This is a genomic window from Alicyclobacillus sp. SO9, assembly GCF_016406125.1.
Classification (GTDB): Bacteria; Bacillota; Bacilli; order Alicyclobacillales; family Alicyclobacillaceae; genus SO9.
The window spans coordinates 288,356-346,026 of record NZ_CP066339.1; the positions used below are offsets into that span (position 1 = coordinate 288,356).

Below are 57,671 nucleotides of genomic sequence, written 5' to 3' on the forward strand. Positions count from 1 at the left end.
GTAAAGATTTCATTCTATACCTGACTACCGCTGTGATGAAAGAATATGCGGCAATTCAAGCGGGACAAGCAAGTGAGACATTGATGGCCCGGCTTGGAACCTTTCACTCCTCTGATGGTTACAAACCAAAGTCAGCGATGGACTCAGAAGATCACTTATTGGATGTGATTGAACAAAAGCCTGGCGATGCCTATCTATGGAATCGCTTGGGAAACATATATAAACGCGGAGGTACACCTGTGCTTGCGGCTGTCGCTTTCGAACAATCTCTTCGCTATGACAGTGGACAGGTAGAGTCCCATTTATCACTGGCCAACATCCTCTATCAGATAGGCGAGTTTGAAGCCTGCATCCGACATTCCCATTTGGCACTGGTTCACGCTAGGTTCTACAAGAGTCTGGATCCAGCGGAACTCCATGGTGCAACCTGTGTCATACTGCGGAATCTTCTTGATATATCAATGATGATGGGCAATCTGAATTTGTTTGTCCCCCCTCACCATCTCATCGATGAGGCCTATTCCCAGCATGGGCAGCCCGCGCTGGCGCCAGGGTCAGATGTAAAACAGGTCCCAGATGTGCGTGAATTTGACTTGCAATTGGACAACCCTGGCAGCTTTTCCGAGCTTGCAGACTTGTACATGGGTTCGAAACGTAAATCGAGATTGTCGGCAGCGTCCAAGCATCATAAACACAAGAACAAGAACAAAAAGAAGAGGAAACAAAAGCGATGAACAAAAATACCCCATCCCGTCAGCTTGAAGTCCTTCTCCATGGTCTAGGGCGATGGGTTGAACCACATATTATCCAGCGCGGTCGCGACTACTACGAACTTGGCAACGTGGAGCGGCTTGAGGTGCGCTCAGACTTCATTGAAGCTGTGGTTCGAGGCAGCACCGATCACTACCAGACGTCGATTCATATTGCGAACTTTCCATCCAGTGAGTGTAATTGCCCCTACGAGGACTACTGCAAGCATATGGTTGCTGTTGTCTATGCGGCGGCTGCACAAGAAAATGCTGCCCAAATAGAGGGAGACAATCCTGTACAAGCCTCAGAAGGCAGGGTTATGGCTCTGTTGTCAACGCTTCCTCACGACAGCCTGATGGAAGTCATTGATTTGGCCTTGCAGGATAATCCTGAGTTTGCCCAGCACATCTCCCTGTGGTTTGGTCGCTGGCAGACTCGGCAGGGCATCAAGCGTGTGCTGGTCGGGATGGATACGCTGCAAGCCATCAGCTATTTTGACAAGCGTGTGCCTGCTGTTGTGAGGGACGCGGAGCAGACGTTCAAGTCGTCGATGTGGGATGAGGATGAACCGCTAGATCAATATGATGATTGGGCCGATCCGGTTTATTCATCCCCCGTTTGGCATTGCAAAGGGGGGATTGCCCATATCCGCAACTGGTGTGACACATTGTTGGCAGCCCTGACACCTGAGACCGCCGTTGCAGTCGTAATCGGTGTTGCTCTGACTCTGTCTCGGGTGGCATCCTGGCCCCGGTTCTACCCTGAGGCTGTGCAGCAAGAACTGCTCGAAGCACCGCGATCATGTTCCCGAGCCCTCGACCAAGCACTGCGGACACTGCGAGATGCAATGGTCCAAGACCAGCAGGTCCGCTCTTACTACAATATGTTTACGGATTGGATAGCAGATAGTTGTAAGGACATGGTGTATTTAGTTGACTGGACTGAAGTGCTGTCTTCCTGCCTCTTTGATGCCTCACACCTGATGCAGTTTTACCACAGGTTGGTGGGCCGCCATCCAGCGTTTCTTCTCAGCGCAGAGCTGACTGAGAATATGGAGAATATGGAGAAGGGGGAGGGTGGATTGGGCACAGAGCAGCTTGGCACAGATGACATGGAGACAAGCAGTCCTATCTCCCATAACTCCCGCAAGAAATACACTGGTTATGGACTCTACCTTGCAGATTGGTGGTGTCGTCTCTGTTTACAGCACGGGCTTTCGGCAGAAGCCGAAAAAGCTGTACAGGCCACTTCCACAGAAACGGGTCCGGCCGTCGATGTGGTGACTCTACAAAACCTTGGCAAATACTTTGCACGTCATGATGATGCTCACAAAGCAGCCTATTATACAGGACTAGCCATTCGGGTCAATCCCAAAGCGACAGTGCAGGATTATGAGTGGGCCGCAGACATGTACAAAACCCTTGAGATGATTCCAGAGTCGATTCAAGCCAGAAAACAGGCCTTCCTTACTTGGCCCACGTGGCAGCGCTTTGAACAGTGGCAGCGTGAGGAACCGTCCGTCGAAGAACGCCAAGCGACTGTAAAAGAGTGGGTGACGAACGCCCTTGCCAGCAAAACTCCATTAGGACTTCGCTGTCGTATGCTGTGGACCGTTGGACTGGTTGAAGAGGCTTGGGACCTGCTGAACAAGAAAACAATTGCACCGTACTTGGCAGACGCAGACCTGGTGCAGTTCTTAAGGGAGTCTGAGGGGCACAATCTGGCACAATCGGTGAACATCTATTTAAAGTTGGCTGTGAGTTGCATTGACGAACGCCGCCGATCCGCTTACCGCGAAGCCACAACCTGGCTTCTCGCCATCCGCGACGCATGGATGAGGGTCAATCAGTTGGATGCCTGGCAGCACCTGATTGCAGAATTGAAACTGGAGTACCGGCGTTTGCCCGCATTGCAGAGCGAGTTAAACCAGGCGGGACTCGTGTAATGTGACATGGATAATGCAGAAGCATGTTGGCCCGATTGAAATGGTCTTATCTGGTTGCTCGAATCTCCGACACTAATTTTAGAAAGGTCTCAAATACATCATTCTGGGGTTTTTTTGATTCTGATTCTAGATATTCGGCGTCGATATCGTCAAAGTAACTTTCAAGCAAGTATTTAGCCCACTCCATATCAGACGTAGATTTCCAGTAGACTCCAGCACGAAGTCTATCAAGAATCAAGTCTTCTATGCCAATAACATAAACTATGGCACCATCTACATCTAGTTCTGTAACTCTGTTTTCTGAGCCGAAAAGGCTGTCGTCAGGAATCTCAATCGGAAGTTCAAGTTCACTGTGATACCAGTGCGAGTGTCCTGGTGTCTTGGGTTCGAAACCAGTCGCCACCAGAATTTCTCCTGCCAAGTTGAAGCCGGAAAGAACCAAGTCTACATCCTTCGTTGTATAGCTTCCGAATGTGTAAATTTCAACAGCTTGCCCTCCAACTAAAATTGGACGAATCCCAAATGCTTCAAAGAGTTGCGTGATGATTGCGATAGCTTTTAGTGTTCGTTTGAGCCCTTCCGGTTCAGTCACAAGCTGAAGGAGTTTGCGCTTCGCTTCCTCAATAAGCAGCTTATTTGATTCGAATTTTGAGTTTTTGTCCAACCTTCACCAACTCCCCGGACTCTTTCGCTTTGCGCACCCTGTCTGAGATAATTTTACCTAGCAGGCGGCTCTCCGCAGCCGATCTTGGTTTTCTACGCACAGATAATTCCCGATTGAACCGCTCTGCCAGCACCAACTGGGAGGCAGCGCGAGCTTTTAATTGTTCATAGGTCATCTTGCGCACTGTAGAACCTTCTTCCGAGTTGAAGTTCCATTTATCATACCACGTTTACATGCTCAAATCCTGTCGCATGGTGGCAGCCGATGCTTTAATACTGCAGTTTCCCCTTTGGTGGTTCGGCATGCCCGCCATACTTAAAGGTTGGATCGATCGCGTTTTCGCCTATGGGCTGGCATACGGGTACAGAGGAGAAGGCAATCGCTACAGGTACGGGGATGGAGGATTAAGTGGGAAGAGGGCAATTCTGTCAGTGACCGTTGGTGATCGCATCACTGCAGACAGGATAGCGGCTGCTAAGGAGGCTTGGCGGATACGTCTCAAGGGACTTTTTGAGGAAGAACCCATCCCATTTCGACCTCAAAATGGTGGCGATTATCCCGACGGTCATGTACTTGCCAGCCATATTGCTATGGGAGAGACTGGCTTGACCGCTCATGTGGCCAAAACACGCAATGCAGCCGGGGATTGAGCCTCCACAAAAAGCAGCTAAACTGCATATTTAAGCCCCCTTCAAGAACATTTATCCATCCCAAAAGCGTCGTGTATCGCCTGGACGGCATCTCTCATCTGCTCTTGCCGAACTAAAAACCACATTGTGCTTTGGGAATCAGATGATTGCAAGATTTCTATGTTCTTCTTTGCAAGGGCTGATATAGCTTGGGCCATGATGCCATAGATACTAGATATGTTTTCGGTTCCAATGACCGATATTTTGGCACAATCCTCAATGACTTTAGGCAGATAGCCCATCTCGTCCAAAACACGAACTGCCAGTTGTGCTTTGGTGTTGTCTACAATAAACGTTACGTGGGTTGGTAAGATGGAAATGAGGTCAACGCCAATCTCGTTTTTGCCCATCTCAGAGAATATCAGTGATGGGTCTATGTCCCCTGTGACTTGAATTTGGACTACATTTGATTTCTGAGTGATGCCTGTAATCATTCTCTGTGTTATGACAGAGCATTCGAGAATGGCAACATTGGTTGTAATTTCTGTTCCTGCATTCTCTGAGAAAGTGCTTCGGACCCTGATTGGTATCTTGTTTTGCATTGCAATTTCGACTGCGCGAGGGTGGATTACTTTTGCACCTTGATAAGCTAAGTTGCAGACGTCGTAATATGTCATATGTTGTAGGGGGCGAGCGGTTGGGACAATTCTGGGATCTGCTGTCATAATACCTTCGACATCTGTAAAGACTTCAATTCTTTCGGCCTTAATCGCCGTGCCGAGGGCGCTGGCGGATGTATCACTGCCTCCTCTTCCGAGTGTTGTAATGTCCCCCTCTTCAGTTGCTCCTTGAAATCCTGCAACAATGACAATCTCACCACTTTCCAGATGCTGCAAAATGCGGTCGGGACGTACATCAACTATCCTTGCTTCTCCAAATTGATTGTCGGTTATAATTCCGGCTTGCTGTCCCGTCATAACGGTGACTTCATGGCCATGGCTCTTTAACAAACTTGAAAACACTACTGCCGAAATATTTTCTCCGCACGATAAGAGAATATCTAAATCACGTTTATTTACTGTGTCTACGTTGTCTACCGTGCTGAGCAAAGTGTCTGTTGCAAAGGGATCCCCCTTGCGTCCCATTGCGGAAACCACAACTACAACACGATAGCCTTGGGCTGCTGCCATTTCAATATGATGTAGCGCAGATAAACGGGCATCAGCCGTTGCAACTGAAGTGCCGCCGTATTTTTGAACCAGAATCTGCATCGTTTCCATCCTTCCACTCGCATAGTGATACAGAATATGAGTGGCCAAAACAGAAGGTGTAAACTCCTATCCCGTTGTCTTATATGGGGCAATGGTGAGGGGTTGGGATGATTTCCAATAAAACATTGAAATATGTGTTCTATCATGGTAATGTGTCCGTATCATGTAAACAGGTGTATTTCTACAGAGAACAGAATAGTGCAGGTGTTTCTAATGTTGGAGGATCCTTATTATCTGATTCGTGGATCGCATCTTCCTGAAGTCATGAAGAAGACGGTGCAAGTGACGGAACTTCTTCAATTCGGGAAAGCGACCAACGTGCAGGATGCAGTTCGTCAGGTTGGAATGTCACGAAGTGCCTATTATAAATACAGAGACGTCGTGAAGCCGTTTTATTCGGCGGTTCAAGGACAGATTGTGACCATCGCGCTGACGTTAAGGCATGTACCTGGTGTTCTTTCCGAAGTTCTAAATACTCTCTTTTATAACAAAGCCAATATTCTAACCATTGATCAGTCGTTACCTTTACAGGATGTGGCGACGGTGGTTGTTTCAATTGAGACTCGTGACATGTCCAATATTGATGATGTACTAGACTTGCTTCAAGAAATTGACGGTGTCATGCAAGTCAAGTTTGTTGGCCAGAGTTAATGTGGCTTTCATATTTACAGTATGAAATGGATATAGAAGAATAGGGGGAGGACATCAGTCGTGAAACTTATAGTCCAAAAATACGGTGGAACTTCGGTTGCCTCTCACGAGAGTCGTCTGGCCGCAGCAAGGCACATTGAGGAGGCCGTCGATGCTGGTTATGGAGTAGCGGTCATCGTATCGGCAATGGGACGAAAAGGGGATCCCTACGCTACAGATACGCTGCTCGGTACAGTTAGTCATTCTCAAGTGACGACTAAGCGGGACTTGGATATGCTGATATCCTGTGGAGAGGCTATCAGTGCAGTGGTGTTTGCAAGTCTGCTTCGAAGCAGAGGGCACCAAGTCACTGTCCTAAGTGGTCAGCAAGCAGGAATTATTACAAACAACGATTATGGCGATGCTCGTATTCTTGACATTCAACCAACCCTCGTTACAGATGCATTACAAAGACGAGAAATCGTGGTTTTGATGGGCTTTCAAGGCGTGACAGAAGATGGAGACATCACTACTCTGGGGCGGGGCGGAAGCGATACTACGGCAACGGCCCTTGGAGCTGTACTCAACGCAGATTATGTTGAGATTTTTACGGATGTAGATGGTGTTATGACAGCGGATCCTAAACTTGTACCGAACGCCTCTGTTATTTCTAATATCTCGTATGCGGAGAGTTTTGGGTTGTGCTCTCATGGAGCCCAAATCATCCATCCTCGGGCGGTTCAAATGGCCATGCAAAAGAACGTTCCCATCAGGGTGCGGGGGACAAAGTCTGACAGCAGGGGTACGATTATTAACAACACCTCAGTTGCGGAAGATGCTCCATTAGAAGAAACAGAGAAACAAGAGATAACAGGTATAACCCAAGAGTCAGACCTAACGCAAATGTCTTTCGATGGCCATCACGTATCCAAATCTGATGTGCTGTCCACCGTGGTGGAATCTGGCTTGAGTGTGGAATTTTTCAGCACCAATCAAGAGAGTTTAAGTTTTGTCGTTTCAGAGTTATACGTGGAACCATCTTTGAAAGCTCTGAAGGAAAAGGGTATTGTACCTGAAAAAACCTCAGAGTGCGCGAAAATAGCTATTGTATATACTGATTTCGCAAATAAAGCGAATTTATTACGCCGAGTAATTGAAATATTTTTAAAATTGGATATAGAGGTGCATTCATCTGGGGATTCTCATTCTGCAATGTGGTTTCTGGTCGATAAAAAGCATATGGGAACATGCGTGAATGAACTACATAAAGAATTCTTCGCGTTAGATGATGCATCGGTACTCGTGGGTTCGTAGGCGCAGTTCGGTTACGAACATAGAAGGAGCCGGTGAGCCGGTGCCCACCGGAAACGTCCATTGTCAGTCACGCTCAACTTGTGCGCAACGATTCCTACTCTATCTTGTGTCGTGCGGTAACGTTTCGCGTCGCTTCGAGGGTGGCGTAGATCTTATCCTTCTCCATGTTGGCAAGATAGATAAAGACGGTGTCAACGATAACGAGGGCGGAGATTCTGGATGCCGTTGCAGCGACACGGACTTGCGGCTCGATGGCGCTGATGTGCAGGCAGATATCTGCCAGTCGACTGAGCGGGGTTCCGCCAAACCGGGTCAGCGCAATCACGGTGGCACCAGTTCCCTTGGCCACCTCAGCAACTTCGATGACGTCAGAAGTAGCACCAGAGTATGATACAACAAGCAGGACGTCACTTGTACGCAGTTGGGCAGCGAGCATGGCACCTTGATGAAAGTCGTGGGCGGTTGATACCGGGAGTCCAATTCTGATTAGCTTTTGGGTGATGTCGTCTGCTACCACTCCGGAGGCACCAACGCCCATGACCAAGGTACGCTGTGCACGACTGAGTGCGCTTGCTGTCGCTTCAACATCAGCCTCACTCAGAAGGCGCAGCGTGTTTTGAATGGAATGTACAGCGCTTTCCTCGATGGATTGTAGGATGTTTCCAAAAGAACTGTCACTGGATAGTTCAATGTATTTTGTCGTGGACTGTGATTGCAGGTCGCTGGCCACGCGTAGTTTGAATTCGTAGTAGCCATTAAAGCCGAGAGATTTCCACAGGCGTACGACTGCTGCAGGGCTACCTCCGCTCTGCTCGGACACATCTTGAACGGTCATATTTACGAAGTCTCCTGGACGCTCCAAGATGAATCGAGCGACTTTGGCCTCCGACTCGGGAAGACTATTCAGGGATTCCTGAAGTCGAACAAGTCCCCCGCCTGGCATGTACATCATCGTACCATCCCTACTTTCTCTTCTACTCACACTATTTCTAGTAAACACCAGTACTTCAACTATTAACTTAACTATTTATTCGTCATTTTGTCACCATGAACATCATATCACTTTGCGCATGTTTAAAAAAATGTTTCATAACTACACTTTCAATTTTGAAATAAAAGATTGACTTATCCGGTTTAGCTGATTTAGCATTACATTATCACTTGATTTTCCATAGAGTACCTGCTTGTGAAAGCGCAATCAAGCTGCTGCGAAGTTAATTATGAAAAACTTCTTACAACTCACTCTGCAGGCGTGACCTACACTTGATGAAAATGTTATTGCGGAACCGGGAAACTCAGCCGGACGTTGTCCCGATACATGATGAATCAGCAGGTTGCCTGTGACCGATATCGAGACTTAGGAGGGGTTCGGCAGATGATACGACTCGGAATTGAAGAACTGCTGACCAATCAAAGAACGCTGCTGAAAGGAAAAAGGGTAGGATTGGTATCCAATTACACGGTGACAGACAGCAATTTGCGGCCAGTAATACGACTCATGGCAGACACGAAGGATTGGGACCTGATAAGGCTGTTCGGGCCCGAACACGGGGTGAAGAACAGTGCCAAGGAAGGTGAGCCTGTTGACTCTAGTGTTGATGAGTCTACCGGATTGACTGCTTACAGTCTGTATGGCGAGTCCAAGCGACCGACAAGTGAAATGCTGAGTAACTTGGACGCCCTTGTCGTTGACCTGCAGGACATCGGCAGTCGGTACTACACGAATATGAACACGCTGGCTTACTGTTTGGAAGCATGTGCAGAGCATGGGATTGACTGTGTCGTTCCGGATCGGCCCAATCCTATCAATGGAGTGTCACGTGAGGGGAATATTCTTGACATGGCGTTTCAATCCTTTGTCGGAATGCATGCCATTCCCAACCGGCATGGTTTAACCATGGGGGAACTAGCGTTGTTCATCAACGAAAAATTACAGCATCCGTGCAATCTCAAGGTTGTACAGTTGGTTGATTGGCATCGCGACATGTTTTGGCCGGACACGGCCATCCCGTTTGTTCCACCGTCCCCCAATACGGCGACGTTCGAGATGTGTCTCTTGTATCCGGGAACCTGCCTCTTCGAAGGGGTGAATGTCAGTGTTGGACGTGGTACCGCTCATCCTTTCGAGTACATTGGAGCGCCATTTATTAAGGCGAATGAACTGACGGACTGGTTCAATCAACAAGGACTGCCAGGAGTCAGAGGACGCCCTGTGTACTTTGTGCCAACCTACTCTCAGTACACTGGAGAGTTATGCGAAGGAATTGCCCTTCATATAACCGATGCTTATTCATTGGAACCCGTTAGGACGGGAGTTGTCCTCATGCAGGGAATTGCTCAATTATACGGACCATCGTTTGAGTTCATTGGTCTGAATGAGCGCGATAAACCGTTTATCGATTTGCTCGCAGGCACTTCTCGGTTTCGTGACCTTTTGGTACAAGGCCGTGCGCCAGACTACCTCATCGAATCGGCGTCTAATCTTGAGAGGTTCAATGAAGAAGTCAAGGCCTTCGAGATCTATGCCAGGGGAGGAAGAGGATGATCAGACACTATCGAAGCGGTGATGAGGACGGCATCGTGAGTCTTTGGAATCTGGCATGTCCAGAAGACCCAGTCTCAATGGACCTGTTTGCGAGGCGGGTTTTGGTCGATCCCAACTTTGATGCAGAGGGTCTTCTTATCTATGAGGAAAGTGGGAACATCCTCGGGTTCACACTGTGTATCCTCCGGAAACTGCCGCTTTCCGGATTAGATATTGAACCGGAGAATGGATGGATCACCGCGTTCTTCGTGCATCCAGACCACCAAAGGAACAAAATGGGCACACAATTGTTCGCGGCAGCGGAACATTTTTTCAAGAAACGGGATCGAAAATTCGTGTTGTTCGCATCTTATGCGCCGAATTATTTTGTGCCCGGAATCGACACACAGCGGTATCCTGCGGCACACGCATTTCTGGAGAAACAAGGCTACAAACTGTTGTATTCACCGGCAGCAATGGACCGAAATCTTGTGAACTACAGGATTCCTGACGATGTGTTGAAACTGGAGGAGGTCAGACGACAAGAAGGCTATGTGTTTGAGTACCTTACGCCAAAATACATGACTCAGGTTGTTGAATTTAACGATTCAAAGTTCAATCCAGACTGGGCGAGGGCTGTTCGTGAAGCTGTGGCTCAAGGAGTGCCCTGGAACCGGATGTTTGTGGCGCATAAGGATGAAAAAGTTGTTGGGTTTTGCATGTACGGAGCCTATGACGGTGTCGGAGAACGGTTCGGACCCTTTGGTGTAGACGAGGAACTGCGTGGTACCGGTTTAGGAAAAATTCTTCTCTATAAGTGCCTGTATGACATGAAGGCCAAGGGTCTTCATAACGCATGGTTTTTATGGACAGGAGAGAAGAGTCCGGCAGGATACCTCTATTACCGCGCTGGATTCGCTGTTTCAAGGCACTTTGACGTCATGCGTAAAGAGTTGAAATAACAGGAGGGCAAGCCATGACAGAACCGAAGCATCACATTCTGGCTGTCGGCGGCCATGCGGGGGACTTGGATTTGACAGCAGGTGCAGTCATTGCGAAATACACGCAGGCTGGGCATAAAGCAACCTTTCTCCACCTGACACCCGGGGAAAAAGGACATCCGCGTTTGCAACCTGAGGATTATGCGAAACAGAAGATTGAAGAGGCGCATCAATTTGCTGAAATTGTTGGGGCCAATGTGAGGTTCCTGGACTACAAGGACGCAGAACTGCCTGTCAACGAGGAAGTCAAGTATGAGGTTGCGGACGTCATCCGGGAAGTCAAGCCGGATATCATTATCACTCATTGGAAGGGCAGCATTCATAAGGACCATGAGAACACCCATTGGATAGTTCAGGATGCACATTTTTACGCAGGACTACAGACGATTGAACGAGCGTTGCCAGCCCACTACGCAAAGCATCTGTTCTATGCGGATAACTGGGAAGACCCTTATGATTTTCAGCCTGAGGTATTCGTCGATATTCCAGAGGATGCGTATGAAACGTGGGTGAAAGCAATGAATGTGTATGCATACGCCCGCGGGGAAACCTATGGCTTTCCCTTTATCGAGTATTATAAGGCTTTAACCATTGTCAGGGGTGCACCGGCAGGGTTCAAACGTGCCCAAGCCTTTGCTGTCCCCCGAGGAGCACTGACAAAACGTGTACAGTTTTTTGACTGAGGCGGCAAATGCATTGTGGGGGTGAGGAACTTGAACTGGCAGCGTCTACACTTGCGCAGTGGGTTGGTCGTGGGCATGATGTCGGGTACGTCAGGTGACGGTGTGGACGTCGCTCTCGTACGGTTTACGGAGGACGGGCATTCACCTGACAACGGTTGCGGCGGAAACAACGGGAGGCAAGTCATCTTTCCTCAAATGGAACTTATCTCAAGTCTGTATGTTCCCTATTCCAACGCGCAGCGAAGACAAGTATTTGAACTGTTTAAACCAACCGTCTCTGCCCGTTATGTGGCTGAAATGGATGTGGAAATTGGGAAGTGGTTCGGTGCTGCTGCAGCAAAATTGCTGGCAGAAGCAGGCGTGAAGTTCGAGGATATCGTCGCGATTGGATCCCATGGACAGACAGTCTACCATGCGCCGGACCGAGGTATTACCGTTCAGATTGGAAATCCAGCGGTCATCGCGGCAGTTACAGGCTGTTCAGTGGTCTCCGACTTCCGTCGTGCTGATGTGGCTGTTGGCGGTCAGGGAGCACCCTTGGTTCCTTACTTCGACTACGCCTATTTCTCATCTCGTGACAAGACAAGGGTGGTTCTGAATATCGGAGGTATCTCGAATATCACCGTGTTGCCGCAGGGGGCGGGTATTGGCCAAGTGGCAGCTTTCGATACAGGGCCGGGCAACATGCTGCTTGACGCACTTGCGCAGACACTGTCAGACGGGGAACTGGCGTTTGATTGCGATGGACAACTTGCAGCGCAGGGAACGCCAGCGGCTGAAGTGATTGACGGCTGGATTGCACGGGACAAATATGTGCACCGAACAGGACCAAAATCAACTGGAAGAGAGCAGTATGGAACGGAGTTTTTGTCGAACTATCAGCGAGACATGACAGGTATGGGCGCTGCCGATCAGATGGCGACTCTGACCCAGTTTGTTGCGCGGACCGTGGCAATCGGGATTCATCAGGCGGTCAAGGATAGGTTCGAGTTGATTGTTAGCGGCGGCGGGAGGCAGAATCAAATGCTCATGAAGTGGATACAAGAATTTGCACAGCCGGAAAGACTCGTACGGCCCGAAGAACAAGGCATACCCTCCGATATGAAGGAAGCAATGGCGTTTGCACTGTTCGCGTGGCAGTTTGTGAAGGGACGTGCGACGAATGTCCCAAGCGCGACGGGAGCTGGTTATCCGGTTGTATTAGGCCAGTGGACACCCAGTCCGGCTGCACAGGAGGGGTATATTTGGAACTCTACATCGGTGTAGACGGCGGGGGAACGAAGACGGAGGTGACACTGTACAATCCCGATGGGCAAACCGCGGTTGTTATAACGGGCAGGGCAAGCAACCCAAACACAGTGGGTATCGATAACGCCGTATCGGTAGTGATGTCTCTCGTCTGCAGGGCACTTGCGGAGATAGAACGAGTTCCAGCAGGGGGGAATCGCACTGAGGCGGCAGAATGTAAAGGAGAGCACCAGCCTCATCCGGTATCTCTGGATGCTCACTTGACCGAGCGCGTTCGCGGTCTATCACTGTGTATGTCTGGCGTCGATCGCCTGGACCAGATGGCCTCACTTTCGTCCCGTTTCCAAGCGGAGTTCCCGTATGCAAAGGTGGAGGTTGTGAATGATGCGCTCGCTGCATTAACGGCCGGTACACGAGGGACATCAGGTGTGGTCGTCATTGCGGGGACAGGGAGTATCGCTGCTGGGGAGAGTTGGCGCGGGAGAACTGCGAGAGCGGGTGGGTATGGCAACCTGATTGGCGATGAGGGCAGCGGATTTGATATCGGCAGGCGCGGTATCATGGCTGCCATTCAGTACGCTGAACACCGTGGACCGTCGACGCAACTGTGGGATGTGGCACAGGAAGTTTTTCGAGTTCGAGAACCCCAGGAAATCATTCCTAGGATATATGACTCTGTTCACTCCATCGGAGCCGTAGCGTCTTTCGCCAGACACGTGTTAGAGGCGGTTTCTCAGGACGCGGTGGCACTTGAGATTGTGAAGGAAAGTGCCAGGGCATTCGTTGGCATGACAGTGTCGGTGCGTGAACAGTTAGCTGAGGAAGTTTCGAACCGCATTGTGCTTGCCGGCGGGCTCTTCACGCACACAGCCGTCTTGCGGGACGCTTTCGACAGTTCTCTTCGCAGGGTCTGGCCGGGTGTCGTGTGCGAACCATTAACAGAGCGCCCATCATCAGGAGCCGTGCTGCGAGCCTTGCGAGCGGTCCATCAGGAGAAGATGGCCATTTCGAAGTGGCAGCAGGTGATGGCGGGCGCGAGACGTGTGGGAAGATGAAGCCTGCTTCAGGGTGCCGCTACATCAGTAGACGGCCGACTCCAGTCAACTCCTCAATATAGGCGCGGCGGCGGCTGGTCAAGATGTCGAGTGTCGATACCATGATTTCATTTACGGGAATGCTCTGGACACCTGTGTCATTCAGACCGCCGTCTCCGCCACTCGTTACCTCTGCGGCTGTCTCTGACATGGAAGCATCTGTGGTACGGTCATCTGACGCTCGAGCCAGCGCTGCATCCTCGCTGTTCACGTAGCCTGCAAAGTCGTGGATCATATAGTGGTGCCCGTTCAAGTAACCTAGGTACATCATGGTGTGACCGGGCATATAGAGCGGGTCGCCCGGTGCAAGCTCCTTCAGTAATTCTGTGCGCTCAGCAAACTCGGCTTCAGCTGGAACCTCGAGGAAATTTGGCAGTGCTTCCTCCTGTTGCCCGGCATCGCGCGGAAGTTGAAGCCCAACGGTTCGGTAACTGTCCATGATGAAACTTGCGCAGTCGTGACACCCGAAACGGTCGCCCCAGCCATAGCGTTCGCTCAACAGCCGAAATGCAGACTCGACAACAGAAAATCGTGTGTACGGCCTAAAACCAAAATGAACCGGGCTGAACGCAGATAGAAAAGCTTCGTGAATGTCCAGGCGTCCATCGTCGTTCCGTACAGGCAGATACACTCGGAGATTTCCCGTGGGACTCTGGTTTCCAATGGGACTCTGGTTTCCAACGGGACGCTGATTTCTGGCGGGTGTCCCAACAGGTTGTCCCTCTGCGGCAGTCTGCTCACCGCTGACCCTGGTTGCATGCTCGCTTTCGGCGAGCGGGATATATGCGGCAAACTCAAGGTTTACCTGCGAGACGGTTTTGTCATACGGGTTTGCCTGGGTGTATACGTTATTTGCCAAGGGGATGATGAACGGCCGGCCAGTTTGTGTGAAGCGGGCCCATTCCCGGAACTGTTCGTCCGTTGCAATGGCAATGTCCCGTGCATGCACCCAGCCGGTGTAAGTGGTCGAGACAATGTAATACCAGTCATTGTCGCTGGTACCAAGCAGAATGAGAACCGGTTCGAAGGTATGGAGGGCCGTGTCCTGAAAGCGATCGAACTCTTTATCGGCGGATCCTTTGAAACCAGGCTCCTGCGTTGGGTATCTGCGGACATCGGCCCGCCGTACAGAAAAGCCTGGATGAACCTTTGGGGTGTTGAGAGGCTGTTGTTCATCCTCAGTTCTGTCGGCCGCCGTCGTGTGCAAAACAGGCACTGCCGCTGCGATGGATTCGGAAACTTCCTGCCAGAATGCTTCTGGCAGCAGGCCGCCGTCTGCCCCATACAACACAGGCCGCGGCGAAGGCGGAACCGGTGGTACGGGCACGCTGTCATCCCATCCCAGCCCTGCTTTCGCGGACTCCCACAGTTCAACGAGGTCGAACATAGACTGTGCGTGCTTTTGGATGTAGCTTTGATAAGTTTGTTGTAAAGAAGCATCGACTTTGTCATTGGCTCGGTGGGTCCATCCCGTTTCCTGAAACCAAAACTGAGCAGACAACATCGATTCGGTGACGTTGGGTAAGGTACTGGTCAGCAAAGTCCTGTTCATAGTGATTGCTCCTTGTCTTTTAGGTTGGGTTGGGAGATTTCCGGATGTCCGTGTGTAAATGTAATGCCGAGGCCAGTTCGCGGACCGAACTGAAGCTGACCTTCTTCGTACAAAGGACCGTCAGTTGCAAGCGGATTGCTAAGAAAATAGGCAGCATCGAGGTCCTTGTAATGACTGCCAAATGCATCTGCGAGTGTTGCGGCGGCAGTCACAGAGGCGGGGCCCTCCATCATGGAACCGACCATCCACTGCAGCCCTGCGTCTTGGATGGTCTTCACCATCTGGATGGCGGGGTACAGTCCGCCGGTCTTCATCAGTTTTAGGTTGATGATGTGAGCGGCTTCCAAGAAGAGGATGTGGTCCAAATCGTAAGCGTCGAAAACGCTCTCATCCGCGGCAATTGGAAGCGGACTTCGCTTGGTGACCTCACGCAGTCCGAGGAGGTCTCTGCGATAGACAGGCTGTTCCACAAACTCTACCTGAAATGCAGCGAGCTGTTCAATGAAGTGATGGCTCTCTTCGACGGTCCAGGCTTGGTTGGCATCGACACGCAGCGGCATGTCGGGCCCAAGGGCTTCGCGAATACGTTGCACCCGAAGAGCATCCTGACCGTCGTGTCCGCCGAGTTTAATTTTGAGGAAGCGGAAGCCTTTTTGAGCGAGATTGAGTGCTTGAAGTTCCATCGCATCTGGAGTGTTGAGGCTGACGGTAGCATCGGTCGCCATTGGCCGGAGCTGGCTCCCGTTCAGATACTGGGCCAGCGATGTTCCGCGTTTCCTTGCGTAAATATCGTGCAGGGCTATGTCAACAGCAGCCTTCGCTGCCGGGTTGCCAACGACAGACTTTTGAACCGTTTCAAGGGTTGGAATTTCATCATAGAGACTAGCTGATTCGACCGCGGGAAGGAGGAACTCTCGCAGGGCGCACAGAATGGACTCCGTTGTTTCACCTGTGATTTTAGGGGTTGGAGCAGCCGAACCGATGCCAATCAGACCGTCATCTGTCTCGAGGGTAACTCGGATGTCTACTACGGAGTAAGCAGATCGTAATGAGGTGTGAAACGGGCTGCTGAGCGGAAGTTCAACGATGTCTACCGCACTTCGAGTAATTCGTGCCAAGGGCTAGTCCCCCTCTTGGAATTTGTACAAGTATTTTGTCTTTTTGACCAACTCTCATGAAAAATGTTTTATACTAATGCTATGTTTCTTAAAAAAACATACCACAAGAATTCGTCGTGTGAAACCTTATGCACTGACAATGCGGGCGTTCACACCACGCAGAAAGGTAGGCTGGACATGCAACTCATCCCTGTAAAACTAAAGCGCATTGACACGTTTCTGCAGTCTGAGGTCGATGAGGGTCGACTTCCGGGTGCAGTATACGCCGCAGGTATTGGCAACAACGTGGTCCATGAACACGCCGTCGGATACGCCGAGAATCGGAACGGCATCCAGCGTCCAATGAACATGGACACGATGTTCGATCTCGCTTCTCTGACGAAGGTCACGGCCACACTGCCAAGCATCTTGAAACTGGTTGATGAAGGAGCCTTTCGGTTAACCGATGCTGTCGGATTGTTCCTCCCTGAGTTTGCGCAGGGAGATAAGGCTGCTATTACGATTCGCCACCTGCTGACGCACTCTTCCGGCCTTATTTCACACCGGAACTACTATGAGATTGTTTCCTCTCGGGAAGAACTGCTTCGTCTCGTGCGAAATGAATCCCCTGATGTCAAAGCGGGCACCCGCGTTGTCTACAGTGACCTCGGGTTCATTTTGCTTGCTGAAATCATACACACTGTCACCGGCCAGCGCATTGACGAATATGCGAGGGAGAATGTATTTCACCCACTCGGCATGAACGAAACTTCATACTGCCCGGACGAGACGCTGCGCGGTCGAATTGCTGCGACGGAAGAGTTTTCAAATCTCGGTGTCAAAGTGGGGGTTGTCCATGATGAGAACACCTACACCATGGGAGGAGTGTCCGGGCATGCCGGGTTGTTTGCGCCGCTGATGGATGTTGTCAGGTACGTGCAGGCATGGCTGTCCCCGGACAATCCAGTGTTGTCCCAAGGCATTCGCAAATCTGCCGTTCGTTCCTACACGGAGGACCTGAATGGACATCGGGGACTGGGCTGGACTTGCCGGTGGGACGGCTACGACCACACAGGGGACAGTTGGCCGCAGACGACAGTCGGACACACAGGGTTTACGGGCACCAGCATCGCAATCGATCCCGTGTCCAAACTGTGGTTCGTTCTATTGACCAACGATGTTCACTACGGACGCGAAAACAAGACGATTGTGCGGCTTCGGGGCAGGGTCCACAACATGCTCTCTGCAGCAGTGATGGATGAAGGCTAGGCGTCACGAAATCAAACTGAGACTGAGACAAAGTGAAAGGTGTTGATTGAATGTATCGCATAAAAAAACGCTGGGGCGTCCGTATTCCGCTGCGAGACGGTGTAAAGGTCGTTGCCGACCTCTTTCTGCCAATCACAGAAGGGACGGTTCCTGCGATAGTCGTCAGAACTCCGTATGGACGCAGCAGTAACGGGAACATCGAGCAGGCAGAATGGTTTGCAGAGCGCGGCTACGCAGTCATGGTCGTGGATGTGCGGGGACGGGGAGACAGCGAGGGGACCTTTATTCCTTATCGCAATGAAGGTGTAGACGGCTACGACACCATCGAATGGGCAGCTGCTCAGCCCTGGTGTGATGGTCATGTAGGGACACTCGGTGGCAGCTACCTCGGTAAAATTCAGTGGTTGACGGCCTTGACACACCCGCCTCATCTGAAGGCGATGATTCCAATTGTCTCTCCGTCCGATCCGTTTGTAGAATGGCCCACAGGTTCACCAGACCCGATGCATGTATGCTGGCAATTTCTCACTTCGGACAGAGCTCTACAGAATATCAATCAGGTGGATTGGGAAGAAGTCTACACGCATCTGCCGCTGATGACGATGGATGAGGCTGCAGGCAGAGAGATGCCGCTGTGGAAGGAACTGTTTGAGCACTGTCAACTGGACAGTTGGTGGGACGTTGTGAGGTATCAGAATCGCTTTGACGAGATTGACCTGCCTGTCTTACATATTTCAGGCTGGTACGATGACGAGCAGATTGGAACACCCCTCAATTTCGCCGGGATGACAACCAAGGCGCCAAGTGAGTTCGCAAGGGGTGCACAGCGCTTGATTATGGGACCCTGGGGGCACAACGTAAATGCATCGACTCGCGTTGGAGACTTGGATTTTGGACAGGCATCGGTCATTGACCTCCGCGGGCGACAACTGCGCTTTTTTGACCACTGGTTACAAGGCAAAGACAACGGTTTGGAGTCTGAAAAGCCGGTCGAAATATTCATCATGGGCAAAAATCAGTGGCGCCAAGAGTCTGAATGGCCGCTGCAACGTACGGCCTATACACCCATTTATCTGCACAGCAACGGGAAAGCCAACAGCCGATTTGGGGACGGTACACTGACGAACGAGAAGCCTCAAAACGAGACGGCGGACAGGTACACCTACGACCCGGAGAATGCAGTTCCATTTCTAACTGAGCCTACTTCGTCGCAGATTGGCGGTCCGGATGATTACAGTGCGGTGCATCGGAGAGATGACGTACTGGTCTACACCAGTGCCCCCCTGGATGAGGAACTGGAAGTTACGGGTCCGGTCAAAGCTCAGTTGTATGCCTCGACTTCTGCACCGGACACAGATTTCATGGTGCAGTTGCACGACCTCTGGCCCAACGGGTATGCTCAGCGACTTTGTGACGGCATGGTACGGGTTCGGTTTCGCAAGGGGATGGCTAACCCGGAATTCGTAGAACCAGAGAAAATAGAGTGCTATGAAATTGATTGCTGGAATACGGCACATGTGTTTCTTCCAGGGCATCGCATTGTCGTACACGTGACTTCCAGTGCGTTCCCGAAATACGACCGTAATCCAAATACAGACAAGGAGCTCGGACGGACAATGCAAATGGAGAAGGCGGCACAGCGTATTTATCACGATGCCGAACATCCGTCCGCTGTCATCTTACCGATAATCAAATGATTTTTTATTTCAATATCATTGAAATAATTATGAAATTGTGTATCATATGATCAAATACACCTATGAACCTCGTTGAAATCTCCTGAAGGACAAGACTTCTATTGAAAACCCTTACAGAAGTTCGCGAGGTGTCTTCACAGTTTGTTTAGTCGGAATTTTCACAAGGGGGAATGTGAAATGAAGAAGGCGATATTTTTCGCTATGGCGACAACTATGGGACTAGGGCTGCTTGTCAGTGGGTGCAGCGGAAATACTGGATCGACGAACAAGGCGTCCAGTAACAAGAACGGTAAGACTGCGGCATTTACCACAATCGACGAGTATCACCCGATTACGGTTGGTGCACCGATGAATCCGTTTAACACAAAGGGCAACACGTTTCTTGGCTACGATGTCTACCAATTAGGCTGGTCGAAACACTCTGCAACAAATGTCAATGCTTTTTACAAGGGGCTCGCCTCAAACTGGTCTGAAAACTCTGCAGGAAATAAGGTGACCATTACAATTCAGCCCGGCGCCAAGTGGTCTGACGGAACGCCAGTAACGCCACAGGACATCATCACCTCGATGGCCGTCGCGTTTACACAGGGGAATGCGCAAGCCTTCTATCTTGGTTCTGTCAAAAAGGTTGGGAGTAACCAAGTCGAGTTCGATCAACTGCCAGGCTCACATTACAACCTGTTTCTTGAACATGTTCTGAGTCAGCCTATCGTGCCCAACGAAGTCTACGGACCACAACTGCCTAACAACATCTGGACACTCATTAAAGAGGCCAATTATCAGGGGAATAACGCGGCGCAGAAGGCAACTTCGAAAAAGGCCGGTGCCAAGCTAACAGCCCTTGGCAAGACGATTGCTAAATTTGCTCCGAAAAAGGACATTTCTGCCGGACCATTTGTTATCAAAAGTCTGAATCCTGGCGAAGCAGTGCTCAATAAGAACCCCGACTTCTATAACGCCAAGAAGGTACACATAAACCAAGTCGTGTTTCGCAACTATACAGGAAATCAGCAGATTTGGAACTATCTAATTGCAGGACAACTCGATGTTGCACCGTTTACTGCAATGTCCCAGAGCACCATGAAGAAGATTCTTGCTACCAAGGGGAACAAGAAAGTCATCTATCCATCCTATGTATCGGCTTCGCTGGCATTTAATGAAAGCACCTACCCGTACAATATGTTACAAGTACGTAAGGCACTGGCCTATTTGATTAACCGTCCGGCTGTGCAGAAAGTCGCCGAACCGGCCGTTGGTAAGGTTGACACCTATACTGACGGAATGGTTGATGCAGCCACAAAGAGTTGGCTGACTTCGAGTCAGATGAGCCAGTTGAACAAGTACGACTATAACACGGCGAAAGCGGCACAACTCTTGAAGTCCGCCGGATTTACGAAAAAGGGCAACCAGTGGTATATGCCAAACGGGAAGGCATGGAAAGCCACAATCGAGACAGTGAATGGGTTTAATGACTGGATTGAAGCCGGGAAGGTAATTTCCAATGAAATGTCATCTTTCGGTATTCCTACGAATCCAAAGATGAGCAGCAGCTATGCACAATATCTGAAAAATCTAGCTGCAGGAAAGTTTGCCATAGGGTTCTGGCTAGATGCTCTTGGACCCGCTGCATACAACACCTACGTCCGAATATATGGCACGCCCGACGGTTATAACGTCGTTGGCGGCAAGCTTACGCGGTACGCGGCAAAAGACAAGTCCAAAGGGAACTGGATTAACCTCCCCTCTACTGTGAAGTTGCCGGATGGCACAAGTGTCAATCCCGGAAAATTAACCTATTCACTAAACAGTCTGAGTCAAGCGAATCAGAAAGCAGTTGTGCAGAAACTAGCCCTCGCCACCAACGAAAACGTTCCATTGATTGAGCTGTGGGACTACATTGGCGTCGAGTTCACAAACAATTCACGCTTTACTGACTACCCGACACAACCTAGCATGTTGGCGAATCCAGCAGGTGTATGGATTGGTTCCGGCTACGTTCAACCTAAGTAGAACAGTAAGTAGAACAGCTTGCACTAGACTTGTTTGACTTGTTTGGTTCGAGAATGAGACGCCGCCCAAATACTTCTGTTGCGGTGTCTCATTCGCGCATTGCCTTCCGGAACATGCCTGTTGTGCTTACTCCGGTACATTACAACGTGGAGGGGTAGAAATGAAACGTGTTCTGATTCGGTTGGGGAAGAAGGTGATAGCGGGCATCATCATGGTGTTTATAGTAGCTTCGCTGACATTTTTTCTTGTCCGTATGATGCCCGGAGACCCTGTGCAGGCGCAATATGACAAACTCATCATGAACGGAATGACCCCTGACCAAGCGATGTCAGCCGTTCGGGTCATGTACGGATTTATACCCCATCAGCCGCTTTGGGAACAGTACGGTCATTACGTCGTTCAGATTCTTCACTTTAACCTTGGCAAGTCGATTTCTTATGAAGGAGTGTCTGTCAGACATATCATTTTGGCCGCAGCACCTTGGACGATTGTTCTGGTTCTCACGGGGACCTTTGCCAGTTTTATCATTGGTATTCTCGGCGGGGTCATTGCAGCGGTTAGGCGGTCGTCATCGGGCGGGGCCGCACTGACTGTGTCAGGCTCAGTACTGCACGCCGTTCCAAAGTTTGTCATGGCCTTATTGCTGGCTTATGTTTTCACAACCGTGTGGGCGATCTTTCCGTTTGGAGCCCCATACAACGCAGAGTATTCGCCTGGTCTCAATTGGCCGTTTGTGACTTCCGTCATCGATCACGCTGTCCTTCCCGTCGCGACGTATGCCCTTGGTGGCTACGGCGGCTGGTTACTGACGATGAAGTCAAGTGTGGTCACAACCCTGGGCGATGACTTCATCCTTGCCTCGGAGGTCCGAGGTATCAAGCCTTCCATTCGGACAAGATATATTGCGCATAATGCCATTCTTCCCTTATTCACTACGTTGGCACTGACCCTCGGGTTTATGTTCGGCGGCTCGCTGTTTATTGAGCAAATATTCGACTACCCTGGGCTTGGTAATCTCATGGTGAATTCGATTAATGTTCGAGATTACCCACTTATGAGTGGGACGTTCCTATTGATTACAATCGCGGTCATTATCTCCAACATCGTGGCGGATCTTCTGTATTCCGTCGTTGACCCGCGGATTCGGAGGTGACTTATATGCAGACAACCACACTACCAAAGGCTCCAGCCGGACCAAAGAAAAAGCGCCCGACAGGTCGCATTTCCTTTTGGAAAAATGCCTGGCGTTCAATTACCAGAACACCTGGTCGTATGATTGGCTTTCTGCTTATTGTTATGTTTGTCTTGATGGCCGTTTTAGGGCCGGTGATTTATCCTCATAATCTGCCGATGAATCCCAATGCGATTTACGCCCCTCCAAGCTGGCAACACCCGCTTGGCACGGATTTCGAGGGAACGGACAATCTGGCATTAGTCGTACAGGGGTCTCGTTACGTGTTATCAGCTGCTGCCTTTGGTGCTCTCTTTATGGTCGTCATTGGCACTTCGCTGGGATTGGCTTCAGGATACTTCCTCGGGAAAACAGGTGCCGTCATTATGCGGATTACCGACTTGTTTCTCACGGTTCCAACATTTCCGTTGCTGGTCGTACTCTCCACGTTATGGGACTTTGGGAGTCCCCTTGCCATGGGACTTGTACTTGGTGTAACAGGTTGGGCCGGGCTGGCGAGGGCCGTTCGTTCTCAAACACTATCACTTCGCGAACGCGGTTTTATTGAGTCTGCACGAAGTCTGGGACTGTCTTGGCCGCACATTCTATTTATTGAGATTCTTCCTAATATCGGTTCCTACATCGCCATGAACCTGTTGATTGGGATTACAGGAAGCATCGAGGCGGAGGTTGGCTTATTCTTCCTTGGCGTCGTTCCTTTCCAAGTGAACAACTGGGGCGTGATGTTGAACTTGGCCGTATTTTCCGGCGGCGCCATGTCCAGTATGGCGGCGCTTCCGTATCTGCTGTCGCCGTTGATTGCGTTGCTCTTATTAGTGCTTGGCATCGTTTTATTCCTCGATGCTGTCGATGAAATGTTCAATCCGCGGTTAAAGGAGGCATAGGTCTGTGAGTGTTCAAGCAGAAACCATCTCAACATCGGAGATTGCCATCTCCATCAGAGGCCTAAACGTTGTTTACTCCACAGGCGCGGGTGAGATCCCGGCTGTGAACAACGTAGACCTCGATATTCAGGAAGGCAAAATTACGGGGATTATTGGTGAGTCTGGGTCAGGTAAATCAACCCTGATGATGGCCGTCATGAATGCAGTAACCACACCCGGCAAAATTACGTCTGGAGCGGTCATGGTCAACGGTATCGGAAATATGTTGGAAATCGACAAGACACGTCAGCGCAAGGCTCGTGGAAAAGACCTTGGATTTGTATTTCAAGCCGCGCAAAACTCCTTGAACCCCCTGACGAAGATTGGGAACCAAGTGCTCGATATGGGCCGTTCACATGACATCAAGGATTTGCGTGGCTTACTGCGTCACGCCAAAGACCTATTGACTCGACTCGGCCTGGATGCTGACCGGGTCCTGTCTTCGTACCAGCATGAACTTTCCGGCGGTATGAGGCAGCGCGTGAATATCATGTTTGCTCTGGTACTGGATGCGCGGATTGTCATCCTCGATGAGGCAACGACTGCGCTCGATATGTTATCTCAGGCCTCCGTGCTGGAGATTGTTCGTAAACTGCACGAGGAACGCGGACTCACGACGATTCTTATCACACATGACATGGGTGTGGTGGCTGACTTAGCCAATCGCGTTGCCGTCATGTATGCGGGCCAAATTGCGGAAGAGGGGGAGACTGAGCCGTTGTTGAGAAACCCTCAACACCCCTACACGAAAGGACTCATCGGAGCGATTCCAAGAATTACAGGAGACTTAAGTCTAGCCGTGCCTTTGCGGGGTGCGCCGCCGGACGTCAATACCTATCTGAAAGCAGGCTGCCTGTTTGCGGACCGCTGTCCCCTTGTTGTGGATGCCTGCAGAACCGAGCGTCCCATCACTCGAACACTGAGGTCAGGGCGCAATGTCGCATGTCATCGGGTGAATGACGATGATTGAAATTAAAGACTTGCAGAAAACGTACGTTGCCCGCGGTCAAGTTGATACTGTCGTTCATGCTCTTCGCGGTGTCAGCTTTGAGATTCCGGAAGGCGGAGCCATCTCTTTTATCGGTGAATCCGGCTGTGGCAAGACCACGGTGGGGCGCATTCTGGCAGGGCTTGAAGAGCCGACAAGCGGGTCGATTGTTTGGAACGGGAAGAACGTCTACGAGCTGAAACGGAAGGAACGCAAAGAAGTTTTTCGTAAGATTCAGCTGATTCACCAAGACCCTTATCAGGCTCTGAATCCTGCGCGGTCGATTGAACAGACCTTGGCTGCTCCGCTGCGGGTCATGGCGAAAAAGAACCGTCGTGACAGTGATTGGATGAAAAGTCGTATGAGGGAACTGCTTGAGCTGGTGGGGCTGGACCCCGAGACAGTCATGTACAAATATCCACACATGCTGTCGGGAGGTCAACGACAGCGCGTAGTGATAGCTCGAGCATTAACGGTGGAACCGGAAATGCTTGTGGCAGACGAAGCGGTTTCGATGATTGATGTGTCTCTTCGGCTGGGTATTTTGAAACTCCTTCGGGACCTGCGCGAGACGCTCGGCATTTCACTGTTGTTTATTACGCATGACGTGGCTGCTGCGCGTTATGTTGGAACAGACGGACAAATCTATGTCATCTATAAGGGTCTGGTTGCTGAACATGCAATGACAGACGATATCATCATGAAACCTGTTCATCCATATACACAGGCACTGTTGAGTGCCGTACCGGTTTTGAAGGGTATTGAAGAGCCTGGTCCAGACCGCTTTATTCCGATGAAAGACATGGAGCAATCGGAGTCAAAGGGTTGCCTGTTTGCCCCGAGGTGTCCATTCGCTCAACCCCTGTGCCGCGATAACCGGCCAGAGTTAACGGGTAGCAGTCACGACCACGCGTGCCACTTTCCGCAGGAACGGCATGTGGTTGCCGTGGCTACAAAGTAACGCTGCCGTTGCTATACCCGCCTAGGCCGTCTATCACCGGGGTGCTCGATGTGAGCAACGACTAACAAGAACTTTTGGGGGAGTGATTGGTGTGCAATCCATATGGCAGTTACAAACTGAGCAATCCGATCCGAAATACGCTGACTTGGACATCAGTACCACCCGTGAACTGTTGCAGATGATGAACCAAGCTGATCAAACAGTGCCTTTGGCGGTGGCCCAGCGACTGCCCGAAATTGAACAAGCAGTCGACCTCATTGTTGGGCGCTTGAAGCGCGGAGGGCGCTTACTCTATATCGGCGCAGGCACAAGCGGACGTTTAGGTGTATTGGATGCAGCGGAATGCCCGCCTACATTCAGCACATCGCCTGATGAGGTGATTGGTCTTATTGCCGGCGGTAAGAGTGCTATGTTTGAAGCTGTCGAAGAAGCGGAGGACAGGCGCAGTTCTGCTCGCCAAGACCTTGCTGACCTCCAGCTTACAGCTGACGATGCGGTCGTCGGAATCACTGCAAGCGGAAGAACACCCTACGTCATGGGCGGACTTCAGTACGCGCAGGAGCTTGGCTGCAGTACTATCGCTATTAGTTGTAATACGCGAGCAGAAGTGAGCCAGTACTCAGATGTAGCCATTGAAGTAGCGACTGGACCAGAGGTTCTGAGTGGATCAACCCGGTTGAAAGCAGGGACTGCACAGAAGCTTGTTCTAAACATGCTCAGTACTGCCAGCATGTTCCGGATGGGCAAGGTCTATCACAATTTAATGATAGATATGAAAGTCACGAATGAGAAGCTTATGGAACGGTCCAGAAGAATCGTGATGGTGACTGCAGATGTGGATTACGAGACCGCCGAACGAGTGCTCGAGGCTGCCAACGGGCACGTGAAGTCAGCCATTCTCATGGCGAGGACGGGAGTCGACAAGCCGACTGCGGATGCCCGGTTAGCGGCAGCAAACGGGTTTCTCCGGATTGCGCTTGGCGAGGACCACACAGCATACAAGACACCGAAATCCTGAAGGAGGTCGTGTCACATGGCGGAGACTCAAGATTTTCAGGTTCAGCGGGCAACGCCGGCAGATGTGGAGAGGCTCGGTCAGATGCTGGACACGGTGTATCGCCCATGGCTCACACCGGGTGAAGGCATGCCAAAGGAGTTTCCTCACCTGTTTTGTGCAGAGAATGCCCATCACCTCTACTACGTAGAGGAGGATGGCAACCCTGTCAGCATGATTGCAACCCTGCCGCAAAAGGTCGTGATGCAGGGCATCGCAGTTGATGTGGTTTCCATCGGGTCGGTGGTTACAATCCCCCAATACCAGGGGAGACAGATATCTTCCGCGATTCTGGACAGAGTCGTCACAGATTGGGCAGCGGCCGGGATTCCGCTCATGTTGGTTTCGGGAGATCGGGGTCTGTATCGCCGCATCCATTGCACATCTGTTGGAAGCAGGTTGGAAGTCATATGGAATGGTACAGGAGGAGAGCAACACCGTCTCCACGGACAGTCCGCCGCAACCGATGTCATCAATAAAGGGCAGAGGATTGTGGAAATACAAGCAACAAGCCGGGCTGACTGGGCGCCGCGGTTGGCACCCCTCTACCGGGCCGAAGCTTATCGCTACCGTCGTACAGACGCCCAAATGGCCACCCTCATGAATGCACTCTGGTTCGCTCGGGACGGGTACAGCCAGCGCTTGTTTGTCATCCTCCAGGGAGAAACAGTCAGCGCATATGTGATTGCCTATCAGGCGTTGAAGAGTCCAGAGACAGTAGAAGTCATGGAGTGGGCCGGCAGTCGCGTCGCAGTCATCGACGCGTTCAATGAGATTTTGTCCGCTTTTGATGCCAATCACATCAGGTTTTATGTACACCAGTCTGACCGGACGATGCAGTCGCTGGTGGAGGCCCGCGGATTGGATTATCACCGTATTCCGCTTCAAGGTACCATTCGGATACTCGATATACCCGCAGTGTTTCGCGTACTTGCACCTATCTTCGCTGAACGCTTTGGAAGTGAGGCAGTCGTCCAACAGGATGGATCATTATGGAAAGTGCAAGTTGGTGAGCATCTGTTTGCCACTGAAAGCCTCGGGGAACTCACATCCTTCGTTTTCGATTCGGGGAAAGGGAAGCTTGGCATTGAATTCGTCCACACAGATGATTTGAACTACATATAGGCCATGGACAGGTGTGAACAAAGGTCCAAAGGTCCGCTGCAGGATGCCGCTGCAGGTTCAGGTTTTGGTCTCGAGGCCAACTCCTGCTGAACAGGAGGAATGACGGTGACGGAAGCAGAGATTCGAGAACTTGTTGGGGAAATTATCATCGCAGGGTTTGAAGGTACAGAGGTAACACACCATGCACAACGCCTGATTAGACGCCACCAGGTAAAAAATATCATTCTTTTTAAGCGGAATGTTGAGTCTGCAGGGCAGTTAGCGGGGCTCAACGCCGCCCTCCAGAGCATCGCAAAAGATTCGGGACACGTTGGGCCGCTGATTATCTGTACAGACCAGGAAAATGGGATTGTCCGTCGTGTTGCTCCCGGCCTCCCGGGTCTTCCAGGGAACATGGCGATTGGTGCCACCGGGAATGTCCGGAATGCCTATGAGACGGGGACTCTGACAGCGAAACAGCTTCTTTCAGTGGGAGTAAACATGGATTTGGCACCCGTCCTCGATGTGAACAACAACCCTGAGAACCCGGTTATTGGAGTACGCTCGTACGGAGAGAATCCAGACTTGGTTGCGGACTTTGGCACAGCCATGATTCGGGGGCTTCAAGAATGGGGTGTGATTGCCTGTGGCAAGCACTTCCCAGGCCATGGGGACACCTCCGTAGATTCGCATCTTGCGCTGCCAGAAATCGCACACGACCGGAAGCGACTGCAGGAGGTCGAGCTGAAGCCATTTCTAAAGGCGATGGAGTTTGGTGTGGATGTTGTCATGACAGCGCATATTGTGTTCTCGTCGATTGAGCAAGAGAAGATTCCCGCTACATTGTCGAAGGCGGTACTCACAGACTTTTTGCGATCAGAACTGAAATATGAAGGGGTTATCACGACCGATTGTCTCGAAATGAATGCCATCTCCGAGACGGTGGGCGTTGCAGAGGGTGCCGTACAGGCACTGCTGGCTGGTGCTGATTGGTTGATGATCTCGCATCGCCTGGACCGTCAGGAAGCGGCTATTGAGGCCATTGTCAAATCGGTCCTGGATGGGCGAGTTCCTGAAACACGTCTAGCCGAAGCTGCAAATCGGGTCCGAAATCTGAGGCGAAATCGAGTTGCAGACGTACACCATTCCGGTGTAGAAAACGGTCCGTCCGTTCCAGCAAAGGGCCTGCTCGACGAATCCAACGAACTACAGAGGAGACTATGTGCTGAAGCTGCCACTGTTGTGGTGAACAGTCGAGGGTTGGTCCCTCTAGACCACGGTGAGGTGAAGGTCATCGACCTGTTCATCGACAGCGGTGTAACTCGCATGTCCGCATCAGACAATACTTCGTCGTCTCAATTTGTAGTCAGTGCATTACAAGAGACGTTTCCAAAGGCTTCTCTCAGAGTACACAACATTGCTGAAGGTGTGACACCTTCTTTGGCAAGGGAGCTTGCGAACACATCATTAATCGTGGCCGGTATCAGCGGAAGGCGCAACGAAGACTACCTGCAGTTTGTCAACGAGATTGGACGCAATGGGCAACCCGTTGTAGCGTTGGCGCTTCAGAGTCCCTACGTTCTGAAGGACTTGTCCGACGTTCCAACCCAGGTGGCGATTTACGAATACACAGAATGGATGGTTCAAGCAGGCATCAATGCCCTTGTCGGCAGAGGTGGTACAGGGCAGTTGCCTATCACACTGTAGTCAGTTCCATTGTTTCTCCAGATGCAGCCTTTCCAGCAGGCTTCCTCACTGAAATGGTTACAAGGAGTTGATTCATCATGAACTCGATGATACGAATGTTGCTGTCTAGCAAAGGCCTGTACATTTCCGAAGAGGATGACGAGGAACTCGCGAAGGAGTGGGCAGCACTCAACACGCTGCGGCGTGGATTCGAGAAGACCATTGCCGGAGAAGATGACATTGTACTGAAGTACGTCCCGGGGGTGAGCACGTTTGACTGAGGAACTGGCAATGCTGTCTATCAACAGACTTGCTTTGTTGCTGCAATCGCGTCAAGTCTCACCTGTCGAAGTGACAAACTCGGTTCTTAGGCGCATTGAAAAGTACAATGAGGAACTGCACGCATACATTCAGATTTACAGCACTGACGCACTCCAATCTGCGCAGAAGGCAGAACACGAGATGATGCACGGTGGCTATCGCGGGAAACTGCATGGTGTACCTACCGCCATTAAAGACAACATTTATTTCAAAAATCATCTTACGACCATGGGATCAAAAATCCATGCTCACTACATACCGGATTATGACGCCACAGTTGTGACACGGCTTGCAAAGGCGGGGGCCGTCTTCGTCGGTAAGTTGAACATGGACGAATACGCACTTGGCGGTAAGACCGATAATCCGTACTTTGGTACCTGCCGAAACCCTTGGGATAAGAGTCGAAGTCCAGGTGGTTCAAGCGGCGGCGCAGCAGTTGCAATGGCAGCCCATCTGGCCATTGCAACACTGGGAACGGATACATCTGGATCGATTCGGATTCCGGCATCGGCTTGTGGTATTGTCGGCCTGAAACCAACCTTTGGACGCGTCAGCAAACGAGGCTGTTTTCCAGAAGCATGGAGCCTTGACACTGTTGGGCCGCTGACGAAAACCGTCCACGACGCTGCGGCACTACTGGAAGTGATTGCTGGCTTCGATGAGCAGGACCCCTCGTCCGTCAATGTTCCGTCCCAGCACTACACCAAGTTCTTATCAGAGGACATCGAGGGCATGGTGATGGGTGTGAACGAAGCATTCTACTTCAAAGATGTGGATAGTACTGTCGCTGACCTCATCTGGCAACTCATCCGAACCCTCGAAAAAAGAGGCGCGAAAGTCGCTCCGGTGGAACTCCCCAGTTTGAAATTTGCTGAATTCGCGTTGACCATAACAGATATCTGCGAGACTAGTACGGTACATCACGAAAACCTGAAACGTCGTCCACAAGACTTTGCTCCAGAAATTCGTCAACTGCTCGAGTTGGGGGAGATTCCCTCAGCCGTCGATTACTTGCAGGCGCAACAACTGCGGCGGCGGATTGAACAAGACTTTACAGATGCATTCCGTAAGGCGGATGTACTCATTGGACCGACTCTACCGGGGATTGCAAGCAAAATCGGGGAATCCTCCGGTGACTTAAGCCGACTCGTCGGGCCCGCCAACTTGGTTGGCCTGCCGTCGCTCACCGTACCCTGTGGGTTCAATCAGGGAATGCCCGTTGGCGCGCAAATTATAGGCCCTGCGTTCGGAGAAGGAAAGGTTCTAAAGATGGGATATGCAGTTGAGTCCACCAATCCTCTCGGCGGCAAACAGCCAGATTTACATAGATAGGAAGAGTTGTTCAGTCTGAAGTTGTTAAAGTCTGCGCAAAAATAGGTCCAATTTGTGCCGAAGATATATCCAGCACTCGTTTGATAGTTAGGTAAATGCTATTAGCGCTCTCTAAACAAAACATACAAATTGTTAATATGTCGTCTTCCCCGAGCCATCGCCCGCTAAGCAGCCATTTGTTGCATGGTTCCAGATTGGTCCCGAAACTCCTCCGGTACTTGTATAAACCCTTGTCACACGCCAACAAGAAACGGTAGAATCAGCGAAAGGAACTAATATAAAAATAGCTTGCAGCAATACAAAGCCGCAATGGTAAGGGGAATCCTATGGACAGGAAGAATAACAGAAACAAGTGGTGGAGCAAGAAACGCAATATTAACATATTTACTGTAATTGGACTCGTCCTCGTGGCTGGAATAGGCTTTGGCTATTATCAATATGGCCAATTGCAGCCACAACACGTCTTTAACAACGTACCGGCTATTGGCACTCCACAGCAGACAACGAATACCACCACAAGCTCAGCCAACGCTGTATCCACACCTCCGCCACGTACTACACCCGGAACCTTTAATATGCTCTTGATTGGCACTGATACGCGACCTGGCCATAAACTTGGCCACTCGGACTCCATGATTCTGGTCCACGTCGACCTTAACACCCATCAATACAACCTCTTGAGCATACCACGGGATGCGAGAGTGAAATTCGCGCCTTACGGCTATACCAAACTGACCAGCGTGCAGTATATGGACGAAGCTAAATACGGCACCAAGAAAGGTATTATCGACACCGTCAAAGAAATCTCCCAATTGACAGGCGTCCCGATTAACTATTACGCAGAAACCGACTACTGGGGACTGCAGGACATGGTGAATGTAATTGGCGGTATCCAAATAAACCTGCCTTTTAAAGTCACGTTGACGCACGCATGGTATTCCCAGGATGAAGGAAAAACATTTTCCAAGGGGCCACATTTTCTCAACGGCCGATTGACCACGGAAATTGTGCACGAGCGTTATTCCGTACCCGGTACGGACTACGGACGTCAGAGACTCCAGGAGTCCGCGTTGGTTGGTATCGCCAAGGAACTTGTGAAGCCCAAAAACATCTCCAAAGTACCCCAAGAACTCAAGACCCTCCCCAAATACCTCATTGCCACAAACCTGACAAAAGCGGATATGATGAGTATCTTTTTTGGCGCAAAAGGGGATTTTCACCCCAACTCTCAGATTCACTATCACCAGGTCAAAGGAAAAGGTGCTTTTGTCTACAACGGCGTTTTGCAAGCGAAAGATGACGAAATCATTTTACAGCCAGGCCAGTTGAAGAACGCCGCGAAGAAGTATCTAGAGGGATAGAGATAAGGGGAGGAGTTTCCTTAACCTAAAGAGCTACCATTTACTCCGATTGAAAAGGCCTCAAAGCAAGGCTGTCCTTGTCCTAGGCCATGAGCCATTCGGTACATCGGTCTTGAACAGAGTCTTGAACTTCATGGGTGTAGACTTTGGCAGCTCTATTACAGTTGTGGAAAGTGATTCTCCGAGATGTAAATATTGAACCTCATTATGTCATTATTATGCACAATCCTATGGATGTCGTGGATTCCAACGTGAGGGCATGGAATCTGGAAGGCCAATGACATGTACAAGGCCTATCTTCGGGACTATGGGCCTTTAATTCGGGAGCGAAGAAAGAGAAAGAATCATACGTCGTCGCCCTTCCAAGATAAAGATTGAATCACAATTTCTAGACTTCAAACCCCTTCTGTTTGGCAATGAACCAAGGATTCAACAAATCAGACTTGTTGTATCTCAGTGTTTCATTCGATTCAGGATGACGGACGGTTCCCCCAGACTGCTCCACAATGGCATGTCCCGCGCAGGTATCCCACTCCATGGTCGGTGCAAATCGGGGATAGACTTCGGCCTGACCCTCGGCAACAAGACAGAGCTTCAAGGAACTTCCTGCCGAGTCCATCTCAACGTCCCCATATTTCTCCCTAACTTTGGCCACATATTCTTCTGTCTCCGGAGACATGTGAGATCGACTCGCTACCACATTCATTTTCCCATCTTGTCTTTTATAAGGAAGTTTTACAGATTTCTTGTCAAGTACTGTAGCATCCGTGATAGCCTCTTTGGCATTCTCTAACTTGAAAGAGCCTACGTCTGCTTTGGCGTAATAAAGCACATCCAACACAGGCGCGTATATCACACCCAAAACCGGACGGCCCATATGAACCAAAGCAATGTTAACGGTGAACTCTCCGTTGCGCTTAATGAACTCTTTTGTCCCATCTAACGGATCGACAACCCACAGATACTCCCAGCCCTTTCTCTCGTCATAAGAAATTGATTTCCCCTCTTCACTCAAGACAGGGATGTCAACGTCTAAAGCTGCGAGCCCCCGAATAATGGTGTTGTGTGATTTCTTGTCTGCCAGCGTTAAAGGGGAGCTATCTTCCTTATGTTCCACTTGAAAATCATCTGAATGATATACAGACAGAATCTCGTTCCCTGCTTCAACAGCCACGCGCAGGATGTCCATTATATTAATTTGATTGAGCATACAGTTAGCCTCCTAGTGACTAAATGTCTCTTAGTCTCTGGCTCCTCTTGTCCTTCTCCGACAGAATGACATTAGACGTGGGCCAATCAATGGAAAGGTCCGGGTCGTCCCAAGCAATTCCTCCATCGTGGGCAGCGGAGTAGAACTGGTCCACCTTATACATTACGTGGGTATTTGGTACGAGTGTGCAGAAACCGTGGGCGAACCCTTTCGGAATCAAGAGTTGTCGGTGGTTATCTGCTGTCAGAATGACTCCGGTCCACTGTCCGAACGTGGGGGATTCCCCTCGTATATCCACGGCCACATCATAGATGGCCCCAATGGGCACCCTCACAAGTTTGGTCTGTGCCATCGGCTCCTCTTGATAATGAAGACCGCGCAGTGTGCCGCTGTCTGCCGAAAGTGAATGGTTGTCCTGTACAAAGTCATACTCAATTCCATTTGCGGCAAAGGTGTTGCTATTGTAGCTTTCCGTGAAAAAACCGCGGTTGTCCCCGTGAACTGCAGGCTCAAGGATGAGTACCCCGTCTAACTTCGTGGTAATAACCTTCATTTGGTTCCCTCCAAATCTTCGTAGTGACTCCAATCGCCGAGAAAGTCGCGGAGTGCATCTTGCCATGGCTGCAGCAGATGAAACCCATTTTCGCGAAGTGCATCATGCGCAAGTACAGAGTAAGCAGGCCGCGGAGCCGGTCTTGAAAACTCCTCTGTCGTGCAGGGTTCAACCTCCACTTGAATCCCAGCTTGCCGAAAAATCTCCCGGCTAAAGTCATACCAAGAGCAAACTCCTGTGTTGGAGGCGTGATAAGTGCCGAAGCGATTCGATGCTACAAGCTCTAACAACAGCTTAGCCAGATCCGCGGTGGAGGTGGGGCTTCCAAATTGATCGTTCACAACCTTAAGTGGTTTGCCTTGTTTACCAAGCTTCAACAGGGTCTTCACAAAGTTGTTTCCATGAACACCGAAAACCCACGAAGTACGCACGATAAAATGGCTGTCCGTTATTTCGCGAACATAGTCTTCACCAGCCAGCTTGCTTTGGCCGTAGACGCTCTGCGGGTTCACTTTCGAGTCCTCTGTATACGGCGTGGAGGCCTGTCCGTCAAAGACATAGTCCGTGCTTATTGCACAGAGTTTCGCCCCTACCTCAGCAGCGGCTGCCGCTACGTTTTGAGACCCCTGTGCATTGACTACAAAAGCTTGATGCTTATCCTCTTCAGCTCTATCCACGGCCGTATAGGCGGCGGTGTGGATAACGACATCGGGTTCCATCTCTCGTATGATTTTTCTCACGGTGTCTGCGTCTGTAATATCCAATTGGTCTCTTCCGAATCCAAACGTGTCGTGGTAATGAGAGAATAGAGACACAACATCCCGTCCGAGTTGGCCTCTCGCTCCTGTTACAAGCGCCTTCACAACCTGTCACCCAACCTTGACGAATACTGCTTCTCATAATACTCGCGATAATCTCCGCTGCGCACTCGTTCCCACCAGCTTCGATTGTCCAGATACCACTGTATGGTTTGAGCAATCCCCGTATCGAAACTATATTGTGGCTCCCATCCGAGCTCACTTCGGAGTTTGGTTGCATCAATCGCGTACCGTTTGTCATGGCCCAACCTATCCTCTACGAAGCGAATCAAGCTTTCCGGTTTATTGAGGTAGTTGAGTATGGTCTTCACAATCTCAATGTTTGTTCGCTCATTATTGCCGCCAATGTTATAGACTTCTCCGTCTCGTCCTTGGTGAAGAACCAAATCAATCCCGGCACAGTGGTCTTCAACATGGAGCCAGTCTCGAACATTGAGACCATCACCATAGACCGGGAGGGGCTGTCCTTCCAGCGCATTCAAAATCATCAGCGGAATCAATTTCTCGGGAAACTGATAGGGGCCATAGTTGTTAGAACACCGCGTAATGTTGACAGGCAGTCCGTACGTTTCATGATAGGCTCTCACCAACAAGTCAGAGCTCGCCTTACTCGCCGAGTATGGGCTGTTTGAGGCCAGCGGGGAGTTCTCGCTGAAAGTCCCAGTGTCTCCCAAGCTTCCGTACACCTCATCCGTGGAAACGTGCACAAATTTACCTACGCCGTGTTGACGGGCAGCTTCCAACAGAACCTGAGTACCCATGACATTCGTCTTCAGAAAGGCACCCGGGTCCAAAATACTTCTATCTACATGAGATTCAGCGGCAAAGTGAACTATCGCATCTACCCGCTGACTAAACAGTTGGCTCACTTGCTCTGAGTCAGTGATATCTACCTTTATAAAGCTGTAGTTGGCTAGGCTGTCAATGTCCTTAAAATTTTCTAAGTTGCCAGCATACGTCAATGAATCCACGTTGACCAATTCATAGTCTGGATACTTTCGACTCATATACTGAATAAAATTACTGCCAATAAATCCGGCACCGCCAGTTACAACAATCCTCATTAGATTCACTCCATCAACCATGTGTTACACCATGGCATTAGTTCAAATACAGTAATTTTTAATTATAGGATCTCTACACTGCTGTTGTCACCGAGGACGAAATTAAGCGCTTTGGGTTTCTGTTTGCCACGATTAAGGCGGACATTTTTCCCAATCAAACTACTGTCGATACGAGTCGAAATGTCCACTATCTGTGTCCCTTCAAGGATGATGCTATTCTCAACTTCACTGTTTTCAATCGTGACCTCTCTACTGACGGAAGTAAAGGGGCCAATGTAGGCGTTCTGTATTTTTGCACCTGACGCAATGATGACTGGACCCCGGATGACGCTCCGACTAATTTGAGCACTTTCCTCCACAACAACTCGACCTGAGATGGAAGACGACTCATCAACCGTTCCGTGAATGCTTCCCTCAACATACTCCAGCATCATGCGGTTCGCCTCTAGCACGTCCTCAGGCTTTCCCGTGTCTTTCCACCAGCCGTCAATAATGTGTGAATCGACCTGATAATCATGCTCTATAAGATACTGTATTGCGTCGGTAATCTCCAATTCATTTCTCCAGGAGGGTTTAATCTGATTGACAGCGTGGAAAATGGAGGAGTCGAAAAGATAAACACCCACTAAAGCCAAATCACTTTGAGGCACCTTGGGTTTTTCAACCAACCGTAGAATCCGATCACCATCCAGCTCTGCGACACCAAAACGTTGGGGATCTGGAACTCTACTGAGCAAAATTAGCGAGTTTGCTTTTGAAGACCGGAACTTACCCACAAATTCTGTTACACCATCTCGAACCAGGTTGTCCCCAAGGTACATTAGAAAGGATTCATTCCCAATGAAATCCTGAGATATTTTTACGGCGTGGGCCAGTCCTCTGGGAGCGTCCTGCATAATATAAACAAAAGTAAGGCCCCATTCAGCCCCATCACCCAAGGCCCTCTCAACATCGGGTCCAGTTTCAGGATTCACGATAATCCCGATCTCTTTTATTCCAGCGTCCCGAATCGCCTCAATCGCATAGAATAGAATAGGTTTGTTGGCCACTGGAATAAGTTGCTTAGCCCCTGTATATGTGAGAGGACGTAGTCTGGAGCCTGTACCTCCGCTCAAAATAAGTGCCTTCATCGCTATACCTCCCGAGAAGTTAAATATGAATCTGAAATATCTAGCAAAGTGTTTAGTTGTACTCTAGTGATGCGTATTCCTTCTTGATATAGCCGACATCCTCCAGATAGCTGATAACCTGCTGGACCGATTCATCCAACGTTTGTTTGTCCGTCTCCACAACCAATTCTGGCGCCACCGGTTCTTCATAGGGAGCGTCAATCCCGGTAAACTGCTTGATCTCACCGAGACGCGCTTTTTTGTAAAGACCTTTAGGATCCCGTTTCTCACACTCCGCAAGGGAACACTTCACGTAGATCTCGATGAACTCATCTTCGTCAACGAGTTCGCGGACCAGATTTCTGTCTGCCTGGTATGGAGAAATAAATGCCGACAAGACGACAACTCCCGCATCAACAAATAGCTTGGATACTTCTCCGATACGTCGGATGTTCTCTTTCCGATCTTCAGGGCTGAACCCAAGATTTTTGTTTAATCCGTGACGCATGTTATCACCGTCTAGAATATACGTATTAATGCGGCGCATGTGAAGTTGTCTCTCAACTTCCACCGACACGGTAGATTTACCCGCTCCAGACAAACCTGTGAACCAAAGGATTGCACTCTTGTGCCCTTTCAACCTCTGCCTGTCACCCTTGTTTACCTTCGAATTATGCCATGTTATATTTTTTCCGCCCAAAATAAGTCCCCCTTATTGCTGCAACCAGATGAATTTATCAACTAAAATTGTAATAAGCATTACAATCAAGTTTAACGGAATACCGACCTTAAGGTAATCCTTGAATTTGTATCCGCCAGGCCCGTAAACAATGAGGTTTGTCTGGTATCCAATAGGTGTCGAAAAGCTGGCAGATGCCGCAATCGCGACAACTACTATAAATGCCATTGGATTCGCATGCATCTGGGCCGCAATTGCAAGGCCAATTGGCAGCATTATCACCGCAGCCGCATTGTTCGTGATAAATTCAGTGAACACATTTGTAATGAGGTATACAATAGCTAGAACCGCAAGCACTCCTATAGGTTTCCCTAAGTTCACGAGTCCATTGGCTACCCAAGCGGCTGCTCCACTCCTAACAATGGCTGCGCCCACACCAAACGCACTAGATATTAGCAGTAAGACACTGAACTGCACCTTGTTTTTGGCTTCTTCGGGGGAAATGGCTTTCGTAGCCAGCAACACAACGACTCCCCCTAAAATTGCTTTAAATAAGGTCAACACATGAGTCGCTACAAATACAATCATGAGAACCAAAACCATAATAGAGATCCAACCCTGTCTTTTATCTTCTGGCCAAGGCTGAACGCCGAGCGGTGTCGTAACGTAGAAGCTATTCGACTGCCGAACGCGATTGTAAAAATCCGGACCGGCTAGGAGAAGCAGCGTGTCTCCGGCGCGCAAGCGAATGTCACCAACCTTGGTCTCAATTCGCTCACCATTTCTATGCACAGCAATAACACCAGCATCAAACTGACTCCGAAACTGCGCATCCCTTATTCTCCTGTGCAACAGATTCGAGGATTGATGTGATACCACTACCTCAACCACTTGAGAGGTGCCGTTTTTCAAATCGTCCAGTGTCAATTCAGGGCCTGCTTCTATCCGCAGTCCCTTCATATGTTGAAGTTCGGCAATAGTCTCAATGAGTCCTGTGAAAATCAGCCGGTCTCCTGTTCTAATGAGAGTCGTTGAGCGAACTGGAGATATTTTTTCAGCGCCGCGGATGATTTCGATTAAAAATAGACCCTTTAAGTTGCGCAACCCTGCTTCGCGAATGGTTTTGTTATTGTGGGGAAAGGTATTTTCTACCACAATCTCCGATAGGTATTCCCGACTCTGCTCGGCTATCCGGTCTTCCATCACCTTGTGGTTCGGAAGCATCCTGGAGCCGAATACAATGAGATATATCAGTCCAACGATAAGTGCAGGAATCCCCACATATGCCAATTGAAAGAAGGTAAATTCTTTTAGCCCCAAGTTGTCAAGCATGCCATTAATGACTAAATTCGTTGAAGTCCCCATAAGCGTAATGGTTCCACCCAAAATAGTGGCATAGGACAGAGGAAGCAAAAATTTGGATGGAGATATGCCTCTATCTGCAGCCCACTTTTTTATGACTGGCGTCAATGTGACGACAATAGGTGTGTTATTTAAGAACCCCGATAGAATTGAGGTAGGAACTAACACCTTTAAAAGGACCCGTCTGTCAGACGACTTTTTCCTGAGTAGCGCGGAAACCATCTTGTCGGCGACTCCACTCTTCTCGACAGCACCAGCAACAATGAACAATAGTGCGATTGTCAGCATTCCTTTGTTAGAAAAACCTTGTAAAGCTTCGTCAACAGGCAGGGTACCCGATAAAATAAAAATAACCAATGTCATAAATACAATGATGTCCGGGCGTGCTATTTCCGTGACAATTGCCACCATCATCAAAGAGACAACCGTTAAAACAAAACCTATTTGCAGCGTCAACTAATTCAGCCCTTTGTCTCCCGTTCGAATGCATATAGGAAGTGAGGAGAACGAATATATAATACCTTCAGGTGCTCTAGTAAAATTCTTTAAAACGAACAAACTTCCTTCAACCGGACAAGTAAAAATTGAGACCTTTTGTTATCAGGTCTCAATTTTGTCAAAATCCATATTTTAAGTACTACGATAGATACTCGTCGATCCAGCTACACTTTCTGGACCTGAGTATAGTGCTCCATCAGCACCTCAACAACTTCTGGACGGCTAAACTCAGGCGGCGGTGCAACCCCATCGCTGAGCATTTGTCGCACCTTTGTACCAGACAGAATGACACGATATGCCTCACCATGCGGACATGTCTTTGTCGTGGCCATACCGAGACACTTCTTACAATAGAATGCATGTTCAAAGAACAGCGGTGTAATCCCGAGTTCCTCCGGTGTGAATTCGTCAAAAATCTTCTGAGCGTCATACGTGCCGTAATAGTTTCCTACACCAGCGTGGTCACGTCCGACGATAAAATGGGTACACCCGTAGTTCCGTCTCACTAACGCATGCATGATTGCTTCCCTTGGACCAGCGTATCGCATCGCAGCTTTATAGACTCCAAAGAATACCTTGTCTTGCGGGTAGTAATTCTCAAGTATTGCCTGATATGCCTTCAAGCGGACGTCTGCCGGAACGTCATCACTTTTCGTTGGGCCCACTAAGGGGTTGAGAAATAACCCGTCTACTGTTTCAAGTGCAGTCTTCTGAATATATTCGTGCGCTCTATGAATTGGATTTCGGGTTTGAAAACCTACTACTGTGTTCCAACCGAGCTCTTTGAACCGCTGCCTCGTATATTCCGGCGTAAAGAAATAGTCTGAGAACACATCCGTACGTTCGTCGGGGAAGACCTGAATCGGACCGCCCAGATATACAGAGCCCCGGTTAAACAGACGATGGACCCCTGGGTGCTTCAGGTCTGTAGTTTTGTATACCATCTTTGCTTCATGCTCCAGGTCTGGGCTGTAGATGCTTTCAACACGCATGATGGCTGCAACAACACCATCTTGTCGAACGAGGGATATTTCATCATTGATTTGAATCTCTTCGGCGACTTCTTCAAAGACAGGTAAAGCGACAGGAATCGACCAAACCTCGCCGTTCACGAGTCGCATTGTTTCAAGAACTGAATCATAGTTTGCTTCAGACATAAATCCCTGTAGAGGAGAAAATGCACCGATTCCAATTTGAAACAGATCCGATTCCGTCACTTCATCGACCGTCACTTGCTTCAGCTGTTTCGCGTACTGCGCTAATTCCCTTACATGACTTTCCTCTATCATCTTATTTACCAGACCTGCTTGTCCCACAACAACACCTCTTACCACAAGTTAAAATTGAGTACAGATTAAATGGTTGCCCCTAGTATAGCAATGAGTATCGCTAATCGTCGAATTTTATCGCATGTGAGAGATGTCTCGTGGAGACAAACCCTACATACTGGTTTACTGCTTCAAATGCACCCTGCTAGCGACGATTGTCAGATAAACTAGGAGCCATTCCTGTAATGAATTAATTTCGGGTTTGTAACAAAAAGAGCGCCTCCTGTATGCTGGGTTCCGAATGCAGACACATTCATTCCCTAATTGAGGAGGACGCTCAACGTGAAGTATAAGATCCAACAGAAGCAAAATCAACGAATTCAACAAATTACCGACACTACCATCATTGTGGGAGCCGACATTGCGAAGCAAACCCATGTGGCGAGAGCCATTGACTTCCGTGGAATTGAGCTCGGTAAAGAGTGTGTTTTTAACAATGACGATGAGGGCCTGACGAAACTCGTAACGTGGATGAAGGAGTTGCAACGGCTGCACGGCAAGACGGATGTCGTCTTTGGTGTTGAGCCGACCGGACACTACTGGTTTCCGTTAGGTGCCTTCATGCAAGACTTGAGTGTTCGATTCGTGCTAGTGAATCCGCACCACGTCAACAAGAGCAAAGAGTTGGAAGATAACTCGCCAACGAAGAACGACTACAAGGATGCCAAGGTTATTGCGAATCTCGTCAAGGACGGCAAGTACACCGAGCCTAAACTCCCAACAGGTATCTATGCGGATTTACGAATCCTCATGAACCTGAGAGAGAAGGTCGTGGTGAATCTGGGGCAAGTGCAAATGCGGATTCAGAACTGGCTCGACCGGTTCTTTCCGGAATACACCCAGGTGTTTAAGGACTGGGAAGGTAAGACGTCACTCATCACACTGCGTAAGTCTCCGTTTCCACAGGACCTCGTCTCACTCGGCGCCAGCGAGATTGTGGGTCAGTGGAAAAGGGGCGGTGTGAAGCGGGCTGTCGGTATGAAGCGAGCAACACGGCTTGTGAGTACCGCTAAAAAGTCTATTGGTCTGAAAGAGGGGCTTACGGCAGCTCGGTTGGAACTAATGGCTTTGCTAGAACAGTATGAGATGTTCACTCGGCAGCGTGATGAAATCATGGCTCAGGTGGAGCAACTGCTGAACCAGATTCCAGGCACTGAAGAGATGCTGAGCGTACCAGGGATGGGTGTCACCACACTTGCCGGATTCCTGGCTGAAGTGGGCGACCTACGGGGATACGACCATGGACAGCAGATTATCCGGCTCGCTGGACTGAATCTGAAAGAGAACAGTTCTGGCAAGAGGAAAGGGAAAACAGGAATCTCGAAGCGGGGTCGCTCCCGGCTCAGGGCACTACTCTTTCGAGCCATATTGCCGATGGTTGCCAAGAACGCCGAGTTCAAGGCGTTGCACGATTATTACACGACCCGAACGTGCAATCCCTTGAAGAAGAAACAGTCACTGATTGCGCTGTGTGGAAAACTCATTCGTGTTCTACACACATTGGGGACAAAGCAAGTTCAGTACAACGCTGAGGATTTACTGGGGCCACTTCGGAGGTCCCAACTACAGGTGGCAGCTTAACCGATTTGATTCAAACTCGTCAGTTCGATTTACTCGCTTGTACACGATGAATCGCCAAGACAAACAGAAGCACGGATAAGCCGTAGTATCTACACCATAAGGGCAACGACCCAGTAAAGGAGCAAGAAACGGCATCCACCCCTTGAGAGGTAGTACGAAGGAATGTGAGGGCATAGACCCAGTGTGACATGGGAGGGTAAACCGCAAGGGAACGTGTGGACATCCAAATGTGCGAACATAATTATGTACCATGTATTGGTAAAATAGCACCAATCTCTGTTCCTGCTACGGACTACCCGTTTGAAAATTGGCACATCTAGCATTCTGGTAATCTCTCTCAAATTGTCAAGGTGCGTAATCGTGAGAATAAGAGAGTAAATAGGAGAAAACATTAATTTATAGTGGGAGCGTGCCCAAGTAATCTTTGAAGCGTCTTCCAAGAAGGAATTCCCGGAGTTATACGAAATCCTCCTGTAGTGAGATCTACATTTCAGGCTTCGAATCCTTGGAGAGAAAGTTTAGTGACTTGGGCCCGCATCACCTCATGTTACTGCCACCGAATTTGAAGGGGTGGATGCCTAAAGCTCACTTGGCGCACTCTGTGAGTAATGTAGTGATTCATATCGGTATTTCGGCCATCACCGATCAGTACGAGAAGGAGTTAGGGGGTTGCCCACCGTATCACCCGGTAATGTTTTGAAACGGATTGACCCCTTTTATTTGGACATAGCTTCCGCTTTCAAGAGCTTTCTCAGACTTTCACATCCGACTTTGGCATTAAGCCTATTGGACGGTGACTTCCTGAAACTCAACAAATGACAAGAAATTCAGACTCGAGTGCATTCGTGAATTGTTGTAGTAATCCATGAATTCCACAATGATGGACTGCGTTTGGCTTAAGGTCGTGCGTCCTGGCGACAAGGGCTATGTTCCCTGTCTCAGAACACCCCTGAACGATCTGCTGCTTGAACTGTGCTGAAAGGTTCCATCGTACCAAAGTCCCAACGTCCTGCTGCTTCAAGTATGCTATTCAACAAGAAGCGGGTCCAACCTCAATAGTAGGCTTGAGAGAACCCTACTACGTTGATTAAAACTTCGTCCAAGGACAGGTTGAATTAAGAGGCAAGGAATTAATGCAGTTATAATGCAATTCTTGAACCGCCTCAACAGGTGTTGCACGTTGCGGTAGAGGCAGGGGAAATTGACTACTGGCCCAGCCCGCGAGGTCGAGTCCATGAAAGTAAAAAAGACATGATTCATGCATTTAGTGATGAGCAGGTTACAATCTATTGCCTCAACCTACTGAAGATAGTTTTACCGGATTCAGAGGTTATACGCTTATGATGCTGATGTTAGATTGCGGAATGCGAGTTGGCGAGACATTGGCGTTGTAAATAGATCAAATTCATTGGAAAGATCGCTGCTTGGAACGGATGCAAGGGAAAAGCGGTCGTTGGAAAATAATTCCACTCAACAGATGATAAGAATACTACAAGTATAGGTAGGTGAGTTGCTCGTGGATGCGACTGTAGAGTACGTGTTTGTGTCTCTCGAGGGCTATCCTCTCGGCATACGTTCCGTAAAAGAATGATAAAAAAGCATTGAGAAATGGCACGGATTACAGGGGTACGGATAAGCCCACACACATTTTGGTATACCTTTGCAAAGAAATTCTTAATGGGTGCAGCGACCCGTTTTCCTTTGCAGCGATACGCCACAGCAGTCTTAAGCAGGACATACATAAATTTGTATAGTCGTGAAGTTCACGAACATCTGGACAAGTACTCTCCAGTGAAAAGCATCTGCAGTCTCCGAAGAGCAGGTACGTTGGCCCCGTTCGAACTGGCTTCCGTCACCGTAAAAGGTACCAACATACGTCAGGGCGCCTAGTGTTAGGCTCTTTTTATTATAGTATAGCTTTGATTTTGTATGTTAAAATTTCAAACTTTAATTATTCCTTTTTAATACAAACGTAGTTATGATAGGAGTAGACGATGCAGAAACTACCGTGACGATTATAGCCGTTTGAGATTAACAGAGTTTCACAACAAGTGATATTTGTAATTTTGGGGGTATTTCGGATATGCATTACTCCCAGTTCTACTTAGTACACCTTATTTTGTTGGAGGTATAGCTTACGTGCGTATCACCTTCGTTCTTCCTGGATGGTCGAGAAAGCCTAATGGTGGATATAAAGTTGTATATGAATACTGTAATGAACTCGCGAAGAGAGGTAACCAAGTTACCGTCGTTCACACCGCTGAATTCGTTAGTCCAGTGACAGTAAATTACATTAAAACGGCGGTCAAGAAGTTATGGGGACTGTCGTGGCTGGACATGCACGGGGAGGTGAGTCTGACGGTCGTACCACGACTAGATAATTCGACAGTTCCAGACTCCGATATCATCGTTGCCACAGCATATAACACAGCTTTCCCCGTATATAGATTAAGCAAGGCGAAGGGAGAGAAGTATTATTTCATCCAACACTATGAGATATGGAGCGGGGATAAATATACAGTGGACCAGACATGGTTATTACCTCTTCGCAAGATCGTAATAGCAAAGTGGTTGGAACAGAAGGCCAGTGAGTTAGGGACGGCCGTCTACGGATATGTACCAAACGGAATCGACCATAATAAGTTTCAAGTAAGGGTCTCTCCATCCAAAAGATATTCTCACTCGGTCGCTATGATGTGGCATGAGTCGGAGTGGAAGGGAAGCCGGGACGGTATAGAAATATTGAAAAATGTGAAGGAGACATTTTCTGACCTACAGGTGACTTTTTTTAGTGTCTATGAGCCCCCTTTAGACTTGCCATCTTGGATTGAATTTGTAAAGGACCCATCTCTAGAAGAACTTGTTGACATTTACAACAGTCACGCAGTATTTTTGTGGACAAGTTATTCTGAGGGATGGGGGCTACCGCCCGTCGAAGCAATGGCCTGTGGTGCATGTCTTGTATCTACCGCAAATAATGGAGTACAGGAATATGCTATAGACATGGAGAACTCTCGACTTGCGCCTGTGTATGACGTGAATCAGTTACAGTCGTCGTTGGAGGCGGTTCTGAATGATTCGCGTCTGCGAATTCGTCTTGCCCTACAAGGTATCAAGGACACGACTCGATTCTCAAATGCCAGTTCAACAGAAAAATTGTTGGGTTATTTTCAATGCAAATGAGGTGGGAATTTGATTCCTGATTTTTTTATTGTTGGAGCCGCTAAGGCGGGAACGTCAGCTTTAGACTATTTTTTGAGCCTTCATCCGGATATATATATGTCACGGCTTAAGGAAAGTCACTACTTTGCTCGCACCGAGATGCCTTTGGCGTTTACAGGGCCCGGAGATGATGTGATTATCCGTTATATGACGAAAACTTTGGAAGAATATGAGGCCTTATTTTTGGATACAAATCCTGGACAGGTCGTAGGTGAGTCTTCGGTCTATTACCTTAATTACGAACTTGTACCTGCATTGATACGGAAATCGGTACCAAACGCAAAGATTATTATTATGTTGCGAAATCCTATGGATAGAGCATATAGCGCATACATGCACTTGGTTAGAGACGGTAGAGAAAGGAATTCCTTTGAAGAGGGCTTAAGGTTAGAAACAAAGAGAAAGGGGGACGGATACGAGCCAATTTGGTGGTACCGCGAACTAGGGGTTTATTCTGAACCAATAAGGCGCTACTATAATATATTTGGAGAGTCCAATGTGAAAGTGATCTTTTATGATGATTTCAAGAGCAATAGTCAAAATGTCCTTCTCGAGGTTTTTGAGTTTTTAGACGTTAATCCAGATATTTCTATAGATACCAGCACTACCCTTAACGTATCTGGTGTTCCCTCTTCGCGAGCGCTATATGATTTAGCTCATCCTTGACAGCACCCTAGACCCCGCAAGGGATTGTAGGGGGGATTTTGCCCTACAGCACAAATAGCCCCAAACGGATTGGGGCCGTAAGGATGGGATTCTCGTTAAACGAGTGTGCCTGAAGACGTGTTGCGTAGTTGGATTGCCTTGGCAGGAAGCGGGATACCCAGTGCCTTGAGGACCTCGCTTAGGTTCTGTGGTGGCGGTGGAACGCTGAGGAATTCTTTCCCGAGAAACTCGGCTTTCATCACGTGCCAACGCGAGAGGTCTTTCATGATTCGCTCGCCTGTGTACCAACGGTCATTCAGTTCCTCCAGCCGTTGCTCGCGCTCGTCTGCGTTGGTCATCTGCTCTGCTTCTTGCTCTTGCTGCGCCCACCCACGTCGGTACATCACTTGGATCTCTTGCTCGAACAGATAGGCAAGTACGCAGACGAAGATGTGCCCGCGCACACGTTTTTCATTCCAGTGGTACACCGGCCCTACATCCAGGAAGTTCTTGATCTCTCGAAAAGCCCGCTCTACGTTCATCAACGTTTTGTAGGAAGTAACCACCTGTTCGGCAGGGAGCAACGTGTTGGTCTTAATCACAAACTTTCCGTCGCGTAAGGCTTCTTTGGCGAGGGCCGCCTCATTCCATGTGTAGGAGAGCTTCTGTTCACTGAACTCCACCTCAAGGAACCCCTGTACACCTTTTTTGGTGAGGATGTCACTGACTTTGAGCATGATGGACTGTGTACTTGCTTTTCGCCCGCGATGGGGCTTGTCCAACCACGTCTGGTAGTCCACCAATGCCTGTTCCGCTTCCTCCAATGCCGATGTGCGGAAGGCTTCATCCGCCTTCGCCTTCAGCGGATTGTAGCAGAGAATATAGCGCGCATCTTGCCCTTTCTCATCGTCTTCCACTGCAGATGCGGGCACTTCGAGATAGCTGAGATTTCCGCGCAGCTCAGTGTAGAGAGAGAGGTCACCGTACTGTGCCAATAAGGTGTCGCTAACCACGCGGCCACGTTTGTGGTAGCCCACAATATAGGGATACTCAAGCGCCGCCAACAACTCCGTGTTCTTTTTCGTGACCATACCGCGGTCTCCGACGAACACACATTGTTCAACGGAGAAGTCTTTCTTCAAACGCTCCAGAACTTCCTTGACGGTCTTTTTGTCCGGCGTGTTTCCCGCAAAGACTTCATGGGTAATTGGCAACCCATCCGGAGTCACAAGCAGACCCAGCTCGACCTGTTCCAGGTCCGGCCTGTGGGTTCGTGAATATCCATGCTTGCCAATTGGGCAGTGGTGGCCACTGAGGTGCGTACTGGTCAGGTCATAGAGTACAAGCGATAAACGAAAGTTCAAGAGGTCCGTGAGTCGTTGATAGATAAATGTCTCCAGTTCGGGCTTCATATCCATCAGGTGATCCAGCGCACGATAGAAATGTTGCAACTGCCAGGATTCACCTTCCTCCTCCGGAAGATACATGTCCTCAATCGTATGAAACAAATCCAACTTACTAGACGGATTCATCAAACGGTTACAGACCATGGCCTTTACATAGCGAGCTACGTCAAAGGTGACCTGACGGTCTTTGAGTCCGGTCTCTATCGCCTTGGTCAACCCAAGCTGATCCCACAAAAATTGAACCACGTAGGGAACGCCAAAAGAGAGGGTCGACTTGGGGTCAAAGTCCTCAATCGAACCAGAGGTACGGTTCTGTAGGAGCGATTCAAGGGTACGAATAAACTGCTCAATCTCTTGCTCAGAGTAGTTATCGATGTTACCAAGACTGGCAATCCGACGCTTTTTAACGGTTTTTCCCTCGCGATAGGACTCAACAATATGCATATACCTGTAGGTACGACCATCGGGGCGTTTTGTGGATACAACTTGTGCGAACACTGGGCTCACCACCGCTCATAATATTACCTACAATTATACAATATAAATACTTTTATAACAAGGAAAAAGTTATCCACTGTCCAAACACATTTTGACCTACATTTTTGAGCTCAAAACACAACTTATCAACAGAAAAACCGCGCAACGGCGCGGCTTCGGGATACTGATAACCTACTTTTCCACAGCTAAACTGTCAAAGATGAGATTTAGCGATAAAGCCCAATCTCCTCAAGAAATTTTTCAAACCTTTTTTACCATCCGGCCTTCGTGTAAAACTTGTATCATCGCTTAAAGATTCGATTCCCTTACGGAAAATCCCCATACAACCTGAAACTTATCAGATGTTGGCTGGGATTTACCAACCTGAAATTTCAACTTTACAAGATATGTTTGGCCGGGATCTTTCGGGATGGAGTACAAGATATCTTTAGTCAACGTTATTTTGAAAACTCAGAAGGACTTGTAGTGTTGCCATTAATTTCCCATTTTTCAGTGTTTACATAAGACCTACTGAGACGGTATCGGGAGGGACTGCATTGTCGTTTTCTGCTGTAATTGTTACCTACAACTCACAAGAGATTATTGAAGACTGTCTTATTTCATTGAGAGACGCAATGACAGTTTATACGGGACAAACAGAAATAATAATAGTAGATAATAGTTCTTCTGATGACGTATTCAATTTACTACAACAACTTCAAACTGCCTTCACGTTTCTTTTAATTCAGAGCGAAAACAAGGGATTTGGCAATGGGGTGAACTTGGGAACTAAACACGCGCATGGGGACTACATCGTAGTATTGAACCCAGATGTGCGAGTGACCCGCAGCTTTTTTGTTGACCTTGAAAGTACTATTAGTGACTCTCCGAGAGCTGCTATTATAGGACCGAAGTTGCTAAATAGGGATGGGAGTGTTCAGCTCTCTTGCCGGCGTTTTCCATCTTTACTATCAGTATTGGGGAATCGAATCCCGTTTGCAACGAGAATGTCCATTGTTGATTTGCATGTGAATAGATATCTAATGAACGATTTTGAACATGATTCTGCCAAGACTGTACCATTCATTTTGGGTGCTTGTATGGTAATACGAAAGGCAGTTTTCGACGAAATAGGGGGATTCGACCAGAGCTACTTTCTCTACTACGAGGACGTTCAGTTATGTAAAGATGTCTGGTCTGCTGGGTGGGAGATATGGTATACACCGAAAGTGATGGCAGTGCATGATCACGCGCGCTCGAGTATTAGAATTTTCTCCAAAGCTTTTTGGCACCATGTGAGAAGTTCAATGATATTTTACCGTAAAAATCCATTGGTGTTATTTACTTTGCCATCTGATGTGGACAGTATGAAGATGTAGTTCGTAAATAAGAATTGGGAGATTACTATGACACAATTGAAAGTGGAACAACGCGACATCGATGTGGATATATTGCTATCAACGTTCAATGGGGCCAACTATCTTAAAGAGCAGTTAGAATCAATCTTGTCTCAGACTTACCCGTATTGGCGTCTCATAATTAGAGATGATGGATCCACCGACGATACCCTTGAAATCATCAATGGGTTTATCGAACAAGAACGAGAGCGAGTCCTTCTCATTACGGACGATTTTCGGCGCTTGGGGCCATCCCTTAGTTTTAGTACGCTACTCAGCCGTGCCAATGCTCCATACGTTATGCTTTGTGACCAAGATGATGTCTGGTTACCAGATAAAATTGAAATTTCTAGAGCAAAAATGAAAAACTTGGAGAAGGAAAATCCAGAATATCCGATACTGATCCATACAGACCTGCAAGTAGTAGATGCAGCATTGAACAAAATCAATGATTCATTCTGGAAATTTCAAAATATAGATCCGAGAGTTTCAGAATTGGGAACTTTACTTGTCCAGAACAATGTTACTGGGTGCACGGTCATGATCAATCATCAATTGAAAAAACTTGCCTATCCAATACCTCGCGGAGCGATTATGCATGACTGGTGGTTGGCTCTTGTCGCCTCAGCGTTCGGTCACATTGAACCGGTAAAATCACCTAGTCTCAAATACCGGCAACATGCTTCCAACCAAGTTGGTGCTAGTGCATATGGGTTCAAACTGTTCTTAGGTAGGATAGCGGCATTTAAGACTCTCAAAAGGTCTGTTGATGATTGTAGAAACCAAGCAGGGGAATTCTTAGATAAATTTCACGACTTACTCTCAAAAAATCAGGTGTGTACGCTAGAGGCATTTCAGGGGCTCAGTAGGGGTTCCTTTGTCAGTAAACTGTATCGTATTAATAAGTATAAGTTACACAAGCAGGGCCTTATTCGAAGACTTGCCTTCGTGGTTGTCGTAGCGCTAACCTATGAATCCTAAAGCGAACCAATTAAGGGTGTTTTTCGTTCATTCTATTAATTTATCGGGGGGATTAATTTGAGGAAGCAACGCGTAACACCACTTGGGCTGTTATCTTACGGCGTCTGGTTGCTTTTAATAGATGGAGCACTGCTTCCTCAATTTCAACTTTGGGTATTTCATAGAATCCTGATTACCTCGTATGTACTTAAACTTTCGGCTTTTGTGCTCGTCTTTGTTGGAGCATTTAGAGCAAAAAGCTTTAGAATCCCGAAGAAATTTATCTTTCTGTATTCTATATTTCTGTCCTACCTCTTGATCGAGTTGTTTTTGTATAGCAGCTTCACCTCTTCGCATCTAACCTTGGCATATTGGATCTTTGGGTATGATTTGTACTATTTCGGGATCATTTTAATGCCCGTCGTTTTCAATTTGAAAAATGTCTTTAGTGAAAGAGCCGTCGTGGTACTGACGTTGCTGATTTCAATACCACTTATTGTGATCGGTATTCTCCAGTATATATATAATCAGCCACTCGTGCCCACGTCATCCCCTAGTGGCACGTTTCAGATACCTTCGTATATCTTCTTTGGTCAGATACGAGTCTTTTCTCTTTTTGGCTCCGGTCTGTCTTTTGGGAGTTTCATGGTATTTGTTATGGTGTTGTCTTTATCACAGTTAGGTAACATAAGGAATATATGGGGTAAAATAACTATTACAGGTATTTTGTCCGCATCTACTTTTGAGATATATACAACATTTACAAGAAATGACTATGTTGAAGCGTTGGCAGTACTTATTTGTTGGGTACTCCTGAAAAAATCTCGGAAAAAATCTTGGCTGATACCATTACCAGTTTTGTTTGGATTAGTAGGGATATATCTTTTGTATTTTTATCAAGGTACAGGGTCGGGCGCGTCGCACATCTCTTCCACTTTGTCCTTAATGATCCGTCGTCAGGAGTGGGCGTATTGGGGTAGTCAGTGGTGGGGGAAAAGTATTTTCACTTTCCTGTTCGGAACAGGATATATACAATCAAATAATTTTGTGTCACTTCGTGATATTACCATTGATAATTCATTCTTAGCCGTTGGATTACAAATAGGGCTTTGTGGTTTACTGTTATGGTTTGGTCTGATGTGGAAAATGTGGACTTTTGCGCTAGATGCGGCATTTAAAAATAAGACTGCGCTTTCTCTTTCGATTGCTGCCTTTATTTCAACTTGGATGCTTACTAATATGTTTAATCTCAGTACCGAACAGTACACCCTTGTATTTGTGCTTTTAGCTATAACTGGACTACACGAAAAACCAAACAGTTATGCAAGCGTTGCAAGCCTTAAAGAGCCTCTAGACCGAGGTTCCTCCACAGTTAAAGTTAATAGTCGTCCTGGCGAGGTGATGTAGATCTGAGTGTAGCCATTTATTTATGCCGGTTTCTTATGAAGAACTCATTTTAGCGGGAGTAAGTGCTGGCCATGACGAGGTGCGAGTTAGCCATCACGGCCAAGTTAGCGTCTTCCACGAGCCACAGCAAGAAACAATATAGACTCCTGCTTTGGCGGTTTTGGTGCGAGATAAGTAGAGACTACGAGCCCATCGCATTTCAAGTGCATGTGAATGGGCACGATAGAATCGTCTTAAGTGACCGCGTCGATACAAGGAGCATTTGTCGTAGTGCCCTTATAAATTCTTCCCACTCCTCAGCGTACCATAAAGGACCCCAAATATTGACGGCCACACCCTTAACCTTCTTACAACTGAAACATGCATCCACACGTTCCACAGAACCATGGAGAGCGTGCTAGCTACGGCAACTGCGTTTACTGAACCAACGGTCTTTGCCGTAATGTAACAACCTAGTACGTTAACCAGTGCGGCCACACCAAAGATCCGAGTACTCACTCTGTGTTGGCCCGTAAGATTCAGAACATAGGCTACGGGGCCTGCAGCAGCATTTACAATCTGACCTATAAGAAGAATGTGTAAGACAACTTCTGCGTTAGAATACGCCGGTCCAAATATTCTAAGAACCGGACCAGTTAAGACATAAATTGTAGTTGCAATAAGTAATGTGGGAAAAAATGTTAAAAGTGCTGCTTTCGTTAGCTCTCGTTGAAGTTGCATGCGGTCTCTGCTAGCGTGAAGTGAGGCTATGTTTGGTGCAAATACTTGATTTACAGCCTGCAAAACAAAGCTTGCCAGCGCTGCAATTTTCGTTCCAATATTATAAAATCCCGTGGCGGAAGGTTCCAACACGGATCCAATGACAATAACGTCTGCCTGTGCAAGAATGGTCTGAAATCCCACCATCAAGATCATGCTCGCAGAGACCGTTGTCCACTTCTTTACCAGATAAGTGTGAGTTGCAGACATCCATTCCCGGCCTCCCGCCTTCAAAAGAAATGGATAACATAGGAGGGCCAGACCATAGGACACACACACGCTTAGAGCGACTAACGTTACGTTACTATTGCCTTCCAGCCAGAATATGAGTCCTACAATTGACAGTAGTAGTGCGGGTTGCAGCACGTTGTTCGGGAAAACGGACCCAGAGACAGAGCCCAGCCCCCTGGCCAACTGTGAGTAATATTGCGTTAAAGAGGTTAACGGTATGACTAATCCAAAAAGGACCGCGGCTTCAAGGCTTAACCCATGGGAGATGCTCCGGAAAAAAACAAAGGCACCCGTGCCCAGAATGCTCCCACCGACCAAGGTTGTAATAAAAGCGGTCTTTAGAAAACCACGTAGTTCAGCATACTTCTTCAGCCGAAGGTATTCTGGCACGAAGCGAATGACGGAGTTATTAAACCCCAGGGATGCAAACACGGCAAGAGTTGTCGTTACACTGATGGCGTATGAGTAAAGCCCGTAATCCTCAGGGGTATTGAGCCTCGTAAGAACAATCTGTAAAGCATAGGAAATTAGTTTTCCTGATGACATTAGTAGAAAGGCCAATCCCGCCCGGCGAAATAGACTCAAAATAGACACATCCCCTAGCATCTCTTCCCTAGATAATTCTACGGGTTAAACTGTGAAAGCCACGACTATTATACACGTTCCATCTCGTTAATTCAGATAATCGTCGGAAAAGGGGCTTCGTAGCGATCTATCGAAATCCTTTAACAATGACGCGTATATAAGTTTTGGGAGATGCTGATAATGCAATATACAGTGCTGGTAACACTCACGAAGAAGCTACCATGTGAAAACGAACCAACCTACTGCACCACCGCACCGTTCCAAAGCGTTCATAGTAATCGTCCGGTGACTGCATTCCGTCCCAACAAGTATTAGTGCAATTGTAGCCGACAGAGAGTCGGTAGGTAGTATGCCCACTTTCCCTTCAAGCAAAGGTGACGTAGCCACGTCTGGACCCTCTGAATTTTGGGGCTGCGGAAACGGTGAAAAAGGATTCTCTTAAAGCGATTCCTCAACGTATCCGAGATAGCTAAACATGTTCCGTTTTTTTACTTTTTAGGAAATTAGGTCCGGAAGCCGAGATCGGCAGCCGCGGCGCGGATTCATAGTTCAGAACACGACCACGGAGGTCAAGACAACTGAACGACTAACTCAGGGCTGTCGGCAAGACATGGTAGGCCGACTCGGGTAGCGCCGCCAAATTAACTAAAAATTATATAAATTGGCATAATAAAGCATGCCTGTAGTAACTCGCCTAGCTGAGCTATTATATCACCAGTGCGTCGAAAGAATTTACAGAAATTATACGGACTCAACTTCAAATTCTCTGTACAACCATAAGGTCAACTAACTCTCTACGTTGTCAGCGTCTCATAGCTGAATTATATCGGGGGATGCATGTGTTGCCATAAAAATCCTGATTCGACAGCACCGTCGCGTTCGAATTTGAGCCGACACTTCCTAGTCCAGCCACTGCTCTACTAGCTAAACTACGGATGCTGTTCGTCAAAATTTAGTCCCGGATAAGTCTACGCCAAACCGCACCATATCGAAAGGATTGTGGCTGAATATCCGCTGCATCTGAATGCGTTCACCAGCCAAGATATAGGACTTTACCATGGTACGGCGAAACGTGTGTAGCGAACAGCGGACACCCGAAATGCGAGTGTTCTGGGTTTACCGCTAAGTGAACAAAACACTCTATCCGTTTCTATTGGGCAGATGTCGAATGTTCGCGAAGAACACTCCTCAACTTTCTTTGAAACGATGCCCCCATCGCTGCTTCGCTTCCTTCGATGAAGCAGGATTCGTACTCCCTTCATACGGACGTCATCAAGTCCAACTTGACTCTGGCACTCGAGTACCAGTCTCCAGGGACAAGTGCATAATGGATGTGTGAATTTGCACACCAGTCTGCAGAAGGGAGCGATCTGTAAATTCTCGGAAATCGACTTTAAAAGCTCTATTTCGAAGGCGTTTTAGCCGCTTTAGTTCACCCTCCCACCGCCCCAGAATCTTACCCACTCCTCAATTGGGCGATCCCAAGCCCCGTGGATTAACCACCGAAGTAAAATTTTAACACAACAAAGACTTCAAAGAAATCTCTGTCTTCCTTGTCAATCTTGGGGGGAAAGCCGGTAAACATGTCGAATACGAATTAGAGAAACGTATACTTTTACATACAGTCGGGTGATATACACATATGGAATACCTTACGATGCCTCGAAAGCGGCTCTATCTGTTAGTGGACGCTGCTGTCGTACTGTCGTCTTTTCCGCTCAGCTATTTTGTTGGTCAGTGGATCATGGGAAGGGTTTTATTTGCTTGGGGAGGGACAATCTTCTTTCAAACCTACCTCTTAATTGTCGTGTCTTGGCTTGTCGCTTTGTTATTATTTAGCGAGTACCCTGTAAAGAGGCTGACTGCACCGTGGCGCGAGTGGTGGGTCGCAATTCGTGTGAGCGTTGTTGCCATGCTTTTGTTTGGGACTCTTACGTTTGTTATGAAACTGCACTATTTTAGCCGCGCCTTCATTGCAACGGACTTCCTTGTGACTTTATTTGGCTTACTCCTTATCCGCGTTATGAGTCGTCTCATTATTGGATTTTTCCGACGTTCAGGACTAGACTATCGGTCAAAATTATTAATTGGAAACGGTCGCTTTGCTCAAAAGTATATTGATGCGGTTGAACAGAGCCCTCGTCTGGGACTGCGTATTCTAGGATTTCTAGCGGACTCTGGGGGCGGCTTAGACGCTCCGTATCTTGGTAGTCTCTCGGAGTTACGGAGTACCTTACACCACTTTACAGTGGATGGAGTGGTGGTCGCGTTACCAGTTTCTGATCCAAGGACAGAAGCCGTTATTCAGGAATGTGAATTGCAGGGGATCCAGGTGGAACTAATGTTAGACTCGATGTCCTCACGTTTGACTAACAGCGAGATGGTCTACGGGATGGGACTTCCACGTGTGATTTTGTCGAATATTCCCCACACTTCTGATGGACTGGCAGTGAAGCGCGTGACGGACTTTATCTTAAGCTCTTTGGCTCTTGTTTTGCTGTCTCCGCTGTTTGCAGTCATTGCCTTAGCCATTAAAGCCACAGACAAGGGACCCGTCTTCTTTGTTCAGGAACGCACTGGCCTTCGCGGACGGACCTTTAAAATGTACAAATTCCGAAGCATGCGTGTTGACGCTGAACAAATGAAGGAAAAGTTGCTGCACATGAATGAAATGTCAGGGCCCGTCTTCAAATTAAAGAATGACCCCCGGGTAACTCGAGTCGGTCGCTGGCTCAGGAGCACAAGCCTAGATGAGTTACCACAGCTTATTAATGTCCTTTTAGGAGAAATGAGCTTGGTCGGGCCAAGGCCGCCAATCCCCTCGGAGGTCAACCAGTACGATGCCGCATACCGCCGCCGCCTTAGTGTCAAACCTGGACTGACATGTCTTTGGCAAATCAGTGGACGCAACGAGATAGACTTCGATGATTGGATGAGGCTGGACCTGAGGTACATCGACACCTGGTCCTATTGGCGTGACTGGAGCATACTACTGAAAACAATTCCAGCTGTCTTCAAACGTCACGGTGCCAGTTAGGCACCGTTCTCTTCTGGCCATGAGGCTGTCTGGTGAAATCTGGAGCTATAGCAAGAAGCACTGTAGGTCTTTAGCACCAAGGCCTTGCCCTCCCTTTCTCGTTGTGCTCATTCCCCCTTCACGAGCACTAGGCCATTTCTAGTACGTCATGGAGATGGCACGAATGGGAATCTCCATTTGTGCCTGAGTTACCAGAAACCAGATTGTATTTTACGAATGAGATGATTGTACATTGCGTTGCATTGTGGAGAGTGAGGGCCAATTGGTGCGCCTTGGCTCAACACAAAAATGAACCTATGGGACAATTTATCCCCTAGCCGAAAGGTAGGAGGCTCCTTGTAACATAGGTTAGACCTATTCTATTTCCGTGCATTATAAACCGACGTTGACAAGTTGCTGGTCAATTGCTTACTGTTCTCCGCCTCAACCAAACCGTAGTTGGAAGTTCAGACCTCAAGCTGTTAAATCAATTTGCGTAATGGTTCTCATCCCCATCGCTTCCATAACGTCAGTGATCCTTTCTTTCGCAGCACCATAGTATTCATTTCTTTCGTCCCCGGACACCTGTGACTGTGGAACGCCGAGTCTCTTAGCAAGCTCATGTTGGCTCATACCTTTATAGATCCGGTATGCAATGAGGGTTCGACCAATGGTCATGAAATTTACAATTGAGTCAAACTCGCCGCGTTTGATTCTCTCGTAGTATGTGACTTCTTCTTCTAGCTGCTCATGAAAGGATATGAGAGGTTCTACGGCCTTCTCAACCCGACCGGGTGTCAGTCCTTAATTTTTTGAATCGGGTCTTCTCCGAACTGATGAATTCTAGGTCTTCTTCTATTTTCTCGAGAGCCTTCTGATATGCCGCTTCAGTTTTAATCACCACATCCTCACCCCTATACGATTTAATTACAACGTATTCGTTAATTTAACTCTAACGTTATAGTATCTAGTGTTGCGTTCCAACACACGCTTATGCGATCTCGGTAAAATTTACTTTGCTGCAGCCCTACAAAGATGTAGACTCTGCTTCTATAGCATTTTAT

General features: G+C 48.6%; 49 protein-coding genes (1 of these 49 cut by a window edge). 30 read left to right on the plus strand and 19 right to left on the minus strand.

The genetic code is table 11. From position 1 onward, the window contains the following. Both GI364_RS01195 and GI364_RS01200 read left to right on the plus strand, forming a co-directional pair. Positions 1–734 carry the 3' portion of a hypothetical protein gene (locus GI364_RS01195; RefSeq protein WP_198851924.1) on the plus strand. The gene continues 640 nt to the left of window position 1, outside the view, so 734 of the gene's 1,374 nt are visible here — the last part of the coding sequence; its start codon lies off the left edge, out of view; the stop codon is at positions 732–734. Continuing rightward, entirely contained in the window at positions 731–2,695 is a 1,965-nt protein-coding gene (locus GI364_RS01200; RefSeq protein ID WP_198851925.1) for an SWIM zinc finger family protein, read from the plus strand. The genes GI364_RS01195 and GI364_RS01200 overlap by 4 nt, the downstream gene beginning before the upstream one ends. A gap of 46 nt (positions 2,696–2,741) precedes the next feature. Here GI364_RS01200 and GI364_RS01205 read toward each other — a convergent pair whose 3' ends face one another. Together GI364_RS01205 and GI364_RS01210 are read right to left on the minus strand one after the other, a co-directional pair. Continuing rightward, positions 2,742–3,359, minus strand: coding sequence for a nucleotidyltransferase family protein (locus tag GI364_RS01205; RefSeq protein ID WP_198851926.1), 618 nt, complete (start codon positions 3,357–3,359; stop codon positions 2,742–2,744). Continuing rightward, positions 3,328–3,543: a hypothetical protein gene (locus GI364_RS01210; protein ID WP_198851927.1), complete on the minus strand. Its 216-nt coding sequence runs from the start codon at positions 3,541–3,543 to the stop codon at positions 3,328–3,330. The genes GI364_RS01205 and GI364_RS01210 overlap by 32 nt, the downstream gene beginning before the upstream one ends. 67 nt (positions 3,544–3,610) lie before the next feature. Here GI364_RS01210 and GI364_RS01215 point away from each other — a divergent pair, with 67 nt between their 5' ends. Continuing rightward, the gene (locus GI364_RS01215; RefSeq protein ID WP_304503179.1) at positions 3,611–4,009 is read left to right on the plus strand and encodes an NAD(P)H-dependent oxidoreductase; all 399 of its coding nucleotides are present in this window, start codon (positions 3,611–3,613) and stop codon (positions 4,007–4,009) included. Positions 4,010–4,050: 41 nt separating this feature from the next. On the opposite strand, the gene dapG is transcribed toward GI364_RS01215, so the two are convergent. Then, the gene (gene dapG / locus GI364_RS01220; protein WP_198851928.1) at positions 4,051–5,259 is read right to left on the minus strand and encodes an aspartate kinase; all 1,209 of its coding nucleotides are present in this window, start codon (positions 5,257–5,259) and stop codon (positions 4,051–4,053) included. A 213-nt stretch (positions 5,260–5,472) separates the two neighbouring features. Here dapG and GI364_RS01225 point away from each other — a divergent pair, with 213 nt between their 5' ends. Beyond that, entirely contained in the window at positions 5,473–5,910 is a 438-nt protein-coding gene (locus GI364_RS01225; protein WP_198851929.1) for an ACT domain-containing protein, read from the plus strand. Between the two features lie 60 nt (positions 5,911–5,970). Next, entirely contained in the window at positions 5,971–7,203 is a 1,233-nt protein-coding gene (locus GI364_RS01230) for an aspartate kinase (protein ID WP_198851930.1), read from the plus strand. Positions 7,204–7,297: 94 nt separating this feature from the next. Here the strand turns inward: GI364_RS01230 and GI364_RS01235 are convergent, their stop codons facing one another. Continuing rightward, on the minus strand, positions 7,298–8,155 hold the full coding sequence (locus tag GI364_RS01235) for a MurR/RpiR family transcriptional regulator (RefSeq protein WP_198851931.1): 858 nt from the start codon (positions 8,153–8,155) through the stop codon (positions 7,298–7,300). Positions 8,156–8,578: 423 nt separating this feature from the next. Between GI364_RS01235 and GI364_RS01240 the strand changes: the two genes are divergently transcribed. From GI364_RS01240 to GI364_RS01260, 5 genes are read left to right on the plus strand one after another with little or no spacing between them, the layout of a single operon-like run. Then, entirely contained in the window at positions 8,579–9,748 is a 1,170-nt protein-coding gene (locus GI364_RS01240) for an exo-beta-N-acetylmuramidase NamZ family protein (RefSeq protein WP_198851932.1), read from the plus strand. Further along, entirely contained in the window at positions 9,745–10,689 is a 945-nt protein-coding gene (locus GI364_RS01245) for a GNAT family N-acetyltransferase (RefSeq protein ID WP_198851933.1), read from the plus strand. The genes GI364_RS01240 and GI364_RS01245 overlap by 4 nt, the downstream gene beginning before the upstream one ends. 14 nt (positions 10,690–10,703) lie before the next feature. Then, positions 10,704–11,411 (plus strand): PIG-L deacetylase family protein, encoded by a 708-nt coding sequence (locus GI364_RS01250; protein ID WP_198851934.1) that lies wholly within the window; start codon positions 10,704–10,706, stop codon positions 11,409–11,411. Between the two features lie 30 nt (positions 11,412–11,441). Then, positions 11,442–12,677, plus strand: coding sequence for an anhydro-N-acetylmuramic acid kinase (locus GI364_RS01255; protein ID WP_198851935.1), 1,236 nt, complete (start codon positions 11,442–11,444; stop codon positions 12,675–12,677). Next, positions 12,656–13,714 carry an N-acetylglucosamine kinase gene (locus GI364_RS01260; RefSeq protein WP_198851936.1) on the plus strand — a complete coding sequence of 353 codons (1,059 nt, stop codon included), beginning with the start codon at positions 12,656–12,658 and terminating at the stop codon, positions 13,712–13,714. The genes GI364_RS01255 and GI364_RS01260 overlap by 22 nt, the downstream gene beginning before the upstream one ends. A 19-nt stretch (positions 13,715–13,733) precedes the next feature. Here GI364_RS01260 and GI364_RS01265 read toward each other — a convergent pair whose 3' ends face one another. Together GI364_RS01265 and GI364_RS01270 are read right to left on the minus strand one after the other, a co-directional pair. Further along, positions 13,734–15,305: an SH3 domain-containing protein gene (locus tag GI364_RS01265; protein WP_198851937.1), complete on the minus strand. Its 1,572-nt coding sequence runs from the start codon at positions 15,303–15,305 to the stop codon at positions 13,734–13,736. Beyond that, positions 15,302–16,423 carry a dipeptide epimerase gene (locus GI364_RS01270; protein ID WP_198851938.1) on the minus strand — a complete coding sequence of 374 codons (1,122 nt, stop codon included), beginning with the start codon at positions 16,421–16,423 and terminating at the stop codon, positions 15,302–15,304. The genes GI364_RS01265 and GI364_RS01270 overlap by 4 nt, the downstream gene beginning before the upstream one ends. A gap of 177 nt (positions 16,424–16,600) precedes the next feature. On the opposite strand from GI364_RS01270, the gene GI364_RS01275 reads away from it, so the two are divergent. The 13 genes from GI364_RS01275 to GI364_RS01335 all read left to right on the plus strand — a co-directional run bounded on the left by GI364_RS01275 (position 16,601) and on the right by GI364_RS01335 (position 32,300). Next, entirely contained in the window at positions 16,601–17,671 is a 1,071-nt protein-coding gene (locus GI364_RS01275) for a serine hydrolase domain-containing protein (protein ID WP_198851939.1), read from the plus strand. A gap of 50 nt (positions 17,672–17,721) precedes the next feature. Beyond that, positions 17,722–19,368 carry a CocE/NonD family hydrolase gene (locus tag GI364_RS01280; protein WP_198851940.1) on the plus strand — a complete coding sequence of 549 codons (1,647 nt, stop codon included), beginning with the start codon at positions 17,722–17,724 and terminating at the stop codon, positions 19,366–19,368. A 177-nt stretch (positions 19,369–19,545) separates the two neighbouring features. Beyond that, positions 19,546–21,378, plus strand: coding sequence for an ABC transporter substrate-binding protein (locus GI364_RS01285; RefSeq protein WP_198851941.1), 1,833 nt, complete (start codon positions 19,546–19,548; stop codon positions 21,376–21,378). 160 nt (positions 21,379–21,538) lie between these two features. Beyond that, complete coding sequence (locus tag GI364_RS01290) at positions 21,539–22,531, plus strand: ABC transporter permease (RefSeq protein WP_198851942.1); 993 nt, start codon at positions 21,539–21,541, stop codon at positions 22,529–22,531. A gap of 5 nt (positions 22,532–22,536) precedes the next feature. After that, the gene (locus tag GI364_RS01295; protein WP_198851943.1) at positions 22,537–23,454 is read left to right on the plus strand and encodes an ABC transporter permease; all 918 of its coding nucleotides are present in this window, start codon (positions 22,537–22,539) and stop codon (positions 23,452–23,454) included. 4 nt (positions 23,455–23,458) lie between these two features. Continuing rightward, entirely contained in the window at positions 23,459–24,463 is a 1,005-nt protein-coding gene (locus GI364_RS01300; RefSeq protein WP_198851944.1) for an ABC transporter ATP-binding protein, read from the plus strand. After that, on the plus strand, positions 24,456–25,442 hold the full coding sequence (locus GI364_RS01305) for an oligopeptide/dipeptide ABC transporter ATP-binding protein (protein WP_198851945.1): 987 nt from the start codon (positions 24,456–24,458) through the stop codon (positions 25,440–25,442). The genes GI364_RS01300 and GI364_RS01305 overlap by 8 nt, the downstream gene beginning before the upstream one ends. A gap of 91 nt (positions 25,443–25,533) precedes the next feature. After that, entirely contained in the window at positions 25,534–26,460 is a 927-nt protein-coding gene (gene murQ, locus GI364_RS01310) for an N-acetylmuramic acid 6-phosphate etherase (protein ID WP_233095967.1), read from the plus strand. 15 nt (positions 26,461–26,475) lie between these two features. Continuing rightward, complete coding sequence (locus tag GI364_RS01315; RefSeq protein WP_198851946.1) at positions 26,476–27,621, plus strand: GNAT family N-acetyltransferase; 1,146 nt, start codon at positions 26,476–26,478, stop codon at positions 27,619–27,621. A 105-nt stretch (positions 27,622–27,726) separates the two neighbouring features. Further along, complete coding sequence (nagZ, locus tag GI364_RS01320) at positions 27,727–29,307, plus strand: beta-N-acetylhexosaminidase (protein ID WP_198851947.1); 1,581 nt, start codon at positions 27,727–27,729, stop codon at positions 29,305–29,307. A gap of 77 nt (positions 29,308–29,384) precedes the next feature. Further along, positions 29,385–29,567, plus strand: coding sequence for a hypothetical protein (locus GI364_RS01325; protein ID WP_198851948.1), 183 nt, complete (start codon positions 29,385–29,387; stop codon positions 29,565–29,567). Beyond that, a complete protein-coding gene (locus GI364_RS01330) occupies positions 29,560–30,939 on the plus strand; it encodes an amidase (RefSeq protein ID WP_198851949.1) in 1,380 nt (459 codons plus the stop codon). Before GI364_RS01325 ends, GI364_RS01330 begins: the two co-directional genes overlap by 8 nt. Before the next feature lie 326 nt (positions 30,940–31,265). After that, entirely contained in the window at positions 31,266–32,300 is a 1,035-nt protein-coding gene (locus GI364_RS01335; RefSeq protein ID WP_198851950.1) for an LCP family protein, read from the plus strand. 388 nt (positions 32,301–32,688) lie between these two features. Here GI364_RS01335 and cysQ read toward each other — a convergent pair whose 3' ends face one another. The 8 genes from cysQ to sat form a co-directional block, all read right to left on the minus strand. Further along, entirely contained in the window at positions 32,689–33,510 is an 822-nt protein-coding gene (gene cysQ / locus GI364_RS01340; RefSeq protein WP_198851951.1) for a 3'(2'),5'-bisphosphate nucleotidase CysQ, read from the minus strand. 19 nt (positions 33,511–33,529) lie between these two features. Beyond that, positions 33,530–34,063 carry a dTDP-4-dehydrorhamnose 3,5-epimerase gene (rfbC, locus tag GI364_RS01345; RefSeq protein WP_198851952.1) on the minus strand — a complete coding sequence of 178 codons (534 nt, stop codon included), beginning with the start codon at positions 34,061–34,063 and terminating at the stop codon, positions 33,530–33,532. After that, positions 34,060–34,926 carry a dTDP-4-dehydrorhamnose reductase gene (gene rfbD, locus GI364_RS01350; protein WP_198851953.1) on the minus strand — a complete coding sequence of 289 codons (867 nt, stop codon included), beginning with the start codon at positions 34,924–34,926 and terminating at the stop codon, positions 34,060–34,062. Before rfbD ends, rfbC begins: the two co-directional genes overlap by 4 nt. Beyond that, entirely contained in the window at positions 34,923–35,945 is a 1,023-nt protein-coding gene (gene rfbB, locus GI364_RS01355; RefSeq protein ID WP_198851954.1) for a dTDP-glucose 4,6-dehydratase, read from the minus strand. Before rfbB ends, rfbD begins: the two co-directional genes overlap by 4 nt. A 62-nt stretch (positions 35,946–36,007) precedes the next feature. Continuing rightward, positions 36,008–37,075 carry a glucose-1-phosphate thymidylyltransferase gene (locus GI364_RS01360; protein ID WP_198851955.1) on the minus strand — a complete coding sequence of 356 codons (1,068 nt, stop codon included), beginning with the start codon at positions 37,073–37,075 and terminating at the stop codon, positions 36,008–36,010. A gap of 52 nt (positions 37,076–37,127) precedes the next feature. Next, positions 37,128–37,757, minus strand: coding sequence for an adenylyl-sulfate kinase (cysC, locus tag GI364_RS01365; protein WP_233096126.1), 630 nt, complete (start codon positions 37,755–37,757; stop codon positions 37,128–37,130). Between the two features lie 9 nt (positions 37,758–37,766). Next, positions 37,767–39,551, minus strand: a complete 1,785-nt coding sequence (locus GI364_RS01370; RefSeq protein WP_198851957.1) for an SLC13 family permease — start codon at positions 39,549–39,551, stop codon at positions 37,767–37,769. A 206-nt stretch (positions 39,552–39,757) separates the two neighbouring features. Then, complete coding sequence (gene sat / locus GI364_RS01375) at positions 39,758–40,909, minus strand: sulfate adenylyltransferase (RefSeq protein ID WP_370541821.1); 1,152 nt, start codon at positions 40,907–40,909, stop codon at positions 39,758–39,760. Positions 40,910–41,215: 306 nt separating this feature from the next. Between sat and GI364_RS01380 the strand changes: the two genes are divergently transcribed. Then, positions 41,216–42,502, plus strand: a complete 1,287-nt coding sequence (locus tag GI364_RS01380) for an IS110 family RNA-guided transposase (protein ID WP_198853802.1) — start codon at positions 41,216–41,218, stop codon at positions 42,500–42,502. A 783-nt stretch (positions 42,503–43,285) separates the two neighbouring features. Here the strand turns inward: GI364_RS01380 and GI364_RS25270 are convergent. Continuing rightward, a complete protein-coding gene (locus tag GI364_RS25270; protein WP_370541822.1) occupies positions 43,286–43,423 on the minus strand; it encodes an IS3 family transposase in 138 nt (45 codons plus the stop codon). 1,218 nt (positions 43,424–44,641) lie between these two features. Between GI364_RS25270 and GI364_RS01385 the strand changes: the two genes are divergently transcribed. Next, positions 44,642–45,685 carry a glycosyltransferase family 4 protein gene (locus GI364_RS01385; protein WP_198851958.1) on the plus strand — a complete coding sequence of 348 codons (1,044 nt, stop codon included), beginning with the start codon at positions 44,642–44,644 and terminating at the stop codon, positions 45,683–45,685. 9 nt (positions 45,686–45,694) lie between these two features. Further along, positions 45,695–46,390, plus strand: coding sequence for a sulfotransferase family protein (locus GI364_RS01390; RefSeq protein ID WP_198851959.1), 696 nt, complete (start codon positions 45,695–45,697; stop codon positions 46,388–46,390). Between the two features lie 95 nt (positions 46,391–46,485). Here GI364_RS01390 and GI364_RS01395 read toward each other — a convergent pair whose 3' ends face one another. Continuing rightward, complete coding sequence (locus GI364_RS01395) at positions 46,486–48,273, minus strand: IS1634 family transposase (protein WP_198850960.1); 1,788 nt, start codon at positions 48,271–48,273, stop codon at positions 46,486–46,488. Between the two features lie 536 nt (positions 48,274–48,809). Here GI364_RS01395 and GI364_RS01400 point away from each other — a divergent pair. From GI364_RS01400 to GI364_RS01410, 3 genes are read left to right on the plus strand one after another with little or no spacing between them, the layout of a single operon-like run. After that, complete coding sequence (locus GI364_RS01400; protein ID WP_198851960.1) at positions 48,810–49,631, plus strand: glycosyltransferase family 2 protein; 822 nt, start codon at positions 48,810–48,812, stop codon at positions 49,629–49,631. Between the two features lie 27 nt (positions 49,632–49,658). Continuing rightward, positions 49,659–50,630 (plus strand): glycosyltransferase family 2 protein, encoded by a 972-nt coding sequence (locus tag GI364_RS01405; RefSeq protein ID WP_198851961.1) that lies wholly within the window; start codon positions 49,659–49,661, stop codon positions 50,628–50,630. Between the two features lie 57 nt (positions 50,631–50,687). Beyond that, positions 50,688–52,016 (plus strand): hypothetical protein, encoded by a 1,329-nt coding sequence (locus GI364_RS01410; RefSeq protein WP_198851962.1) that lies wholly within the window; start codon positions 50,688–50,690, stop codon positions 52,014–52,016. A 276-nt stretch (positions 52,017–52,292) separates the two neighbouring features. Here the strand turns inward: GI364_RS01410 and GI364_RS01415 are convergent, their stop codons facing one another. Next, positions 52,293–53,591, minus strand: coding sequence for an oligosaccharide flippase family protein (locus GI364_RS01415; RefSeq protein ID WP_198851963.1), 1,299 nt, complete (start codon positions 53,589–53,591; stop codon positions 52,293–52,295). A gap of 216 nt (positions 53,592–53,807) precedes the next feature. Next, positions 53,808–53,978, minus strand: coding sequence for a hypothetical protein (locus GI364_RS25275; protein ID WP_370541823.1), 171 nt, complete (start codon positions 53,976–53,978; stop codon positions 53,808–53,810). A 1,255-nt stretch (positions 53,979–55,233) separates the two neighbouring features. Here GI364_RS25275 and GI364_RS01425 point away from each other — a divergent pair. Further along, positions 55,234–56,628, plus strand: a complete 1,395-nt coding sequence (locus tag GI364_RS01425) for a sugar transferase (RefSeq protein WP_198851964.1) — start codon at positions 55,234–55,236, stop codon at positions 56,626–56,628. A gap of 453 nt (positions 56,629–57,081) precedes the next feature. Here the strand turns inward: GI364_RS01425 and GI364_RS24805 are convergent, their stop codons facing one another. Next, entirely contained in the window at positions 57,082–57,240 is a 159-nt protein-coding gene (locus tag GI364_RS24805; protein ID WP_233095968.1) for a helix-turn-helix domain-containing protein, read from the minus strand. Positions 57,241–57,671 lie beyond the last annotated feature (431 nt).

Excerpts from the sequence above, each read along its gene's own strand:
- GI364_RS01200 (WP_198851925.1), top strand. The coding sequence starts at position 731 with ATGAACAAAAATACCCCATCCCGTCAGCTTGAAGTCCTTCTCCATGGT.
- GI364_RS01215 (WP_304503179.1), top strand. The coding sequence starts at position 3,611 with ATGGTGGCAGCCGATGCTTTAATACTGCAGTTTCCCCTTTGGTGGTTC.
- dapG (WP_198851928.1), bottom strand. The coding sequence starts at position 5,259 with ATGCAGATTCTGGTTCAAAAATACGGCGGCACTTCAGTTGCAACGGCT.
- GI364_RS01225 (WP_198851929.1), top strand. The coding sequence starts at position 5,473 with ATGTTGGAGGATCCTTATTATCTGATTCGTGGATCGCATCTTCCTGAA.
- GI364_RS01235 (WP_198851931.1), bottom strand. The coding sequence starts at position 8,155 with ATGATGTACATGCCAGGCGGGGGACTTGTTCGACTTCAGGAATCCCTG.
- GI364_RS01240 (WP_198851932.1), top strand. The coding sequence starts at position 8,579 with ATGATACGACTCGGAATTGAAGAACTGCTGACCAATCAAAGAACGCTG.
- GI364_RS01245 (WP_198851933.1), top strand. The coding sequence starts at position 9,745 with ATGATCAGACACTATCGAAGCGGTGATGAGGACGGCATCGTGAGTCTT.
- GI364_RS01250 (WP_198851934.1), top strand. The coding sequence starts at position 10,704 with ATGACAGAACCGAAGCATCACATTCTGGCTGTCGGCGGCCATGCGGGG.
- GI364_RS01265 (WP_198851937.1), bottom strand. The coding sequence starts at position 15,305 with ATGAACAGGACTTTGCTGACCAGTACCTTACCCAACGTCACCGAATCG.
- GI364_RS01275 (WP_198851939.1), top strand. The coding sequence starts at position 16,601 with ATGCAACTCATCCCTGTAAAACTAAAGCGCATTGACACGTTTCTGCAG.
- GI364_RS01280 (WP_198851940.1), top strand. The coding sequence starts at position 17,722 with ATGTATCGCATAAAAAAACGCTGGGGCGTCCGTATTCCGCTGCGAGAC.
- GI364_RS01285 (WP_198851941.1), top strand. The coding sequence starts at position 19,546 with ATGAAGAAGGCGATATTTTTCGCTATGGCGACAACTATGGGACTAGGG.
- GI364_RS01290 (WP_198851942.1), top strand. The coding sequence starts at position 21,539 with ATGAAACGTGTTCTGATTCGGTTGGGGAAGAAGGTGATAGCGGGCATC.
- GI364_RS01295 (WP_198851943.1), top strand. The coding sequence starts at position 22,537 with ATGCAGACAACCACACTACCAAAGGCTCCAGCCGGACCAAAGAAAAAG.
- GI364_RS01305 (WP_198851945.1), top strand. The coding sequence starts at position 24,456 with ATGATTGAAATTAAAGACTTGCAGAAAACGTACGTTGCCCGCGGTCAA.
- GI364_RS01315 (WP_198851946.1), top strand. The coding sequence starts at position 26,476 with ATGGCGGAGACTCAAGATTTTCAGGTTCAGCGGGCAACGCCGGCAGAT.
- GI364_RS01325 (WP_198851948.1), top strand. The coding sequence starts at position 29,385 with ATGAACTCGATGATACGAATGTTGCTGTCTAGCAAAGGCCTGTACATT.
- GI364_RS01335 (WP_198851950.1), top strand. The coding sequence starts at position 31,266 with ATGGACAGGAAGAATAACAGAAACAAGTGGTGGAGCAAGAAACGCAAT.
- cysQ (WP_198851951.1), bottom strand. The coding sequence starts at position 33,510 with ATGCTCAATCAAATTAATATAATGGACATCCTGCGCGTGGCTGTTGAA.
- rfbC (WP_198851952.1), bottom strand. The coding sequence starts at position 34,063 with ATGAAGGTTATTACCACGAAGTTAGACGGGGTACTCATCCTTGAGCCT.
- rfbB (WP_198851954.1), bottom strand. The coding sequence starts at position 35,945 with ATGAGGATTGTTGTAACTGGCGGTGCCGGATTTATTGGCAGTAATTTT.
- GI364_RS01360 (WP_198851955.1), bottom strand. The coding sequence starts at position 37,075 with ATGAAGGCACTTATTTTGAGCGGAGGTACAGGCTCCAGACTACGTCCT.
- GI364_RS01405 (WP_198851961.1), top strand. The coding sequence starts at position 49,659 with ATGACACAATTGAAAGTGGAACAACGCGACATCGATGTGGATATATTG.
- GI364_RS01425 (WP_198851964.1), top strand. The coding sequence starts at position 55,234 with ATGGAATACCTTACGATGCCTCGAAAGCGGCTCTATCTGTTAGTGGAC.
- GI364_RS24805 (WP_233095968.1), bottom strand. The coding sequence starts at position 57,240 with ATGAGCCAACATGAGCTTGCTAAGAGACTCGGCGTTCCACAGTCACAG.